The following is a 56,097-nucleotide window of genomic DNA, read 5'->3' as shown; positions in this document are numbered from 1 at the left end:
GCCGGAAACCGGAAGGCCGCCCCTCGCGGGGCGGCCTTCTTGGTATTCGCCAGGGTTGCCGGGCCGGCCCGCTCGGGGCGCCGCCGACGTTCAGGTCGACGTCAGTCGTCCCGGTGGGTCCGCTCCATGCGCTCGTGCCGTTCCTGGGCTTCCAGGCTCAGCGTGGCGATCGGCCTGGCCTCGAGCCGTTTCAGACCGATCGGTTCGTCGGTCTCCTCGCAGTAGCCGTAGGTGCCGTCCTCGATACGCTTCAGGGCGGAGTTGATCTTGCTGATGAGCTTGCGCTCGCGATCCCGGGTCCGCAGTTCGATCGAGTGCTCGGTCTCGAGCGACGCGCGGTCGGCCATGTCGGGCTGCTGCAGGTTCTGTTCGGTCAGGTTACTCAGGGTTTCGTTGGCTTCCCGCACCAGCTCGGCCTTCCAGCGGAGCAGCTTCTGCCGGAAATACTCCAGCTGCTGCGGGTTCATGAACTCTTCATCGTCCGACGGCTTGTAGTCCGGCGGCAGGGTCACGCTCATCCCCTTCCTCCACGCGGGCTCGACGGCATTCGGCACTCGAGGGCAGGGCACCGAACGGGCGCGGAGTATAGGGAGCGGCCTGAACCGCCACAACGGGATGAAACTCCAGGAGTTCCGCGCCGCGCGACGGGTTACACGCTTCGCTCAAGTTTCGCAAGCTCGACCCGTGCCCTGAGCTCGATCTCGTCGAGAATCTCGACCAGTCGCGGATCGTCGATCGCCTCGCGTTGGCGGCGGACCGCGGCCGCAAGCTCCTGCAGACGGTCGCGCGGGATCGCTCCCATCAGCAGGCCGTGGCGGATGTCCTCGAGACGGTCGAGCATCAGCTCGGCACGCTCGCGGGCCTGCCGCCGGCCGCCCTCGCGGCCACCGACCTCCTGCACCGAAAGCACCGAATCGACCGCCTGCACGCCGCTCGGGCCGGCGGCCTGCCCGGTCTCGGCGGTCTCGTCGAGCAGCCTGGAGAACTCCGACGAGCCGGCCTTGCCGGCCTTGCCGCCGCGGCGGACCCCGCTGATCCCCGTTCCTTTGGTAGACTCGACCTTCATGGCGACAAGCGACCTTGGCCGGATGACTGTGGAGAACGATCGGTTCGGACTCGCATGCATCCCTTATAGCACGCGATGCTCCGGGTTTCGACGCCACCCTGTTCGACCGCCGGCCCGGCGACTGGCACGCTTCTGGCATGTCCATTCGCGAGACCGGGGCCACCCGGCAACTTCGACCGCGGGGACCATGACCATGACGACGGGACGCTGGATGCGACGACTGGCAACGGCAACGGCCTTTCTGATCGCGCTGGCCGTGAACCTCGGCACCGCCGAGGCCCAGACCCGAATCAAGGACATCGTCGATTTCGAGGGTGTGCGCGAGAACCTGCTCATCGGCTACGGCCTGGTGGTCGGCCTGAAGGGCACCGGCGACGACATCGGCAGCGCGATCTTCACGCGGGAGAGCCTGGTCGGCATGCTGGAGCGGCTCGGCGTCAATGCCCGCGACGACGACCTGGATACCGACAACGTGGCCGCCGTGATGGTCACCGCGATCCTGCCGCCGTTCGCCACCCAGGGCACCCGGATCGACGTGACGATCTCCTCGATCGGCGACGCCGACAGCCTGCTTGGCGGCCAGCTGCTGGTCACCCCGCTGGTCGGCGCCGACGGCGAGGTCTACGCCGTAGCCCAGGGCCCGGTGGCGGTCAGCGGCTTCTCGGCCCAGGGCCAGGCGGCAAGCGTCACCCGCGGCGTCCCGACCGGCGGCCGGATCGCCAACGGCGCGCTGGTCGAACGCGAGCTCGGCTTCGCGCTCAACCAGATGGAGACGGTGCGGATCGCGCTGCGCAACCCGGACTTCACCACCTCGCGACGGATCGCCCAGGCGATCAACGCCTTCGTCGGCGGTCCGATCGCCCAGCCGACCGACCCGGGCACCGTGCGCATGATCGTGCCGGACGCCTACCGCAACAACGCGGTCGCCCTGATCACCGACATCGAGCAGCTGCGGGTGACCCCCGACAACATCGCCAAGGTCGTGATCGACGAGCAGACCGGCGTGATCGTGATGGGCGAGAACGTCCGCATCAACACCGTGGCGATCGCCCAGGGCAACCTGACCATCCGGATCACCGAGACCCCGCAGGTCAGCCAGCCGCAGCCTTTCGCCCAGACCGGCGAGACGGTCACGGTCCCGCGCACGCAGATCGAGATCGACGAGCAGAAGGACAACAAGCTGACCGTGCTGCCGCAGCAGGTGACCCTGCAGGAGCTGGTCAACGGCCTGAACGCCCTCGGCGTCGGCCCGCGCGACATGATCTCGATCCTGCAGGCGATCAAGGCCGCCGGCGCCCTGCAGGCCGAGCTCGAAGTGCTCTGACCGGGAGAACGGACATGTACGACTCCCTCGCCACCTCGCTCCCCGCCGTCGGCGACGTCGGCCTGGCCCGCACCCAGGGTGCCGCCGAGTTCCAGCGGGACACCCTGAAGGCCGCAGCCGCCGCCGGTGACAAGACCGCGGTCCGGAAGTCGGCCGAGAAGTTCGAGAGCCAGTTCGTCTCCCAGATGCTCACCCACATGTTCAAGGGCGTGAAGACCGACGGCATGTTCGGCGGCGGCCACGCCGAGGGCATGTGGCGCGACTTCTACATCGAGGAGGTCGGCGACGTGATCGCCAAGCGCGGCGGCATCGGCATCGCCGACACCATCGAACGTCAACTGCTCCAGCTCCAGGAGGTCTCCCGATGAATCCGCGTGACGTGGTCAAGCTGTTCGTGGAGTCGATGACCCAGCTCATGGCGGTCATGCGGCACGAGGTCGACCTGGTGAAAGCCCGCGACTTCGCCAAGCTCGAGGACGTCCAGCGGCGCAAGGTCCAGCTCGCCAAGACCTATGACGAGCACCAGACCAGGCTCCGCAAGAACCTGACGGTGCTCGACTCGCTGTCCGCCGAGGAGCGGGGCGACCTGCGCAAGCTCTACGCGGCCTTCCGGGAGACCCTGTCGGAGAACATGCTGGCCCTCAAGTCGGCGCACGACGCCGCCGACCGGGTGGTCAAGATGGTGATCGCCGGCGTCAAGAAGGCGCGCGGCGTGACCGGTCCGGCGGTCAACACCAGCAAGCCGGTCCGCGGCTACGCCGCCTACGGTTCCGCCGGCGTCGGCGCCGCCGGGATCAACCGGACGCTCTGACCTGCCGCCGGTCCCGGCTACGGGCCCGCTTCATGCGCGCTACGGCCGATCGGATCGGGCTTCAGATGAACAGGCCCTCGAGGTAACGGGCATTGTCCGGGGCCAGTTCCCGGACCCTGGCGGCCTCGGCCCGGGCCCGCTCGACATCGCCCAGCGCTCGATGGACCCGGGCCAGGGCATAGTGGCCGTCCACGCTCTGCTCGTCGATTCCGACGGCCCGCTCGGCGGTCGCCCTGCCCTGCTCGAGGTCGCCCTCTTCGAGCTGGACGAGCGCCAGCCCGCCGAGCAGCGCCGGGTCATCCGGGTTCAGGTCGAGCGCGGTCTCGAAGGATGCCCGCGCCTCCTCCAGCCGTCCCATCTGGGTCAGCACCGAGCCGAGCTTGCCGTGGATGCCGGCGATGCTCGGGGCGACGCCGATCGCCGTGCGATAGCAGCCTTCCGCTTCGGCGAGTTCGCCGAGCGAGGCGAACACGTCGCCGAGCTGATGGATGGCCTCGGTGTTCGTCGGGTTGCGCTCGACCGCCCGCATCAGCAGCTCCGCCGCTTCCTGCGGAGCGCCCCGCTCGTTCGCGAGAACCCCCGCCCACACCATGATCCGGTCGTTGTCCGGGTCGTGGCGGCGAGCCTCGTCGAAAGCCGCGGCGGCGCCGTCGAGATCGTCCATGCCGCGCAGCGCGATCCCGAGGTTGAAGTGCGCCTCGGCGTAGCCCTGATCCATCGAGATCGCCCGGCGGAACAGCTCGGCCGCCCCCGCCAGGTCCTGCCGCCGCAGCGCCACCACGCCCAGGTGGTTGGGATAGGACGCGTTCGCCGGGTTGACGTCGATCGCCGCCTCGAGGAGCGTCTGCGCGCCGTCGAGCTCACCGTTCTGCAGGCACAGCAACCCGGCCAGGTGCAGGGCCTGCTCGTGACGCGGGTCCTGCTCCAGGATCTTGAGGTACAGGTCGCGAGCCTCCTCGACCTCGTTCGCCTCCTGATGCTGGATCGCCGAAACCAGCAGCCGATGGAGCGGATCGCCGGGATTCATCGAGAGGGCCTCCGCCACTTCTTGATACACGAGTGGGTGACCCTACCACATATGGACAGCCATAGGGAAACCGGTTGCTGTCGGCCCCGGCGACCCAATCCCCGTCGAAGCGACGTCAAGCGACCAGGTCGACCGGATCCGGACCGGCCCCTTCGCCCGACTGGCGGGGCGCCGGCTGGGCCGGGGTCTCGGTTGTCGAGGACCGGTCGCCCGGGTCCGGGAACGGAGCCAGCAACTCAGATGCAGCCCCGGAGTCGTCCTCCCCGGACGCCGAGCGTGGCGAGAGCACGAACGGCTTGGCCGTCGGGTCCTGACGGTAGCGTTCCACCACCGCCTCCGGCGGGAACTGCCGGACCACATCGCCGGACCGGCTGTCGCGAACCTGGAAGATCACGGTCAGGGACCGCGAGTCGAAGGTCAGGACGGGACTGATGAAGAACTCCGACTCCGCCCCGCTTCCAACCGGCGCCACCTGCGGCGGGGTCGAGTTCTTTCCGTCGCGGGCTTCGAGAGCCTGGTTGGCCTGGACCGTCGGAAATCGTGCGTCAATTTCCATGACGACCTCCGTTCTGGAGACACAGGCCTACTTCGTAGACTACCAGATCCTAAAATAGGCGGATCACCCGGGCGCGTCCAGCAGAAACGATTCCGCAGCCGCCGCGGAGGGCGAGCGCGGTGCCTACGGCGGCGCCCGGCCGGGGGCCGGCCTACAGGTAGCGGGTCAGGGACAGGCCACGCAGCACCGAGGTGGTCTGGAACGACGCCTCGAGCTGCGCCTGCAGCGTCTGGAACGTGCTGACCGCCTCGTAGGGGTCGATGTCCTCGATGTCGAGGATCTGGGTCTCCAGCAACGTCAGGCTGTCGGAGTGCGCCTCTTCGCGCGTCTTCATCTGGGCGCCGATCACGCCGTTCTGGCCGACCATGTCGTTGATCAGCTCGAACGCCGCCTCGACCTTGCCGATGCCCCAGTTCACCAGCTGCTCGTAGTTGGCGTCGTCGCCCGGCTGGAAATTCACGTTGGCGAAGGCGTACATGACCTCGAAGACTTCCTCGAACGCGTCGTCGTTCGCCAGTTCGCCGAACGTGACGTCCACGCCCTCGTCGATCCGCGCCCGCAGCGACCCCGGAGCCGGCGTCGTCACGTTGTTCCAGTTCGTGTCGGTGCCGAAGAAGGTCGTCACCGCCGCGGTGACGCCGGCGAAGCCACCGGACAAGGCCGGCTGCACATACGCCCCCTTGGTCGTCGCGGCATCGATCATCGGCTGGGCGTCGGTGTCGGTGCCGTTGAACAGGTACTTGCCGTCGGCCGTCTGGTTCAGGAGGTTGGTCAGCTGGTCGATCGCCGCGTTGGCGAAGGTCTGCAGCGCCAGGGCGGAGTTGTCGTACAGGCCCTCGACCTGCTCGTACAGCTTCTTGCGCAGATCCTGAGTGATGTCGGTGAAGGTGACCAGCGCGGCATCGATGGTCTTGGTCTTCACCTGGGTGTTCTTGATCGTGGTGACGTACGACTCGACGCTGGTCCGCTGCTCCTTGAGATTGATCAGCAGACGCACATCCTGCCCGTCGAACCCGCTGTAGACCTGGGAGCGCTTGCCGGTCGAGATCTGCAGCTGCGCGTCGGCGATCTGACGCTGGATCGACGTGATCGAGTTGTCGATCCGCAGGTTCTGAGTGACGGTCGCAATACGCATGTCGCTTCGTCCCGTTAAGCCTTACCGCACCGAGTTCAGGAGCTCGTCGAGTGCCTGCTGGACCGAGCTCAGGACCCGGGCCGAGGCCGCGAACGCGCTCTCGAGCTGGATGAGGCTGGCCAGCTCCTCGTCCAGGTTGACGCCGCTCTCGTCCTTCAGCCGCTCATCCAGCAGGCTGCGGATCTGTTCCTGGAAGTTGAGCTGGCTCTCGTAGTCGGCCGCCTGGTTGGCCTGGTAGCTGACGAACTCGGCGGCGAACTCCTCGATCGTCGAGGAAGTGCTGTTCAGGCCGGTCACCGCCACGAACGCCTGCTTGGTGTCGAACATGTCGATGATCGCCAGCGGCAGCGATGAATCGCTGGCGCCGGACGCGGTGAAGGTGCCGCCGATGCCGTCGCGCAGATCGGCGCCGGCGAGCGTCGTGCGGACCTGGATCTGCGCCGAGAAGCCGGCCGAGGCGCCGGGCACCGTGTTGGTGCTGTCGGTGAACAGGTCCAGGTCGGCGGTGGTCGCGCCGACCGTGACGGAGTCGAACTGCTGCGCCAGCTCGAAGGCCAGCGAGTCCAGCTGGTCCTGGGCCAGCGGCATCAGGGTGTCGCGGAGCTGCACCAACCCGGCCACCGTCCCGTCGGAGAACGAGCTGGTGATCGCGAACGGCGCCAGGTAGCCGTTGTCCAGCATGATGTCGTTGACCGCCGACCCCGGGGTCACGCTGGCGGACGGCGAGAAGGTGAGCGTCACCGCCGCCTGGTCGATCAGGAACTGGCTGTCCCCGGTCAGCACCGCGAGCCGCCCGTCCGACCGCTCGAAGGTCCGGATGTCCATCTGCTCGGACAGCTTCTGGACCCATACGTCGCGCTTGTCCTCGAGGTCCGCGGTCGACTGGCCCAGCGTCTTGCGGGCGCCGATCTCGGCGTTCAGGGAGTCGATGTTCTGCAGCGCCTCGTTGATGGAGTCGACGGAATCGCCGATCCGCTGGTCGGCCTCGGCCCGCAGCGCCTGGATCGAATCGGAGAGGGTGGTGAGCGCCAGCGCCAGCTCCTCCGCGGCGCTGATCACGTCGTTCTGCGCGGTCGACTGGTCCGGGTTGGTGGCCAGCGACTGGAACGCCTTCTTCAGTTCCGTGACCTTGGAGGCGACCGAGCTGCTGTCCTCGGGCCGGCCGAACTCCAGCTCCAGCCGCGACAGGAAGTCCTCGATGATGGTCAGTTCCTCGACCACCGAGCTCTGCTCGCGGACGTCGCGCTGCAGCTGCGCGTTGACGTTGCGCGTGACCTCCTCGACCTTCACCGCCCCGGCGCGGCCGTCGACCACCCGGGTCGACTGCTCCTGGATCTTGCGGGTGTAGCCCTCGACGCTGGCGTTCGCGATGTTGCGCGACGCGACGTCGATGGCGGACTGTGTCGCGATCAGACCGCTGCGGGCGGTGGAGATTGCATCGAACAGTGACATCGACGGTCCTCAGTTCCTGCGACCCGGCATGCCGGGGCGGGTGACGGACACCCGCTCATCAGAGATGCAAGAAGCCGGCCAACCGGGTCGCCGGGTTGGCGGCGCCCGCCTCATCCGGCCATCGCCTGGGGTTCCGGCTTCAGGCCCGCCATGATCTGGCGGTTGATGAGGATCAGGTCGTCGAGCGGCGCGTCGGTATCCATCACCAGGCGCGTCTCGCGCATGACCCAGAGCGCCAGGCTGGCGATCGCGCCCTTGAGGGTCTGCGGCAGGCGATTGTCCGGATGATGCAGGTCGGCGAGGAACACTCCCCAGACCTTCTCGTTGTGCAGGATCGCGTTCAGCTTCTCCTGCAGCGTCATCTTGCCCTCCTGCGCCTTGATCAGCGCCCCGGTGACCTGGGCAAGCAGCCGGTACTCGAGGTCACGGCCGTTCTGGGTTGCCGTGGCCCCCTGTACCTTGCGATAGGCGTTGTACCCTTGCATTCAGCGACCCTCCGCTTCAGCCACCCGCGACGACCGGTTCGGCCGGCGTCACGTCCCCTTCGCCGACGACTACTGGAACAGGCCGAGCAGGATCTGCGGGGCCTGGTTGGCGATGCCGAGCACCTGCACGCCGAGCTGCTGGCGGACCTGCAGGGCGGTCAGACGGGCCGACTCGCGCGCCATGTCGGCGTCCACGATGTTGCCGAGACCTTCTTCGGTGGCGTCGGTGATTTCCTCGAGGAATGTGGTCTGCAGCTCGAGCGCCCGCGCTTCGGCGCCGAGCGAGCCGAGGGCGGTATTGACCACCGACTGCAGGTTCGAGAACTCGTTGGCCAGCACGTTCTGCGCCGCCGAAGCGTCCGCCAGGGCGGCACCGGCCAGGGTGATGACGGTGGTGCGCAGATCCTGCGCGGTGAGGGTCAGCGTGCCGCCGTTGATGTTCGACAGCGTGTTCACGCTCGGGCTGGCGCCCGTGGTGTCGAGCAGGTTCACGCCGTTGAACACGGCGTTGTCGATGAAATTCGCCGCCTGCGACAGCAGCTGCTGGAAGTCGTCCTGCAGGATCGCGCGCTGGGTGGAGGTGATGCCTTCGTTCGACAGCTCGGTCAGCTTCTGCCGCACGGTCTGCAGCAGGTCGGAGATGCTGGTGGCACCGGCGATCGCCACCTTGGCGATGCCCTTGGCGTTGTTCAGCCCCTGCACGACCGCGCCGAGCGCCTTGACGTCGCCGCGGATGCCCTGGGCGATCGCGAAGTTCGAGGCGTCGTCGATCGCGCCCGTCACCTTCAAGCCGGTCGACACCCGGTTCTGGGTGACGGCCAGGGTCTTGTTGGTCCGCTCCAGGTTCCGAAGCGCAATCAGGGCTTCGGGGTTGGTCAGGATGGAGTTGTTCGCCATTGTGCCGGTCCTTCGTCAACGTTCTATCGACCCGCCCGCCGGCTCTTTCTTGCCTGCCTGCTTTTTCCGGGCAGACGTCGACGGGGGTCCTCGGCAAACGAAGCGCAAGCCGCGGGCCAAACCGGCACGACGACCAACTCCTTGATTTAACGATATTTTCCTGGAGACCGGCGATCCCGGGCAGGGCCGACCCGGGTCCTCGCGGCAGGAATTGCCGGTCAGATCTGGCAATTTCCGCCGATCTGGACCGGCCGGGCGATCACCCCAGGACGGCGGAGGGCAGCACCTCGGCGGCCCGCGCGATGGCGGCCTTCAGGTCGAGCGGGCGGCCCGCCGGCGCCAGCGGGTGCATGTTCGGGAAGAAGTGGTCCCGGTCGGCGGCGATCGAGAACTTGCCCTGGGCTATGCGGAACGTCTCCGCGCCGACCGCGGCGGCCAGCCAGCACACGGTGGTCGGCGCCGACACAACGGCGTCCAGGGCCGACATCAGCGCCGCGGTCCCGTCGAGGTCGTCCATCTGGTCGAGCCCCTCGGGAATCCAGAGGTCGAGCCCGGTCCGCTCCCGGAACGCCTCGACCTCGGCCCGGCACTCGTCGTACTGCAGGCAGACGAAGCGAATGCCCGGCAGGCGCAGGATCGGCGCCCAGTCGTCGAGCGGGGCGTAGGCGCTGAAGCGGGTCGCCGAGGCCACCGCGATGCTGCGCCAGGACACCCCCACCTTCGGTTCCGGGCCGAGCCCCGCCAGCCGTTCGCGCCAGGCCGCAACCGCCTCGGGATCGGCCTCCAGATAGCCCCGACGGGTCGCCGGCCGGGCCCGCTCGGCCCGGTACAGCCCGAGCAGGCTGCCGGCATGGATGTAGTGGGTGATCGAATGCTCGCGGGCCACCCGGGTGTAGTCGAACACCGCACGGCCGGCCTCCAGGCGGGTCGCCTGGCGCGGGACCAGCGTGATCCCGGGGAAGCTGCGCCGGAACAGCGGATGCAGCCGGGCGTCGAGTTCGACCACCGGGTCGGGTACGTCCGCGAGCAGGTCGGGCAGGCACGACAGGAACAGCAGCTCGTCCCCGACGCCCTGCTCGGTCGCGACCAGCAGCCGGCCGACCGGCGTGCCCGGCCCGCCCCAGCGCGCCGGCAGCGCCAGCGTCAGGTGGAACCGCGGGCTTCGCACCCGGTGCTCGTCGAGCGCCCAGCCCAGCGCCAGGTCGCCGATCGCCTTCTCGACCTGCGAGTGCTGGAACAGCAGCTCGGGATCGCCGGGCGCCAGCCGCAGCCCCCAGCGCGTCGCCTGCCCGGCCAGATCGTAGCTCGGCAGGATGTTCGCCGCCCTCGCCCGGGTCGCGTAGCCGAGCGCGGTCTCGGGATTCGCCAGGATCGCCCGCCGCGTCTCCTCGAGGGCCCCGGCATAGTCCTTGGCCTCGTAGCGGTAGCCGGCACACACCGCGCGCAGGAAACCGGCCCCCGGAGCGGCGGTCACGGCCCGCCGCATCCAGCGTCCCTTGGCGTCCTGGCCGATCTCCGGAAGGACGACCGCCTCGATCGCCACGAACCCGTCGGCCGCCTCCGGTTGCAGGACCATGCAACGCTGCGCCGCCCGCCATGCGGTCGCCATGTCGCCGGCGGCAGCGGCGTTGGCGACCACCCGGCGGTGCATGTCCCGCATGTTCGGGGCAAGCCGAACAACCGCCCGGAACTGGGCCAGGGCATCGGCCGACCGGCCCTGACCCTCCAGCGTGAGCGCGAACCGGTACCTCGCAGGCAGCGAGTTCGGCAGCAGCTCGGCGGCCCGACGGGCGAACGGCTCGGCGTCTCGCCAGCGGCCGGCCTGGGCGAGATGGCCGGCGAGGTTGAAGCTCGCCTCGGCGTCCCGCGGCGCCAGCTTCAGCGCCTTGCGCCAGGCCGCCTCGGCCTCGCGCCCGCGTCCGACGGCCGCCAGCGCGTCGGCGAAGTGGCTGAGGCACGGGGCCGATTTCGGCATCCGCTTGACCGCGCGCTCCAGCAGCGGGACGGCCTCGGCGGGGTGGCCGAGCTGGGTCATCAGCGTGCCGAGGAGATGCAGCGCGTCGACATTGCCGGGCGCCTGGGCCAGCACACCTTCATACGCCGCCCTGGCTTCCTGCAGGCGCCCGGCGCGATGCAGGGCGAGGGCGTTCTGGATACGCAGGTTAAGGCCGGTCGGGGCGGTCATGGCTGGCTGGTCCGTTCACTCAGGAGCCGTGCCGCGGCCTCGGCCGCGACCCTGGCATCGAACGCCGCGAGCCGGTCGAGAACCGGCGTCACGTTGGCGAAGAAGAGGTCGCGATCGTCGGTGATGCGATAATAGCTCGGGGCGACCCGGATCGTCGGCACGCCGATCGCTCCGGCGAACGCGCAGGTCGCGGTGCGCGCCGCCACCACCACGTCGAGCGACGCCATCAGCGCCATCAGCGAATCGATGTCGTTCCACGGGTCCAGGCCGGCGGGCCTCTCTATGGTGACGCCCAGACGCTCGCGGACCCGGGCGATCTCGGCGTCGACCTCGCCCGGCATGAGGCTGACGAACGAACAGCCCGGCACGGCGAGAATCGGGGCCCAGTCGAGGATCCCGGCATGGAACTGCGCGCGGAAACGGGTCATCCGCGCGCTCTTCCAGACCAGGCCGACGGTCGTCGCCGGGCGCCCGCCGGCGAGCCGGGTCCGCCAAGCCGCGACCAGCTCGGCATCGGGAACCAGGTAACCCCCGCGGTCGCTCGGTCGCGAGCGGTCGCGCCGGAAGTAGCGCGGCAGCGACCCGGCGAACACCACCCGGCGCAGGCCCTCTCGCGCGACCAGGTCCCGATAGTCCAGGAGCCGGCGGCCCGGCGCGTCGGCCGGGTATTGGCGGGCGACCACCCGCACCCCGGGAAAGCTGCGGGCCATGACCGGCACCAGCCGCCGGTCGACCTCGACCACGACCGGAACCGACACCGCATCCAGCAGGTCGGGCAGGCAGCTCAGGAAGACGACCTCGTCGCCGATTCCCTGCTCGGCGGCGACCAGCAGCGGGCCGTCCTCGGTGCCGGGCCCATCCCAGCGCGGCGGCAGCCCGAGCCTCGGCATGGCGTCGGCCCGGACGATCCGGGCCTCGTAGAGCGTCCAGGCGCGGCCCAGGTCGCCGATCACCAGTTCGATCTCGGCCAGGGCGAACCGCACGTCGGCGGCCCCGGGATGCGCGGCCAGGCACCACTGCGCCACCCGGCGGCCGTGCTCGAACCGCCGCAGGCTGTAGGCGCTCGACACCATGTTCTGCAGGGCCGCGCGGTCGGCCGGCTCGAGGACCCCGGCCCGCATGGCCTGGCGACCGGCCGCGTCGAACCTGGCCGCCCGGTACAGCTCGGCCGCCCGGTTCGCCCACAGCCTGGCTTCGCCGGGTCGCAGGCAGGTGGCGAAGCCTGCCCACCGGACGAAGGCATCGGTATCCGACTCCGGATCGCGGACCCCGAGCAGCCGGGGATAGAGCTCGTGCACGATCGGGTTCGCGACGATGCCGCGCCGCGCCGTGTCCAGCGCGGCGGCATGGTCCCCTACCGCCGCCTGCACGGCCGACAGGTGCAGGGCGAGATCGGCCCGAAGCGGGGCGACCCGCCGCACCGGCAGCAAGGCGTCGAGCGATTCGACGATCCGGCCGAGCGCGGACAGCGCCGCCCCGACCTGGACTCGGACCTCGGTCAGGGACGGCTGCACCGACAGGGCCCGACGCCCCGCCCGCACCGCGCGCTCCGGGTCGCCGCGGTCGTTGGCGACGATGCCGATGTTGATCCAGGGTTCCGCCGCCGCCGGCATGATCATCGCCGAGCGGCGAAACGCACTGTCCGCCTGGTCCGCCTGGCCAAGCGCCCGCCGTATCGAGCCGAGATGGTTCCAGGCGGCGGGCGCCGCCGGCCGCCGGGCGACCGATCTCCCGACGAACGCGGCGGCTGCCGCATGGTCGCCGAGCTGGTGGCGCAGCGTTCCGTACAGATCCAGGAGGTCGGGGTGGTCCGGCAGCCGCTTCAGCAGCCGCTCATAGAGGTCGCGGGCTTCGCCCAGGCGGCCCGCCGAGTGATGCGCCACCGCCGCGTTGAACGACCGTACGAGTTCGGCAGACGCCGCGCCGGACTTGGCGGCAGCCATGCCCAGCCTTTCTCAGCGGGGCGGCTGCGGCGTGGCGGCGGCCTCGGCCGCGGCGGCCTCGTCCTCGCGGGCCGCCATCCCCGGGTTGAGGCCGCGCATGATGGCCTTGTTCACCGCGATCAGCGCTTCGATGTCGCCCTCGCCGGCAGCCACCATCCCGGTCTCGCGGGTGACCCAGATGCCGAGGCTCACGATCGCCGCCCGCAGTTCCCGCGGCAGCATGTTGCCCTCGGTCCCGACGTCCTCGACGAAGGCGTCCCAGACTTGGTTGTTCCAGTTCAGCGCGTCCATGATCTGCGCCATGCGGCGCGGATCTCGGCCGCTTCCGTCGGTCATGTCCTTCGCCTTGATCAGCGCGGCCGTCACCTGCGCCAGGAGCCGGTACTCGACGTCCCGCGGCGTGGCGGTCTGCTTGATCGTGCGCTTGTAGGCATCGTACTGGGACATTCGGACACTCAGCGATCGTCGTGCGCGGCTGCCAACGCATTCAAGTCCGGGCTACTGCCTTGGTTCTGGCCGAACGCCAGCACCTCGCTCTCATAGGTCATCAATGCTTTACAAGTCTTTAACGCCCGGTAGTACTTGCCCCCGTTGACGTCCTGCACGATGTGCAGCAGCGTCTTGCGAACCTCGTTGAAGGTCGTGGCCTCCATGAAATCCTCAATCAACTTCATGAACGTGGGATAGTATTTCTTGCGATCGGTATCGTCGAGATACATTAAAAGGATTGTGAAATATATGCGACGGGCCGGCGTGTTGGCCTCGTCCTCTTGCATGATGTCTTTACCGAGAAGTATCGTTGCTTCGTTCTGCAGGATCAGCGAAGCACCCTTGTTGCCGGCGACCATGACGGCCCCGTTAACGACGAACTTCTCACCCGGCTTGATGTTGACCTTCAGCGGCATAAGCTAAGTGTCGCATGGACCCCTGCCCTGTCAAGCCGAGCCAGAGCGACCGCCGCGCGGCCAGCGTGCCGTCGTGACGGTCATCGCCACATTGCTGGGGCGTGCCGTGGCCGCGCATCGGTCCGGCCGGATCGCCGACGCGGTCGCGATCTACCGCGACGTCCTGGCGATCGAGCCGGAGCACGCCCGGGCCAGCCACCTCCTCGGATTCGCGCTGCTGCAGCTGGGGTCGCCGGCCGCCGCGCTGCCGCTGCTGGCGACGGCGCTTCGACGCGCGCCCCGGACCCCCGACGCCTGGGCCCATTTCGGCCTCGCCCTGAGCGCGCTCGGCCAGGAAGCCAGCGCCACCGCGGCATTGCGCCGCGCCCTGCTGCTGTCGCCGGCGCTTCTCGAAGCGGCAACCGGGATGATCCGGGTCGCGCGCGACGCCGGCCGGGCGGTGCCGGAGCGGGCCGCCGCCCGGGTCGTCGTGCTGGCGCCGCTGCGCGCGGTCGGCTGGCACGGGCTCGGGCTGGCGCGGGCCGGCCGTGCCTTCGGAACGGCGGCGGCGCACGACGACGGATCGGTCAGCCTGCGGCGGGCCGCCCTGATCGATCCGACCGACCGGCCGGCGGTGACCGACCTGGCCGACACCCTGCGCTCCCGGCGCCACCCCGAATCGGCACGGACGATCGGCCGCTGGGCGGTCTGCCTCGGCCCGGCGTCCTCTGCCGTACGTTCGACGCTCGCCGCCTCCCTGTTCGATCTGGACAGGATCGACGAGGCCGACACCGCGGCGCGCACCGCCGCCGTGCTGGCACCGGGCAATGCCCGGGCCTACGGAAACCGCGCCCAGTGCCTGTACCGGGCCGACCGATTCGCGGAGGCCGCCGGCGAGGGCCGGCGGGCGGCCATGATCGATCCGCGGGATCCGCAGATCCGGGCGAACCTGTCGAGCTATCATCTTGCGATGGGCCGGCTCGAAACCGGCTGGCGGTTGTTCCGGGACCGCCCGTCGCGCCGGGTCCTGTCGCAGCGGCCGGGCCTGCCGGCGGCGGTCTGGTCCGGCGAGACCGGCGCCCGGCTGATGGTGCTCGCCGAACAGGGCCTGGGTGACGAGCTGCTGTTCGCCACCTGCTGGCCGGACCTCGCCGCCCGGGTGCGCGACGGCCGGCTGGCGGCGGTCGCCGTCGAGCTCGACGCCCGCCTGCGTCCGCTGGCCGAGCGGACCTACCCCGTGCTGCGCTGGTTCGACCGCGATCGCAGCGAGCGGTCCGCGGGAACACCGCCGTACTGCCCCGGCTTCGAGCCGACGCACTGGGTCGCGGCCGGGGATCTTCCGTCGCTGTTCCGTCCCGAGGTCGACGCCTTTCCGGACGGGCCCCTCCACCTGGTCCCGGACCGCGGGCGGATTGCGGCGTTCCGGCGATGGCTGGACGCCGAGGCTCCGGGCATCCCGCGGATCGGGCTGTGCTGGCGGTCCGGGCTGCGCACCGGGGACCGGCTCAAGTATTATCCCGCGCTGCCGGACTGTCGCATCCTGCTGGCGAGGCCGGAGTGGCGCGTCGTGGTCCTGCAATACGACGACTGCACGGACGAACTGGCCGCGGCGGCCGCCGCCGGCCTGCCGCCGCCGCTGCTGCCCCCCGGCCTGGATCGCCGCGACGACCTCGACGGGGTCGCGGCACTGATCGCGGCGCTCGACATTGTGGTGTCGGCGGAGACCGCGGTACTCGCCCTGGCGGGCGCGGTCGGCGCCCCGACCGTCGGCTTCGGCCTCGGCCGCGGCTGGGTCGCCCTCGGGCAATCCCGCTCGCCCTGGTACCCGACGGTGACCGGCCTGCACCGCCGGCCCGGCGAGGACTGGGAGCCGCTGATGAAGCGCGTGGCGGACCGGACGGCCGAGACGATCGCCCAAACAAAAGAGCCGGGCGGCAAGGCCGCCCGGCTCGATTGAGCGTTGGTCGGTTCCGAGATTAACGGAACAGGCCGAGCAGGCTCTGCGGACGCTGGTTGGCGATACCCAACGTCTGGATCGAGAGCTGCTGCTGCACCTGCAGCGCCGTCAGGCGGGCCGACTCGCGGGCCAGGTCGGCGTCCACGATGTTGCCCAGACCTTCCTCGGTCGCGTCCGAGATCTGCTCCAGGAACGAGGTCTGCAGATCAAGGGCACGGACTTCCGCACCGAGCGAGCCCAGCGCCGTGTTCACCACCGACTCGAGGTTCGCGTACTCGTTGGACAGAACGTTCTGGGCCGCCGAGGCGTCCGCCACACTCGCGCCCGCGAGGGTGACGACCGTCGTACGCAGATCCTGGGCGGTCAGCGTCAGAGTGCCGCCGGACAGGTTCGAGAGGGTGTTGATGTCGGTGCTGGCGCCGGCCGTATCGAGCAGGTTCACGCCGTTGAAGGTGGCGTTGTCGATGAAGTTCGCGGCCTGCGACAGCAGCTGGTTGAAGTCGTCCGTCAGAATCGCGCGCTGCGCCGTGGTGATGCCCTCGTTCGAGAGCTCGGTCAGCTTCGTGCGGACGTTCGACAGCAGGTCGGAAACCGCGGTGGCGCCCGCGATGGCGACCTTGCCGATACCCTTGGCGTTGTTCAGGCCCTGCGTGACGGCGCCGATCGCCTTCAGCTCGCCCCGGATACCCTGGGCGATCGAGAAGTTCGAGGCATCGTCGAGTGCGCCCGAAACCTTCAGACCGGTCGAAACGCGGTTCTGCGAAACGTCCAGGTCACGGTTGACGCTGTTGAGGGTCCGGAGAGCGACGAACACGCCCGGGTTGGTATTGATTGAGTTCTGAACAGCCATTTTGGCCTCCTCTTTCTAAGGTTGGGCATTTTGCCCAGGTAGGGGCGAACCCCAGAGCACCATAGAAAATGCACCGCGAGCGCGGGCGAGTCAATCGAATAACGGTCGATCGACGGCAAGCGCTACGGCACGGCCGGGAGGCGTGGTCCGACAGATGTTTATCTAGTTAACCAAAGATTTAGCTGCTCGAATTTCCGCGGTTTCGCACCTCCTTTCGAATTTTTTCTCGTGGGATGGCGGGGTGAGGCGTCGCCCCACCCCGCGTCCCATTACGCGTCGCCGATTACCGGAAGAGCCCCTGGAGGATCTGCGGCCGCTGGTTGGCGATGCCCAGCGTCTGCACGGACAGCTGCTGCTGCACCTGGAGAGAGGTCAGGCGGGCCGACTCACGGGCCAGGTCGGCGTCCACGATGTTGCCGAGGCCTTCGTCGGTCGCATCCGAGATCTGCTCCAGGAACGAGGTCTGCAGCTCGAGGGCACGGACTTCCGCACCGAGCGAGCCCAGCGCCGTGTTCACCACCGACTCGAGGTTCGCGTACTCGTTGGCCAGGACGTTCTGGGCCGCCGAGGCATCCGCCACGGTCGCACCCGCCAGGGTGACGACCGTCGTACGCAGATCCTGGGCGGTCAGCGTCAGGGTGCCGCCGGCCAGGTTCGAGAGGGTGTTGACGTCGGTGCTGACCGCAGCGGTATCGAGCAGGTTCACGCCGTTGAAGGTGGCGTTGTCGATGAAGTTCGCCGCCTGCGACAGCAGCTGGTTGAAGTCGTCCGTCAGGATCGAGCGCTGCGCCGTGGTGATGCCCTCGTTCGAGAGCTCGGTCAGCTTCTGGCGGACGGTCTGCAGCAGGTCGGAGATCGCGGTGGTGCCCGCGATGGCGACCTTGCCGATACCCTTGGCATTGTTCAGGCCCTGCGTGACGGCGCCGATCGCCTTCAGCTCGCCCCGGATACCCTGGGCGATCGAGAAGTTCGAGGCATCGTCGAGCGCGCCCGAAACCTTCAGACCGGTCGACACGCGGTTCTGGACGACGTCCAGATTGCGGTTCACGGAGTTGAGGTTACGGAGAGCCACGAAGGAACCCACGTTCGTGTTGATGGAGTTCTGCACAGCCATTGTCGTCTTCCTCTTTCTAAGGGTGACGTCGGCGTTTTGCCGACCCGGTCGGATCTAGTCCGTCCTAACAGCCATGAAACAGGAAGCCCGGAGAGATGTCAAGCATTTTAATTATTTTTGTTTTAAATGCGTTATTAAATAGATCCCACCGACCGGCAGCGCTTGCAGGACCCGTACCGGCCGAGGCTTTCCGCGGCACGGCCGGCGTGGGCGAGGGTCGCCGAGCGCTTCGCCCACCCACCCGCGGCACGCCGCCCGGCAAGCCCGACACGCTGCCCGGGCAGGAATTGCCCGCCCCCGGCAGATCTTGCCGGGTCGCCCTTCCGGCGGGCGCCTGCAACTCCTTCAAAACCCCCGGATTCGACCGAACCCGCCGACTGGCCCGCGGGTTGCAACAGGTCGATCGGACACGACCGACCAGGTGACGTCATGGACATCAACTCGCTCGACCCGAAGATCGCCAACGCCCCGACCACCGGCGGCCGTCGTCGCGACGGTGCGGAGGACGGCTTTCGCGGGGTCATGGAGCTGATGGCGCACCTGTCGCCGCAGGATCCCGCCAAGGCCGACGAGGTCTCGCGCCAGCGCGCGTCGGACAGGTCACCGGTCGAGCGCGCCCCCGAGCCGGAGAGAGGCGAGCCGCGAGAGCCGGACGAGGCGACGGACAAGACGACCGACGAAACGCGGCAGGGCCACCGTGGCGACCGGCACGACGCCCGGACCGCCGCGCCGGAGACGTCCGCCAATCCGACCGCTTCCGCGCCGGCCGCCGATCGAACCGGCAGCGGCCGGGCTGCGGGTCGCACGGCCGACGCTCCCTCGGTTCCGCAGTCGACCCAGGCCCCCACCCCGCTCGGGACACCGGCCGGCGAGAATCCGGCCAGCGCCGCGCCCCAGGGTACCGTCGGCACCCCGGTGAACGGCCCGGCAAATCCTGCCCCGGCACCGACGGGCGCGGCTGCGCAGGCGGCTGCGGCTCCGAGCGCGGCCCCGCAGGCCGAGGCCGCCGGCACCGCCCAGGCCACGGTCGTACAGGCTGCGGCAGCCAAGCCCCCGGCCGATCAACGGCCCACCGCCCGGACCGGGCCGGCGCAGCCGGTTCCGGACCAGCCCGGCCGGCCGCCGGCAACGGCCTCCCAGACGGCTCAGGCTCCCCAGAACCAGCCCGCCCAGGACCCGACTGCCCGGCCGGGCGCGCAGCCCGCCGCCGGGTCCGAGCCTGCGGCTGCGTCCGGCCAGGCCCTGGCCGAGGCGCGGAACGCCGGCGGCCGCGGCAAGTCCCTGCCGCGTGACGTCAAGGTGACGATCGAGCAGGCACCGGTGATCGCCCGCACCCAGGGCGTGTCGTCGGCGGTCCTGGTGCAGGCCCACATGGCTGCGGCCGACGGGGCCGGGAGACACGGTGCCGCGGTGGCGCAGGCGGCGGCCGCCCAGGCGACGGCCCTGCAGCCCGGAACCACGCTGCACGTCGGTGGCGGCCAGGCGCTGTTCGTCGGCGCCGACGGCGGCAACGCCAATGCGGGCGGAGCCCAGACCGCGGACGCCGGCCAGTCCGGCAGCCAGAACCCCGGTGGCCAGAACGCCGGTGGCGGCGGTCAGACGGGCGGCGGCCAGACGGCGGGCGGTCAGGCACAGGCCGGCGGCGCGTTCCCGTTCGGGGCCGCGACGATCGGCCAGCGCGGCTTCGGCGGCGACGCCGCGCGCGCCCAGTTCCAGGAGATCCTTTCGACGCGAACGGCGCGCGCGCCGTTGCAGGGCGGCGGCACGACATCGTCGGCCAGCCCCTCCTCGCTTCCCTTCACGGCCGGGCCAGGCGGACCCCAGAGCACGCTTACCACCGCCATGGCCTCCCGGGCGGAGGCGACCGCCCAGGGTCGACCCGGTGCTCTGCCGAGCACTGTGGTCGGCCAGGTCGCCGTGAAACTCGCGAACTCCGCCGCCGACGGTGGCGGCAAGCTGACCATCCGCCTGAACCCCGAGGAGCTCGGCAAAGTCGACGTCAAGCTCGAGTTGGGCAAGGACGGCACCGTCCACGCCCGGATCAGCGCCGAGCGACCGGAAACCCTGGACATGCTCCAGCGCGACGCCCGGATGCTCGACAAGGCACTGCAGGACGCCGGGCTGAAGACCGACCAGAACTCGCTCGAATTCGACCTGCGCGGGGGCAGCGGCCAGCCGACCGACCGGGGCGACCGGCAGACTGCATCCGCCGGCGGACCAGCCGGCCCTGACGCGCCCGGACCGACCGACGACGCAGTCGCGGATCCGACATCCCCGGCTGATCCCGGCGGACAGCGCGCCGACGGCAGCTACGACCTCGTGGCCTGAGGAGACCGACGATGACCGATGTCAGCGGGATCAACACGAGCGGAAGCTCGTCGGCCGCGTCCTACACCAAGCTGGCCGAGAACATGGACATGTTCCTGACGCTGCTGACCACGCAGCTCAAGAACCAGGATCCGCTCGACCCGATGGACAACGCCGAGATGACCAACCAGCTCGTGCAGTTCGCCAACGTCGAGCAGCAGATCAGCCAGAACCATAACCTCGAGCAGATGATCACCCTGCTGAACGCCCAGTCTGCGGCGAGCTCGGTGAACTATATCGGCAAGAACATCCAGTACACCGACAGCACGACGACCTATCAGGGCGACCCGGTGACGTTCGGCTACACGCCGGACAAGGGCGCCGACACGGTCACGCTCAAAGTGGTCGACGCCGCCGGCAAGACGGTCAGGACGTTCGACAAGCCGGAGACCTCGGCCCAGCGCCACACGGTCACGTGGGACGGCCTGGACGACGACGGCAACGCGGTCGCCGAAGGCCAGTACACCTTCGTGGTCTCGGCCAAGGGCGCCGACGACAAGGCGATCAAGGTCGCCACCGACATCACCGGCCGGGCGACCGGCTCGGCCATCGACTCAAGCGGCAGCTACATCCTGGTCGGCGACCTGGCGGTCGACGTCACCAAGATCGTGGCCGTGAAGGAACCACCCGCGTCGTCATAAGGCGGCCGTCAGCAACTCGGCAGAACGCCACGGAGCAACCCTCTCAGACACCCGTCGGATCGGGTGCGTGAACGGAGGCAACAACAATGAGCATCTACGGCGGTATGTTCTCGGGTGTGTCGGCGCTGGCCGCGCAGTCCCAGGCGTTCGGAATCATCTCCGACAACATCGCGAACGTGAACACGGTCGGCTACAAGGACACCAAGGCGCGCTTCCAGACGCTGGTGACCGAGTCCATCACCAACTCCCGCTACTCGCCGGGCGGCGTGCTGGCGCGGCCGTTCGTGAACCCGGAGAAGCAGGGCCTGCTCCAGGGCACCACCTCGCAGACCGACCTGGCGATCGTCGGCGACGGCTTCTTCGTGGTGAACGAGAACTCCGACCCGAACAACAACGGCGGCGACTACCTGCTGACCCGCGCCGGCTCGTTCGTCCAGGACGAGGACGGCAACCTGGTGAACAATGCCGGCTTCTTCCTGCAGGGCTGGCGCACCGACTCCAGCGGCAACATCGTCAACGCCACCACCCAGGACCAGCTGTCCAGCCTGGAGACGATCAACCTGGCCGGCTTCACCTCGGTGTCGAACCCGACGACCGAGGCCCAGCTGGCGGTCAACCTGCCGGCCAACGCCACCACCTCGTCGACCCAGACCACCAACCTGACGGTCTACGACTCGCTCGGCGTCGATCACCTGCTGACGATCAACTGGACCAAGAGCGCGGCCGCCAACATCTGGGACTACTCGATCGACGTGACCAACAAGGCCGGCACCACCTCGGCCGGCATTGTCACCGGCACGGTCGAGTTCGACGCCGCCGACGGCACGATCGAGGACGTCGACGGCGGCGGCCTGGCCAACGGCGCCCTGGCGCAGACCACGGTGCCGATCACCGCGGTCCAGCTCGGGAGCGGCGCCGCCGCCTCCAGTATCACCATCAACTGGGGGACGGTCGGGCAGTCCAACGGCATGAGCCAGCTGAGCCGCGGCTACGAGGCCACCCTGCTCAACCAGAACGGCTCCTCGCCCTCGACCCTGATCGCGGTCGAGGTCGACGCGGACGGCGTGGTGACCGCGCGGTTCGAGAACGGCGACACCCGGCCGATCTACCAGCTCGCGATCGGCACCGTGCCGGCCTCGACCGAGCTGAAGTCGGAGAACGGCAACGCCTACACCCTGTCCAGCGGCTCGGGCGACCTGCTGCTGACCGAAGCCGGGCTGCAGGGTGCCGGCACCATCGAGGCGTCGGCCCTGGAATCCTCGACCGTCGACCTCTCGGACGAGTTCGCCGACCTGATCATCACCCAGCGCGCCTACTCGGCGGCGACCCGGCTGATCACCACCGGCGACGAGCTGCTCGACGAAATCATCCGTGTGAAGCGGTAACAGCTAACCCCGCACCCGTTACCGCTCGACCTGACCCCGGCCTCGGCCGGGGTCATTTTTCTTCTGTTTTTCCGCCTCCGGAACGAAATCGCGCTTTCACGGCCGTGCATTAGTCGTTTGTTAAGAGCCGGCCCGCACACTGGCGCCAGGCTCCAATCAGCATTCGACGGCCATGAGCGGACAAGCGGCGACCAAGACCCCGGCCATCAGGCCCCAGCAAGTTACCGGCCCCAACGGCACACCGATCGGCCTCCAGGACCTGCCGCCGCCGGACACCACCCGCTGGGTGATGCGGCGCAAGGCGGAGGTCGTTTCGGCCGTGCGCGGCGGCCTGCTGAGCATCGAGGAGGCCTGCGAGCGCTGGAACCTGTCGCTCGAGGAACTGGAGTCGTGGCAGCGGCTGATCGACCGGTACGGCGTTCGCGGCCTGCGCGCGACCAGGCTCCAGCAATACCGCGGCAACGAGCGCCGCAGCCCGCCCGCCGATCGCCGCTAGCCGTCGGCCGACACCCGATCCGTCACCAGCTTCGCGATCGAACGCAGGGTCCGTCCCCAAGGGTCCGCCATCCGCTTGCCGATCGGCGTGACCGACGGAAACCACGGGTCGTGGCCCTTGACCAGGTAGCCGGAGGGAACCGGCCGGCCGTGGAACTCGATGGTCGGGATGCCGACCCCGCCGGCGATGGTGGCGACCGAGGTGTTGGCGCTGACCACCAGATCCAGCGCCGCCGTCAGCGCCGCCGACCCGTCCAGGTCGTCGAACAGGTCGAGCCCCTCGATCACGTGCACGGCAACGCCGAACCGCTCGCGGATCTCCGCGAGCTCCACGGCACACTCATCGTACTGCAGGTTGACGAACGTCGCCCCGGGGACCGCCAGGATCGGCCCCAGCTCGGCGACCTCCGGATAGTACTCGGCGCGCGTCCGCCCGCGGGCGCGGCTGCGCCAGCACAGGCCGATCTTCGGGCCCGGCCCGAGCTCGGCGATCCGCCGTTTCAGGCAATCCACCCGCGCCGGATCCGGTCGCAGCACCCCGCCGTGCTCCGGGAACCGGTCGGGCCCCATCCGCAGCAGCCGGCCCAGGCTGCCGGTCGGCAGGACGATGTCGAACCCGTCGAGGCCGGCCTCGGACGCCTGCCCCGGAACCGGGAACGCCCGCACCGTCGCCGTCGGAAACGAGCGCTGGAACAACGGCTGCAGCTTGGCCGTGCACTCCAGGGTCACGGCGGCGCCGCGGTCGATCAGGTCCGGCACCATGGTGGCGAACCTGATCTCGTCGCCGATGCCCTGCTCGCCGAACACCAGGACGTCGCGGTCGTGCAGGTCGCCGGGCAACGGATCCGGCGCCCTGAACCGCGTCGGCGGGCGGTGAAAGCCCAGGGTCGCATAGCGCCATTCATAGCCCGGCCAGCCCTCCGACCAGCGGCCCATCCAGTTGAGGTTGACCGCGTTGTTGAAGTGGGCGACCGGGTGCCGCGGGTTTCCGGCCAGGGCCTGCCGGAAGAACCGCGCGGCGGCCCCGTACTCGCCGACGCGGTAGAGGGTGGTGGCGTAGCTCGCCGCGGTGTCCGGCGAATCCGGATTGAGCCGCAGCGCTTCCCGGAAGTGCGGCAGCGCCTCGAACGGGCGGTCGACCATGTTCAGCGCGCTGCCCAGGTTCTGGCGGATCGCGAAATGGTTCGGGCTGAGCCGGACGGCGGTCCGGTGCGCCTCGATCGCCTCGTCCCAGCGATCCATCTTCTGCAGCACATTGCCGAGGTTGGACCAGTAGCCGCCGTTGCTCGGATCGACCTCGATCGCCTGGCGGATCAGCGAGGCGGCGGTGTCGTACAGCTCGACCCGACGGGCGAACAGCCCCATGCCGTGCAGCGCGTCCGGATGCCGGATGTTCTCGTCGAGCACCGTCCGGAAGCCCCGTCGCGCATTCTCCAGGTCGCCGCGTTCGAGCGCCTGCATGGCGGCCGCGACGAGCTGCGCATGGCGGACCGCGGCCGGATCCGACGCGTCGGCCCAGGCGCCGGGCTTGCGGGGGGCCGGCGGCGGGACCGCGACGCGCGGGCCGGCGGCACGCGGACCACCGGGTCGTCCCCCCGGCGGGCTCCTCTTCCTGTTCCGGGCCATCCTCGCCTCCCGGCTTCGCCAACGTCGTGCGCCAGTTCACGCACGGTAGGAATTCAACGTTCTAATTCCTTGTTCTTTTTTACAGATAACCGTGATAGCGTGACTAGGAAATTTTTGCCCAGTTAAGCCTTTCCAAGGCTCTCACAATTTTGTATAAAATTTTATGCGAATTGGCGAAACGGCCGCATCGACGGATGGCAGGCCCCGCGGGGAGTGACCGGTATGAATCCCTTCGCCGACCTGATCCGGAACCTCGGCCCGGTGCGGCTCGCGGCGCTCGCCGGAACCGGCATTGCCGTGATCGGCTTCTTCATTTTCCTGGTGTCGCGTCTGTCCACCGGCAGCATGTCGCTGCTCTATGCCGACCTCGACCCGGCGGATGCCGGCTCGATCGTGCGCGAGCTCGAATCCCGCGAGATCCCCTATCAGCTCAAGGCCAGCGGCACCCAGGTGTTCGTGCCGTCCGACGACGTCCTGCGCCTGCGCGTCTCGCTCGCCGAGCAGGGCCTGCCCGGCGGCGGCTCGGTCGGCTATGAGCTGTTCGACAAGAGCCAGGGCCTCGGCACCACCAGCTTCGTCCAGAACGTCAACCTGGTGCGGGCCCTGGAGGGCGAGCTCAGCCGCACCATCGCCTCGATGCGCAACGTCCGCGGCTCGCGCGTGCACCTCGTGCTGCCGCGCCGCGAGCTGTTCTCGCGCGAGCGCCAGAAGCCGAGCGCGTCGGTGGTCCTGCAGCTGCAGGGCGGTCAGCGCCCCGGCAAGGAGCAGGTCCTGGCGATCCAGCATCTGGTCGCAGCCGCGGTCCCGGAGCTGAGCCCGGAGGGCGTGTCGATCCTGGACGACCGCGGCGAGCTGCTGGCCCGCGGGTTCGGCGAGGACGCGCAGAGCTCGCTCGCCATGATGAACGCCGAGGAGATGAAGTCGGCCTACGAGAACCGGATGCGCCGTTCGATCGAGGAGATGGTCGAGCGCACGGTCGGCCTGGGGCGGGTGCGGGCCGAGGTGACGGCCGAGATCGACTACGGCCGGGTGGTCGAGAACACCGAGCAGTACGATCCCGACACCCAGGTCGCGCGCTCGACCCAGACCATCGAGGACCGGTCCCAGGCGAGCGACACCGCCTCCGACGGCACGGTCACCGTCCAGAACAACCTGCCGGAAGCCCAGGTCAACGGTGCCGGCGGCAACGGCACGTCGTCCACGTCGTCGAACAACCGGACCGAGGAGACCGTCAACTACGAGATCTCCAAGACCGTCCGGCAGCGCACCCGCGAGTCGGGCGAGGTCCAGCGGCTCTCGGTCGCCGTGCTGGTCGACGGCACCTACAACCGGAACGACGCCGGCGACCGGGTGTACGTCCCCCGGACCCCGGAGCAGCTCTCCCAGATCGAGACCCTGGTCAAGTCGGCGGTCGGGTTCCGCGCCGAGCGCGGCGACACCGTCGAAGTCGTCAACATGGAATTCGTGAAGCTCGAGCCCACCGATCTCGGCGACGGCTCGTTCCTGTTCGGCATCTCGAAGGAAGAGTTCCTGCAGCTCGCCGAGGTCATGGTGCTCGCGGTCGTCGGCCTGCTGGTCATCCTGCTGGTGGTGCGTCCGGTGCTGACCCGCCTGTTCGAGAGCATGCCGACTACGCTCGCCTCGCGCGGCGGCGGCATGATCGGCCAGGACGGCCAGCTCGCCCAGCTCGCCGGCCCGGGCGCCACCGCCGACATGGCCGAGCTCCTGGAAGGCGAGGACGAGGCCGAGGAGAGCCTGCTCGACCAGATGATCGACATCAACCAGGTCGAGGGCCGGGTCCGGGCGTCGTCGCTCCGCAAGATCGGCGAGATCGTCGACAAGCACCCCGAGGAGGCGGTCGCGATCATCCGCAACTGGATGTATCAGGAAGCCCAGTGATGGCATTCCGACCGATCCCGTCGGCGGCGTCGCCTGACGCCCGGTGGAGGAGTTGACGATGGCGCGACCCAGGCCGTTCACCTTCGACTACAGCTTCGACGACGGGGCCGACGATCGCCGCAAGGCCGAGGAGCGTGCCCGCCAGCAGGCCGCGGCGGACGCCGAGGCCAACCGGCCGCCGACCTTCTCGGTCGAGGAACTGGAACAGGCCCGGGCCGAGGCGCACGCGCTCGGACGCCAGGAAGGCATGGCCGACGCCATGGCCGGCATCGAGCAGCAGGTCGCGCGCACGCTGGACGCCCTGTTCTCGCGCCTGCCGAAGGTGTTCGAGCAGCACGCCGCCTGGACCCGGACAATAGAGACCGACGCGTCGCGCCTCGCCATCGCCGTGATGCGCAAGCTCGCCCCGCAGCTCACCCGCGAGCGCGAGCTGCCGGAGGTCGAGCGCGTCGTCCGCGAGGCCTTCGGGTTCCTGACCGAGCAGCCGAAGGTGATGATCCGCGTCGCCCCGGCCGTCGAGGAAGGGCTGCGCGGGCGGGTCGAGCTGATGGCATCCCGGGTCGGCTACGAGGGCCAGGTCGTCCTGGTCGGCGACCCCGAGCTGCCGGTCGACGACTGCCGGGTCTCGTGGCAGGCCGGCGCCGTCGAACGGTCGCTCGACGAAACCTGGGAGCAGATCGACCACATCGTCGACCGCGCGCTCGCCGGCCAGCCGGAACGCGAGCGCCGTGCCCCCGCCGTCTCCGCCGACGCCGACGCCGCCGCGGCCGAACCAGCAGACACCGCAATTGACGGGCCCGACACGGGCGACCGGCCCGACTGAACGAGGAGGACTCCATGTCCGACGACGATCTCAACCTGACGGACCTCGACGACGACGACATGGCCGCCGCCATGGCGGCCCAGGACGAGCCGGAGGAGGTGTACGCCGACGACGGCAAGGGCCAGATAACCGCCCGCGAACTGGAGGCGGTGTACGACATCCCGGTCCAGGTCTCGGCCGTCCTCGGCAAAACCAGCATGCAGGTCAGCCAGCTGCTCAAGCTCGGCCGCGGCGCCGTGGTGGAGCTCGACCGCAAGGTCGGCGAGGCCATCGACATCTACGTCAACAACCGGCTGGTGGCGCGCGGCGAAGTGGTGATCGTCGACGAGCGGCTCGGCGTCACCATGACCGAGATCATCAAGGCCGACAGGCCGGCCTGAGCGCAGGGCGGAGACGATGGCGGACGGAGCCGAGTACGCCGCGCCCCGGTCGGGCGCCCCGGTCAGCTACGACATCCCGTCGAGCGGCACCACGGTCGACGGCGCGTTGCTGATCGGCCTGATCGGCGCGTTCGTGCTGATCGGCGGCGCCATCATGCTCGGCGACTCGATCCGGTCGTTCCTGGACTTCCCGTCGGTTCTGATCGTGCTGCTCGGAACCTTCGCGGTGACCATGGTGTCGTTCTCGGTCGGCGAGGTGCTCGGGGTGGTGCCGCTGCTGCTGCGGACCGTGTTTCCGCCGTCCCGAAACGTCCAGCGGGCCTGCGAGCGGGCCTTGAACCTGGCCGAGATCGCGCGGCGCAACGGCATCCTAGCCCTCGACCACGTGCTGCCGCAGCTGGCCGGCGAGCCATTCCTGCAGCGCGCCATCGCGATGGCGGTCGACGGCGGTGCGCCGGAGCGGGTCGAGACCGTCCTCACCACCGAGATCGAAGCGACCTCCGAGCGCTTGACCCGCGCCGCCAACGTGCTGCGGCGGGCGGCCGAGGTGGCGCCGGCGATGGGGCTGATCGGCACGTTGATCGGCTTGGTGCAGATGCTGGCGAACCTGAAGGACCCGAACGCCATCGGGCCGGCGATGGCGGTGGCGCTGCTGACCACCTTCTACGGCGCGGTGATGGCCTACATGGTGTTCGCGCCGGTCGCCGCGAAGGTCGACCGCAACGCCGCCGACGAGCGCCAGATCCAGCAGATCTACATGGTCGCGGCGAGCTCGATCGCCCGCCAGGAGAATCCCCGGCAGCTCGAGGTGCTGCTGAACACCGTCCTGCCGCCCTCGCAGCGGCTGGACTACTACTCGTGACACCGGGAGCGATGCGATGCGTCTGTTGATCGTCGGCACACTCGAGGGCCACATCACCACGGCCGGGCAGATCGCCATGCAGCGTGGCGCCAAGGTCAGCCATGTGCCCGACATCGAGGGCGGCCTGAAGATCCTGCGCGACGGCCCGGGCGCCGACCTGGTGATGATCGACGTGCGGCAGCCGGTCGCCCGGTTCCTCAAGCAGATGAAGCAGGAGCGGATGAACACCCCGGTGGTGGCCTGCGGCATCCAGAGCGACCCGGACACCGCGGTCGCGGCGATCCGGGCCGGCGCCAAGGAGTACATCCCCCTGCCCCCGAACCCGGAGCTGATCGCCGCGGTCCTGGCGGCGGTCGCCGAGGAGCAGACGGCGGTGGTGTTCCGCGACCCGGTGATGGCGGGGGTGCTGAAGCTCGCCGACCAGATCGCGCCGTCCGACGCCAGCGTGCTGATCACCGGCGAGTCCGGCACCGGCAAGGAGGTGCTGGCCCGCTACCTGCACACCAAGTCGCGCCGCGCCAACGAGAAGTTCGTGTCGGTGAACTGCGCCGCGATCCCCGACAACCTGCTGGAATCCGAGCTGTTCGGCCACGAGAAGGGTGCGTTCACCGGCGCCGTCGCGCGCCGGATCGGCAAGTTCGAGGAAGCCGACAAGGGCACCCTGCTGCTCGACGAGATCAGCGAGATGGACGTACGCCTGCAGGCCAAGCTGCTGCGGGCGATCCAGGAGCGCGAGATCGACCGGGTCGGCGGCAGCAGCCCGGTGAAGATCGACATCCGGCTGATCGCCACCTCCAACCGCGACCTCGAGCAGCACGTGCGCGACGGCAAGTTCCGCGAGGACCTGTACTTCCGGCTCAACGTGTTCAACCTGCAGCTTCCGGCCCTGCGCGAGCGGCCGGGCGACATCCGGGCGCTGGCCGATCACTTCGCCAAGAAGTACGCCGAGGCCAACGGGCTGCCGCCGCGGCCACTGACCGAAGAGGCGATGCGCCGGCTCGAGGGCCATCACTGGCGCGGCAACGTGCGCGAGCTCGAGAACACCATGCACCGGGCGGTGCTGCTGGCCAGCGGTGCCGAGGTCGGGCCGGAGGCGATCATCCTGACCGGCGAGAGCATGGCCCCGGGCGGCCGGACCGCCCCTGCCCCGACGGCCCCTGCCCCGACGGCCCCTGCCCCGGTCGCAGCAGCCCCGGCCGCAGCAGCCCCGCCCGCAGCGGCGACACCGGCGCCTGCCGCCCCGGCCGGCGGTTCCTCGACCTCCTCGCTGGTCGGCCGGACGGTCGCCGACGTCGAGCGCGACCTGATCATCGACACCCTTTCGCACTGCCTGGGCAACCGGACCCATGCCGCGAACATCCTGGGCATCTCGATCCGGACCCTGCGCAACAAGGTCAAGCAGTTCATGGACGAGGGCTACGACGTGCCGGCGCCGGGCGACGCCGACCGGGCGTCGGTCTGATGCATTGACGGCACCTCGGGGAGCGGCCTGAGAGATGGCGGACACCTCAGGACAGGGCAACGACGGCCGCCGGCCGATGGGCGGGCTCACCATGCCGACCCTCGGCAGCGTGACCGACGCCCTGCGGCGCGGCGACATCATGCTGGCGGCTGGCGTCATCGCCATCCTGTCGGTCCTGATCCTGCCGATGCCGACCTGGCTGCTGGACTTCTGTCTGGCGATCTCGCTGGTGTTCTCGGTGCTGATCCTGATGACCGTGATGTTCATCCGGAAGCCGCTGGACTTCAGCGCCTTCCCGATGGTCCTGCTGATCGCCACCATGCTGCGGCTGGCGCTGAACCTGGCCTCGACCCGGCTGATCCTGGGCGAGGGTCACACCGGCACCGACGCCGCCGGCCAGGTGATCCAGGCGTTCGGCAACTTCATGATGTCCGGCAACCCGGTGATCGGCGTGATCGTGTTCGCGATCCTGGTGATCGTGAACTTCATCGTCATCACCAAGGGTTCCGGACGCATCGCCGAGGTGTCGGCCCGGTTCAGCCTGGACGCGATGCCCGGCAAGCAGATGGCGATCGACGCCGACCTGTCGTCGGGCCTGATCAACGAGGACGAGGCCCGGACCCGGCGCGAGGAACTGAGCCAGGAGAGCAGCTTCTTCGGGTCGATGGACGGCGCCTCGAAGTTCGTGCGCGGCGACGCGGTCGCCGGCCTGCTGATCACCCTGATCAACGTGGTCGGCGGCATGATCATCGGCATGGCCCAGCAGGGCATGTCGTTCTCCGACGCGTCGATGACCTACACGATCCTGACGGTCGGCGACGGCCTGGTCAGCCAGATCCCGGCCCTTATCGTGTCGACCGCCGCCGGCATGCTGGTCACCAAGGGCGGCGCCGAGGGATCGGCCGACGAGTCGGTGTTCGGGCAGCTCGGCGGCTACCCGAAGGCGCTCATGATGAGCTCCGGCCTGATGATCATCATGGCGATGCTGCCCGGCATCCCGATGATCCCGTTCCTGCTGATCGCCGGCGTGACCGGCAGCGGCGCCTACTTCCTGTGGCGCGGCCAGGAGGAAGCGAAGGCCGCCGCGGTCGAGGCCGAGGAGACCGCCGCCGCGGCGCCGCCGCCGGAGGAGCCGATCTCGTCGGCGCTGCAGATCGACCTGATCCGCCTGGAGCTCGGCTACGGCCTGCTGCCGCTGATCAACGAGGCGGTCGAGGGCCAGCGCCTGACCGACCAGATCAAGGCGCTGCGCCGGCAGCTGGCCGCCGAGAGCGGCTTCATCATGCCGCAGGTCCGGATCCAGGATAACCTCCAGCTCGGCGCCAACACCTACGTGATCCGGGTCAAGGAGATCGAGGTCGGACGCGGCGAGCTGCGGCCGAACCGGCTGCTGGTGATGGACCCGACCGGCGGCAAGATCGACCTGCCCGGCACCGATACAAGGGAGCCGACCTTCGGCCTGCCGGCCATGTGGATCTCGCCCGACCTGCGCGAGGAGGCGCTGTTCAAGGGCTATACCGTGGTCGACCCGTCGACCGTGATCACCACGCACCTGACCGAACTGGTGCGCGACAACATGTCGGAGCTGCTGTCCTACGGCGAGACCCAGAAGCTGCTGGACGAGCTCGGCGACCGCAACCAGAAGCTGGTCGCCGACGTGGTGCCGGCGCAGATCTCGGTCGGCGGCCTGCAGCGCGTCCTGCAGAACCTGCTGGCCGAGCGGATCTCGATCCGCGACCTGCCGACCATCCTCGAAGGCGTGGCCGAGGCCGCCGGCTACAGCCGCAACGTGGCGACCATCACCGAGCACGTGCGGGCCCGCCTCGCCCGGCAGATCAGCGAGGCCTACGCCGACGAGGAGGGGGTGATCCCGCTGGTCTCGCTGTCGCCGGAATGGGAGCAGGCGTTCGCGGAGTCGCTGGTCGGCCAGGGCGACGACCGCCAGCTGTCGATGGCGCCGAGCCGGCTGCAGCAGTTCATCACCACGGTCCGCCACCAGTTCGACAAGTACACCGCGATGGGCGAGCAGCCCTGCCTGCTGACGTCGCCGATGATTCGCCCCTACGTGCGGTCGATCATCGAGCGTTTCCGCCCGCAGACCGTGGTAATGTCGCAGAACGAGATCCACCCGAAGGCCAAGATTCGAACACTCGGGCAGATATGAGGGGCGACCACAACAAGCATCCGCGAGCCGGCGGACAGCGCGCCGTGCGGGGCGCCGGAAAGCCGTCTGAGGCTCGCCGATGCGGCTGAAGACCTTCAACGCGCCGTCGATGGCCGAGGCCATGAACCTCGTGAAGACCCATCTCGGGCCCGACGCGATCATCGTCTCGACGCAGAAGGGTGACGGCGGCCTCGGCGTGCGGATCACCGCCGCCATCGAGGCGGTCGAGGACGAGGATCACTACGACCAGTACGTCGAGGACGCCGATCCGCTCGACGAGATCGCCGACGCGCTGGCGCATCACAACGTGCCGGGCGAACTCGCCGACAAGCTGACCCGGGCGGCCGGCTCGCTGGACGCCGATGATCCGCTGCTGGCCCTGGCCGGCGCCCTCGACCAGCACTTCAAGTTCCAGCCGGTGCCGATGTCGGGCCGGCGGCCGGTCCTGCTGATGGGCATGCCGGGCGCCGGCAAGACCGTCACCACGGCGAAGCTGGCGACCCGGGCGGTGATGAACCGCCGGCCGGTCAGCGTGATCACCACCGACACCCAGCGGGCCGGCGGCTACGAGCAGCTGCACGCCTTCACCCGCCTGCTCGAGGTCGACCTGCAGCAGGCCGACACCCCGGCGGCGCTGCAGGACGCGGTCTCGGCCGCCCGCCCGGACTCGCTGATCCTGGTCGACTGCGCCGGCGGCAACCCGTTCGAGGCCGAGGACGCGGAGCGCCAGCGCCGGCTGATCGAGGCGATCGAGGCCGAGGCGGTGCTGGTCATGGCCGCCGGCGGCGACCCGCTGGAAGCCGCCGACCAGGCCCACGCCTATGCCGCGATAGGCGCGCGAAGGTTGTTGGCGACCCGCCTCGACATCGCCCGCCGGCTCGGCGGCCTGCTGAGCGCGGCGAGCGCCGGGCGGCTGGCGTTCACCGAGGTCGGGATCGGCGCCAGCGTCGCCGACGGGCTGGCGCCGCTGAACCCGGTGTCGTTGGCACGCCTGTTGCTTCCGAAGTATGCTGCAACCCGCGATCAGGCCGCGGAATGATGCGCGCGAAAGGATCCACAATGGTTCCGTCCGGTGCTCCGACCCCTGCCGGTCCTCCGACCAAGCTGGCGAAGGGCCGGAACCTCATCGCGGTGGCGTCCGGCAAGGGCGGCGTCGGCAAGACCTGGTTCGCGGTTACGTTGTGCCACGCCCTGTCGCGGGCCGGCCGGAAGGTCCTGCTGTTCGACGCCGACCTCGGCCTCGCCAACGTCGACATCCAGCTCGGCCTGATGCCGCAGCGCGACCTCGGCGGCGTGCTGGCCGGCCGGCTGTCGCTCGCCCAGGCGCGGGTACGCTACGACGAGGGTCAGTTCGACATCATCGCCGGACGCTCCGGCTCCGGGAACCTCGCGCAGCTGCCGTCGAACCGCCTGGGCGCGCTCGGCACCGAGCTCATCGAACTCGGCCGGTCCTATGACAGCGTGGTCATGGACATGGGCGCCGGGCTCGACCGCACCGTCCGGCTGCTTTCGGGCCGGGCCGGAACCATCCTGGTGGTCGCGACCGCCGAGCCGACCTCGCTGACCGACGCCTACGCCTTCATCAAGGTGACGCTGACCAACGACCCGACCGCCGACGTGCGGGTGGTGATCAATGCGGCCGACAGCAAGGCCGAGGGCCAGCGCACCTACGAGACCCTGCGCAAGGCCTGCGCCAACTTCCTGAAGGCCGAGCCTCCGCTGGCCGGGATCATCCGGCGCGACCGCAAGGTGATCGAGGCGATCCGGACCCAGACCCCGATCATGATCCGCTACCCCGGTGCCGACGCCGCGCTCGACGTCGAGGCGATCGCCGAGCACCTGCAGGAGACCCGGTGAGCGACATCCCCTCGGCGTCGCCGCCGTCGGGCAGCCCCCCGGCTCCCTCGTCCTCGCCCCAAACCTCCGGCCAGCAGGCCGGCAGCAGCCAGGCCGCACCCGCCGGCGGTCAGGGCGGATCCGCCCAGGCGGCGCCGCAGGCGAGCCAACCGCAACCCGTCGCCGCGCAAGCCCCCGGCAGCCCGGCCCGGGCCCCGGAACTGCCGCCCGATCTCGCGCGCGCCGCCGCCGGCACGACCGTCGAGGGCCTGGTGCGCCAGGCCGCGGCCGACGGCCGCGTCACCGTGCGCACCGCCCAGGGCGACGTCCGGCTCGAGCTCAGCCGTGCTCAGGTCGCGCAACTGCTCAAGCCGGGGACGCCGGTCACCGTCGAGATCCGCAATCCGGGCACCCAGCCGCCGATCGTCCAGCTCACCGTCCGCGGAGCCCCGACCGCCGGAACCGGCGGCGTGCCGACCCAGGCCGCCACCCAGCCGGCGGTGACGACCGGCACTACCGCGCCGGCGCCGACCGTGCCGCTCGCGGTCGGCCGGATCGTGCAGGCCACCGTGGTGCCGGGCCCGGCCGCCCAGTCGGCCGCGTCGGCAGTAGCCGCCCAATCGTCCCGGGCATCGGTGCCCCCTGCTCCGCCCCCGGGAACGCCAACGCCGGGAACGCCAACGCCGACGACACCGGGCGGCGCCCCGGCCCCCACTCCGGCGCCGAGCGCGGCGGTTCCGGCCGCGCCCCCGCCCCCTGGCGCTCCGGTGGTCGCCAACCCGGGCTCCGCCTCGACAGGAACGACGCCGACAGGAGCCCCACCGACCGGAACCGCACCGTCGGGCACCCCGCCCGCGGCCACCGGATCGCCGGCGGCACCGACGGTCCAGTCCGGGCCACCGACCGCCGGTTCGTCGCCCGCCCCGCCAGCGGTGCCGACCGCGACCACGCCCGCGGGCAGCGCGCCGGCGTCGGGCTCGTCGCCACGGGCCGCCCTCGCCCAACCGGCAACCGGCCCCGCGGCTGCCGCCTCGGCCGCCGCCACGAACGCCGTCACGAACGCCCCCCAGGCAACCCCGGCGACCGCTGCCGCCACGGCCCAGGCCGCCGGCGGCACCGCTCTCCCGAACGGCGCCGTGCTGACCGTTCGCGTGGCCGCGATCGGCCAGGCCGAGGCTCGCCCCGAGGGCGCCGCCCGGGCGGTCACCGGCCTGGTCCAGACCGCCGCCGGCACGCCCGGCCGGATCGCCGGCCAGATCGCGGGGCTGACAGCCGCCGGCCGCCCGGTGGTGGAGTCGCCGGTCGGCAACCTCGCGCTCGATGCCCGCGCCGACCTGCGGCTCGGCACGCGGATCGCGCTGGACGTGCTGGCGTCGCGGACCGCCGGAACCCCCGAGCGCGCCGCCCCGCTGAGCGTGCTGGCCCGGGAATGGCCGGCGCTGGAGGCGACGCTGCGGGTGCTCGAGGAGCAGCTCGGCCCGGCCGGCGCCCGGCAGGCGATCGAGGCGATGCCGCGCCCGGGCCCGCAGATGACCGCCACCCTGCTGTTCTTCATGACGGCACTGCGGGTCGGCGACGTCCGCGCCTGGCTCGGGCGGACCGCCGCCCAGGCCCTGGAGCGCGCCGGGCAAGGCCGGCTCCTGGATTCGCTGTCCGACGACTTCAGGACACTGCAGCGCGCCGCCGACCCGTCCGAGGCCGGCTGGCGCAGCTACCTGATTCCGGTCGCCTGGGACGAGCGCCGGCCGATCCGCCTGCTCACCCGCCGCGAGCGCCGAGACGGCCGCGACGGCCGCAGCGGCAAGCCCGGTACGGCGTTCCTGGTGGACCTCGACCTCACCAACCTCGGCCCGTTCCGGCTGGACGGCCTGATCCGCAACGAGCTGCTCGACCTGCTGATCCGCACCACCAGGCCGCTGCCGACGGTCATGCGCCGCGACATCAAGGCGCTGTTCGACGGCACGCTGGAGCGCACCGGCATCGTCGGCCGGCTGAGCTTCAAGGCCTCGCCAGTCATGCCGCCGCTGCCGGTCGACTTGGACGCCCCGGCCGCCGGCGGTACAACCGAGCTGACCGTCTGATCCTCCCCTCTGCGCCGCTTCCGGAAGCCCGATGCGACCCTCTCCCAGCCTGCCGCCCGCCATCCTGTTCGACCTGGACGACACCCTGATCACCGCACACCCGGACCCGCGGGCCGCATGGCGACGCGCCATCGACACCCTGCCGGAGCGGCCGGAGGGTCTCGACCTGCACGGTGCGGCCGAGGCGATCCACCGGGCCGCCCGCTGGTTCTGGTCGGATCCCGCCCGGCATCGCGAGGGACGCCTGAACATCGCCGTCGCGCGCCGGAACATCGTGACGCGAGGGCTGGAGAGCGCCGGTGTCGCGGACGCCGGCTACGTCGAGCGGCTGTCCGACCACTACGAGGCCATGCGCACCGCCGAGACCGCGCTGTTCCCCGACGCGGTCGACACCCTGGTGGCCCTGGCCGAGCGTGGCGTACGCCTCGGCCTGATCACCAACGGCGCCGCCGAGCCGCAGCGCGCCAAGATCGAGCGCTTCGACCTGGAGCGGCATTTCGTGCACGTCCAGATCGAGGGCGAGATGGGGTTCGGGAAGCCCGAGGAGCAGGCCTATGCCCATGCCCTCGCCGCACTCGGGACGACCGTCGAGCACACCTGGATCGTCGGCGACAACCTCGACTGGGAGGTGATGGTGCCGCAGCGGCTCGGCTTCCACGCGATCTGGCGCGACCCGACCGGCAGGGGCCTGCCCGCCGGGCACCCCGCCCGGCCCGACCGCGTCATCACCCGCCTCGCCGAGCTGCTGGAGGAGTAGCCCGGCGATCAGGCCGCCGCGGAGTCCCCCTCGCGCCGGTCGAACTCGGCCCGGGCCCGGCGGATCTCGCCGTGGTGCGAGTCGGCCCAGCGCACTAGGTTGCCCAACGTGTCGAACAGCGACCCGCCGAGCGGCGTCAACGCATACTCGACGCTGGGCGGCTTGGTCGGATAGACGGTGCGCGACACCAGCCCGTCCCGCTCGAGCTGCCGCAGCGACTTGGTCAGCATGCGCTGCGAGATGTCCGGCAGGGCACGGCGCAGCACCATGAAGCGGCGCGAGCCCGCGCTCAATTCGAGCAGCAGAAGCACGCTCCACTTGTCGCCGACCCGGTCGATAACGTCGCGCACCGGGCACTCCGCCAGATCGCCGTCCCACTCCATCGTCGCCTCCAGATGGTTACCGCCCGGTGCCTATGGGCCGCAAAACTGCCGTCTTGCGACCCGCCGGCAGGTCTTTATCTACCGCGGTTACGAAAAGAGACCAACTCTCGAATCGGAACCCAGGAGTAGAGTCATGACCATCCTCGTCACCGGCGCCAACGGCCAGCTCGGCCGCCTCGTCGTCGATTCCCTCCGTCGCCGGGCACCGGCCGCACCGCTGGCGGTCAGCGTCCGCGATCCGGGCAGGGCCGGCGACCTAGCGGATGCCGGCATCGATGTCCGGCACGGCGATTTCGACACTGCGGACACCCTCGCGCGGGCATTCGCCGATATCGACACCCTGCTGATCGTCTCGGGAGACGCCCCGGTCGAGGCCCGGATCCGGCAGCACCGCACCGCCGTGGACGCCGCCCGGGCCGCCGGGGTTGGCCGTGTCGTCTACACCAGCTTCGTCGACCCGCGACCCGACAGTCCGTTCCCGTTCGCCGCCATCCACGCCGACACCGAGGTCTATCTGAAGGCGAGCGGGCTGGCTTACACGCTGCTGCGCAACGGGGTGTATGCCGACAACCTCCTGGGTTTCGTCGGCCGCGCCCTGGAATCCGGCACTCTCGCCGCACCGGCCGGCGACGGCAAGGTGGCATTCATCAGCCGTGCCGACCTGGCGGAGGCGACCGCCAACGTCCTGCTGGGTGACGGTCATGTCGGCCGCACCTATGAACTGACCGGTCCTGCGGCCATCGGCTTCCAGGACGTCGCCGACGCGGTATCGCGCCACACCGGTCGGGAGATCGCCTACCGGTCGATCCCGACGGCGGCCTTCGAGGATGGCCTGACCCAGGCCGGGCTGCCGCCGTTCATGGTGACAGCGCTCGGCGGGATGTTCCGCTCGGTGGCGACCGGCGACTACCGGACCGTCACCACCGACGCGGCCGGCCTGCTCGGCCGCGAGCCGGAGAGCCTCGACGCCGTTCTGGCCCGCGCGCTCGATTGACCCGGCGGCACGGCGGCCGGCTACAGCCGGTCGCCCTCGCGCCGCTTCAGGTTCTGGGCGGTCTCGTCCGCCACCGCCTGGTCCTTGCGGGCCTGCTCTTCGGCGATCCTGGCGAGCCGGGCGTCGTGGGTGATCTGGTAGCGCTTGAGCTCGGCGAAGGCGGTCCGGACCTCCTCGCGGGCGGCTTCCACCGCGGCCTCGGCGTCAGCGACCAGCTGATCGGCGGCCTGGCGGCGCGCGATCATCTGCCGAGCGTAGGCACCGTAGGTACGCGCGCCCTCGACCGACTGCGCGGCGGCGGCCTGCTCGGCCGCGAGCTCGGCATCCAGGGCCGCCCGGCCGGCGCGCGCCACCTCCAGGCCCGACTCGAGCCGCGACAGCGCCTTGCGCTTTTCGTCGAGCTGCTGCTCGGACAGCCGGATCAGGGTGTCGAACGGCCGCATCGGCTAGTGCTCAGCCGTCCGCGCCGTTGCCGACGCTTCCATCGCCTTCCAGGATCTCCGCCAGCCGGGCATAGCCGTCGTCCAGCTCGGCCTGCTCGTCCTTGTCCTGCGACAGGAACGCCTCCAGCGCGTCGTGATACTTGATCGACTCGTCGACCTGCGGGTCGCTGCCGCGGCGGTAGGCCCCGAGGCGGATCATGTCGGCCATGTCCTCGTAGGTGGCCATCAAGGCCCGGGCCCGGCGGACCAGGGCGTTCTCCTCCGGCGTGTTGCAGCCCGGCATCATGCGCGACACCGAGCGCAGGATGTTGATCGAGGGATAGCGGCCGCGGTCGGCGATCGCGCGCTCCAGCACGATGTGGCCGTCCAGGATGCCGCGCACCGCGTCGGAGATCGGCTCGTTGTGGTCGTCGCCCTCGACCAAGACGCTGAACAGGCCGGTGATCGAGCCCTCGCCGACCCCGGGACCGGCCCGCTCCAGCAGCCGCGGCAGTTCCGCGAACACGGTCGGGGTGTAGCCCTTGGAGGCCGGCGGCTCGCCCGTGGCCAGCCCGATCTCGCGCTGCGCCATGGCGAACCGGGTGACCGAGTCCATCATGCACAGCACCTGCTTGCCCTGGTCCCGGAACCGCTCGGCGACCGCCAGGGTCAGGTAGGCCGCCTGCCGGCGCATCAGCGGGCTCTCGTCGGAAGTCGCGACCACCACCACGCTGCGCCGCATGCCCTCCTCGCCGAGATAGTCCTGGATGAACTCCTGGACCTCGCGGCCGCGCTCGCCGATCAGCCCGATGACGAAGACGTCGGCGCTGGCGAACCGCGCCAGCATCGCCATCAGCACCGACTTGCCGACCCCGGAGCCGGCGAAAATGCCCATGCGCTGGCCGCGGCAGATCGACAGGAACTGATTGATCGCGCGGACTCCGACGTCGAGCTTCTCGCCGACCCGGTTGCGCTTGTGCGCCGGCGGCGGCGAGCCGCGCAGCGCATAGGGCTCGTTGCCCTCGGGCAGCGGTCCCTTGCCGTCGACCGCCTCGCCCATGGCGTCGATCACCCGCCCGAGCCAGCCGTCGTCCGGATACACCACCGGCTCGGCGTCGGAGATCTGCGCCCGCGAGCCGATACCGACTCCTTCCAGCGCGGCGAACGGCATCGCCAGCGCCCGGCCGTCGCGAAACCCGACGACCTCGCAGGTGACCATGCGGTTACCGCGCGCCTGCACGTAGCAGCGGTCGCCGATCGACAGCGCACGCTCGACACCGCCGATCTCGACCATCATGCCGAGCACCGCCGTGACCCGGCCGTAGAGGCGGAACTCCGGCACTTTCTCGATGTCGCTGGCGAGATGGCGCAGCAGGGTCGCCACGGTGTCCTCCATCGGTCCGACGCAACCGTGAGATTACCACGCCCGATCGCGCTTAACGAATTCCTCCCGCCGCGTTAACCTTTCTTTTAAAGGAGCGGACGTAAGGTGGGGTCCAACGCACTCCTCAGGGAGATTCGGCCATGCGCATCCTACTCGTCGAGGACGACGCTTCCACCGCCCGCTCGATCGAGCTGATGCTGAAGGCGGAGAACTGGATCGTCGACGTCACCGACCAGGGCGAAGACGGTCTCGAGATCGGCCAGCTCTACGACTACGATCTCATCCTGCTGGACCTCATGCTGCCCGACATGGACGGCTACGAGGTGCTCCGCCGGCTCCGCCAGGCCCGGGTGCGCACCCCGATCCTCATCCTGTCCGGCCTCGCCGAGCTCGACGCCAAGATCAAGGGCCTCGGCTTCGGGGCCGACGACTACGTCACCAAGCCGTTCGACCGTCGCGAGCTGGTCGCCCGCATCCAGGCGATCGTGCGCCGCTCCAAGGGCCATTCCGACTCGGTGATCCGGACCGGCAAGCTGACGGTCAACCTGGACACCCGTTCGGTCGAGGTCGACGGCCAGCCGATCCACCTGACCGGCAAGGAGTACGGGATCCTCGAACTGCTGTCGCTCCGCAAGGGCACCACGCTGACCAAGGAGATGTTCCTGAATCATCTCTACAACGGCATGGACGAGCCCGAGCTGAAGATCATCGACGTGTTCATCTGCAAGCTGCGCAAGAAGCTGTCGTCGGCGACCCACGGCGACAACTACATCGAGACCGTGTGGGGGCGCGGCTACGTCCTGCGCGACCCGTCCGAGGCCGAAAGCACGGCCGCCTGAGCGCCGGCCGCGCATCGGGACTTCCTTCCGCGCGGCCAATCGCCTACCTGATTGCCGGGCCGGCGCCGACGGCGCCCGCCGGATCAACGGTGATCGGGTTGCCGGAATGAAAACGGACATCGTCGTCGTCGGCAACGGGCCGACGGCCCGCCTGGCGTTCCTGGCTCTGAACGGCCTCGGCCTCGAGGTCGTGGCGGTGGCTCCGGCGGACGATCGACGGAGCGACCCGCGGACCACCGCGCTGATGCCGTCCAGCGTCCATGCGCTCGACCGGCTGGGCATCGACGTCCGTCCCCGGTCGACCGCGCTGACCGAGCTGGTCGTCGAGACCACCGGGCCGCTCGGCCTGGTCTCCGAGCGCTTCACCGCCGACGACGCCGGCGAGCCGTTCCTGGCCCAGAACCTGTTCGTCGCCGACCTGATGGCGCTGATGCCGATCGCCGACCCGGTCGATTCTGACGCCGCCGCGCTGGCGTTCGAGGCCACCCGCACCACCGTCCTGACCGCCGATGGCGACCGCATCGAGGCGCGCCTGGTCGTGGCGGCGGACGGGGTCGGCTCGACCATTCGCGAGCAGGCCGGAATCACGCTGCGCCGCCGCACCCTCGACCGCCACGCCTACTGCGCGCCGGCCGAGCTGGAGCGTCCGCACGCCGGGCTGTGCATCGAGCGCTACGACGACATCGGCACCGTGACCGTGATTCCCGTGGGCGAACGCGACGCCTCGCTGATCACCATCGTCGAGCCCGGACAGGCGAACGCCCTGGCCGCCCTCGACGGCGCCGCCGCGGGCGCCTGGCTGAGCCGGCGGCAACCGGCTTACGGCGCCATCCGGATCACCGGCCGGCCGGCGCTGTTCCCGCTGTCCATCGGCTGGGCCCCCGAGCCCGCGCGCAACCGGGTGGTCGCGGTCGGCGAAGCCGCCCATGTAGCGCCGCCGATCGGCGCCCAGGGCTGGAACATGGCGGTCGCCGACATCATGGCCCTGCGGGCGGTGCTGCAGTCCGCGCAGGCTGCCGGGATCGACATCGGCTCGCCTCGCAGCCTCGACGCCTACGCCCGGCGGCGGCGGCCCGACCTGGCCGGACGCATGTCGGCCATCGGAATGCTCGCCGGGATCGCGACACGAAGCGACGGGCCGGTCGGCCTGATGCGCCAAGCGGGGCTGCTGGCGCTGTCCGGCTTCGGGGGAGCGAAACGCAAGCTTATGCGGACCGGCCTGCGCTGAAGCGACCGCCGCCGGCCAGGAGGCGCGGTCAGCCCGCCGCCCGCATGTTTCCGGACTTCTGGGTCACCCGATAGATGCCGCGCTGCGACGGCACCGGCTCGAACCGGTCGGTAATCCCGAGCACGGTCTCGGCGCCGCCCAGGAACAGGGTGCCGTCCGGGGCCAGCTGGTCGGCGATGCCGGCCAGCACCTTGGTCTTGGTCGGCTGGTCGAAATAGATCAGGACGTTACGGCAGAACACCACGTCGAACTGGCCGAGCGACCGCGGGTGCTCCAGCAGGTTGAACTCGCGGTACTGCACCTGACCGCGGATCGCGTCGTTGAGCTGCCAGCGGTCGCCCTCCTGCTTGAAGTACTTGACCAGGAGGGTGATCGGCAGGCCTCGCTGCACCTCGAACTGCGAATAGGTGCCGGCCTTGGCCTTGGCGATCATCTCGGAGCAGAGATCGGTCGCCAGGATCTCGATGCGCCAGCCGGCCAGCTTCGCCTGCATCTCCGAGAACATCATGGCCAGCGAATACGGCTCCTGGCCGCTCGAGCAGGCGGCGCACCAGATCCGGATCCGCTTGGCCGAGGCACGCGCCGTCATCAGCTGCGGCAGCACCACGTCGCGCATCAGATCGAACGGCTTGAGATCACGGAAGAACAGCGACTCGTTGGTGGTCATGGCGTCGACCACGTCCTTGCGGAGCTTGCCGTCCGGCCTGGTCCGCAGCGCCCCGACGAGCTGGTCGAGATTGCCGAAGCCCCACTTGCGGGCGACCGGCTGAAGGCGGTTCTCCACCAGATACGCCTTCTCCGGCGTGATCACGAGGCCCGACTGCTCCTTGAGCATCGTCGCCATCATCTGAAAATCCGCCGTGTTCATGCCGCCCGCCTCATGGTTTGCTTCTGCACCCAGGCCGCGATGTCACCGAGCGGTAGAACCGCGGTGCACAACCCGGCCCGGGCGACCGCCCCCGGCATTCCCCACACCACACTGGTCGCCTCGTCCTGGGCCACCACCGTGCCACCGGCCTCCACGAGGCCGCTGCACCCCTTCTGACCGTCATGGCCCATACCGGTCAGGATAACCGCCAGCGCCCGCCCGCCCCAGACCTCGACGATGCTTCGCAGCATCGGATCGACGGCCGGACGGCAGAAATTCTCCGGCGGTCCCTGGTCCAGCTTGATCACCGCGCTGGCCGGCGTTCCCGTCACCCGCATGTGGTGGTCACCGCGCGCCAGGTGGACCCGTCCCGGCACCACTGGCATGCCGTCGGTCGCCTCGACGCATTCCCAACCGGTCGAGCGCTTGATGTGCTCGGCAAGGATGGTGGTGAAGGTCGGCGGCATGTGCTGGGTCAGCAGGATCGGCAGGCGCAGGGTCTTCGGCAGGTCGCCGAGGAACTTGAACAGCGCCTGCGGCCCGCCCGTGGAGCTGCCGACGGCGATCACCTGCGGCAGTTCGCGGCCGGCCGGGCGCAGCGCGATCGCGCCGCCGGCGGCAGCCGGCGCGGCCGTCCGGGCCGCGATCGGGGCCGCGGACGCCGCCGGAGCGGCTCGGCGCTCGGCCGAGAACAGGCGCTTGCCCGGCAGCCTTTCGCCACGCCTGGTTCGCCGGTTGTTGCCGAACGCCTTGACCTTCGCGGTCAGTTCCCGCTTGAAGGCGTCGGCACCGCTCAACTCGCGGGTGCTGGACGGCTTCGGGATGTAGTCCTTCGCACCGAGCGCCAGGGCCCGCAGCGAGATGTCGGCGTTACGTTCGGTCAAGGTCGACGCCATCACCACGGCGATGTCGCGGTCGGCCTCGATCAGCTTCGGCAGCGCGGTCAGCCCGTCCATGCGCGGCATCTCGATGTCGAGAACGATCACCTCGATCTTGCCGAGGTTCTTCTCGAGCGTGCTCACCGCCATCTGCCCGTCGCTCACGGACGCCACGATCTCGATTTCCGGGTCGGACTCGAGCGTGCGCGCGAACAGGCCGCGGATGACGGCCGAATCGTCCACCAGCATGACCCTGTAGGGGTCGGCGGCGCGTTCCGGCTTGGACGGGCCCATGGCCATCAGAGCAGACCAACCTGCTGAAACTTCGTCTCGATGATATCGCTGTCGAACGGCTTCATGATGTACTCGTTCGCCCCCTCAGAGAGCGCGACCTGGATGTGGGCGAGGTCGTTCTCCGTGGTGCAGAACACCACGACCGGCTCGCCGCCCCCCGGCATCCGGCGCAGCTCGCGCAGGAACTCAATACCGTTCATGACCGGCATGTTCCAGTCCAGCAGGATGGCGTCCGGGAGCTTCTGGGTGCAGGCCTCGAGCGCCATCGCCCCGTCTGCCGCCTCGGAAATCTCGAAGTCGAGCTTCTCGAGGATTCGCCGGGCAACCATCCGGACGACCTTGGAGTCGTCGACGACAAGACAGGACTTCATCGGGGATCTCCCATCGGAGGCCTTGGTGTCACGCTCCTGGCCCAAGCCGGCATCACGCCGCCTCGACCCGCACGAAATCGAGCAGGCTCGGGACATCCAGGACGACCAGCAGGGTGTCCTTGAGGCGGTAGATGCCGGTCGACACCTCCCGCACCCGCGAGCTCATGGTGGGAGGATGACTCTCGAAATCGTAGTCGTACAGGGTCAGCACCTCGCCGACGCCGTCGACGATCAGGCTGTACAGCTCGCCCTGGTGCTCGACCACGACGCTCATGGTCTCGGCGTCGGCCGGCAGCGGGTCAAGCCCGAGCCGGCGACGGACCTGGATCGCCGTCACGATCCGGCCGCGAAGGTTGAGCGAGCCGGCCACTTCCTTCGGCGCCAGCGGGATCCGGGTGATGCGCTGCGGGCCCAGCACGTCGTGGACCAGCAGCACCGGGATGCCGAAGGACTGCTTGCCGATGGTGATCGAGACGAACTGACGGGCCTCGGTCGTGGCAGGGAGCCGGGTCCTGGTCGTCGCCGGCAGCGTGTTGTTGCTCATGCGCAGTCTCCTCGATCAGGCGCCGACGGTCTGGGCCAGGGTTTCCAGCAGGGCCTCGCGGTCCAGCTTGGCGACGTAGTCCGTGAAGCCGACCTGTCGGCCGCGCTCCAGATCCTCGCTGGTCGTGTGCGACGACAGGGCCACGATCGGAACCTCCGCCCACCGGCTGTCGGCGCGCACCGCCTCGGCCAGCTGGAAGCCGTTCATCCCGGGCATCTCGATGTCGCTGATGATGGCGTCGAAGCTGTCGCCGCGCTCGCACAGGGCCAGCGCCTGCTCGCCGCCCTCGACCGCGGTCACCTCGTAGCCGGCGACCGACAGCAGCGGGGTCAGCAGGTTGCGGAAGAACGCGCTGTCGTCGACCACCAGCAGCCGGCGGCCGCGGGTCACCGCGAGCGTCTCCTCGCTGCTGTGATCGAACCAGTCGCCGAACGCCTTGGTGAGATAGTAGCCGGCGTCGATCACCTCGGTGGCCTTGCCGGCGATCACCGCGCTGCCCATCAGCGACGGCGAGTCCGGCCGGACCTCGACGTTGATCCGGTCCTCGACGATGTCGACGATCTCGTCGACCACCAGCCCCATCGACCGGTTGTTGTCGGTGAACACCAGGACCGGCTGCCGGCCTTCGCGCTCCAGCTTGGTCCGCTCGTCCATCGGGATCAGCGGCATCAGCTGACCGCGGTACTGCACCAGCGGATGGCCTTCGGAATACTCGACCGTGGCCAGGTCGATCTCCTCGAGACGTGCGACCAGCGACAGCGGCACCGCCTTCGGAGTCGGATCCCCGCCGCCGCGGAACAGCAGCAGCGAGACCGTCGCAACGCCGATGCCGCGATGATCGGCCCCCTCCTCGACGGCGGTCGCGTCGGTGACCGTGATCTCGCCGGTCGCCTGGGCGATGCCATTCGGGTCCAGGATCATGATCACGCTGCCGTCGCCGAGGATGGTGTTGCCGGAGAACATGGCGATGTGGCGCAGGATCGGTGCCACCGGCTTCACCACGATTTCCTCGGTGTCGAACACCCGGTCGACCAGGATGCCGAAGGTGTAGGTGCCGACCTGGGCGACGACGATAAACGTCTCCTTGCCGCTGCGCTCGTCACCGTCCGGCCGGTCGAGGTTGAGCAGGCGCTCGAGCGAGACCAGCGGCAGCAGGCGGTTGCGCAGCCGCAGCACCGGCGTGCCCTGCACCTCCTCGATCCGGTGCTCGCTGTCGGCCGACGCCCGCACCAGCTCGATGACACTGAGCTGCGGGATCGCGAACCGCTCGCCGCAGGCCTCGACGATCAGCGCCGAGACGATCGCCAGGGTGAGCGGGATCTTGATGATGAACTTCGAGCCGCGGCCGAGCTTCGACTGCAGCTCGATGGTGCCGCCGATCTTCTCGATGTTGGTCCGCACCACGTCCATGCCGACGCCGCGCCCGGAGACGCTGGTGACGACCGCCGCGGTCGAGAAACCGGCCCGGAAGATGAACTGCTGGATCTGCTGCTCGGTCATCGCCTCGGCCTCGAGTTCCGAGACCAGGCCGTTGGCGATCGCCTTCGCCTTCAGCTTCGCCGGATCGAGCCCGCGACCGTCGTCGGAGATCTCGATCAGGATGTGACCGCCCTCGTGATAGGCGTTCAGCGTGATCCGGCCGTTCTCGGGCTTGCCGATCGCGGTCCGGGCGTCCGGCGTCTCGATGCCGTGGTCGGCCGAGTTCCGGACCATGTGCGTGAGCGGATCCTTGATCAGTTCCAGCACCTGCCGGTCGAGCTCGGTGTCGGCCCCCAGCATGACCAGGTCGATCTTCTTGCCGAGCTCGTGCGCCAGGTCGCGGACGATGCGCGGCAGCTTCGACCAGGCGTTGCCGATCGGCTGCATGCGGGTCTTCATGACCCCTTCCTGCAGCTCGGAGGTCACCTGGCTGAGACGCTGCAGCGGCACGGTGAACTCGCTGTCCTTCTCGCGTCGCGCGATCTGCAGCAGCTGGTTGCGGGTCAGCACCAGCTCGCTGACCATGGTCATCAGGTTCTCGAGCAGGTCGACGTTCACCCGGATGGTCTGGGCGGCGACGGCGCTCTCGCGCGGTCCCTCCTCGGTCGGCGGACTGCCCTCGGACGACACGGCGACCGCCTTGGACTGGGCCGGAACCGGGGGCTGCGCCTTGGCCGGTGCCTGCGCCGCCGGGGCGGGTTCCGGTTCGGGCTCCGGCGACGACGTCTCGAAGCTGTCGACCTCGGTCTCCCGGAACACCCGCTCCAGCTCGTCCAGCGGGACCTCGCCCGGACGGGTACCGATCACTTCGGCGCCCGGCGGCAGGGTGTCGTCGAGCTCCGGCTCGGCTTCCGGCTCCGGTTCGGCAGCCGCCGGGGCCGGCACCTCGGCGCCCTCGGCCAGGGCGTTCAGGCGGGCGATCAGGTCGCCGTCGTCGCCCTCGGGCTCGGCCTCGGTCGCCTCGAGCGCAGCCAGAAGGCCCTTGATGCAGTCCAGCGACTCGAGCACCAGGCTGATCGCCGTCGGCGTGACCACGAGTTCGCCGTCGCGGATCTTGCCCAGCACGTTCTCGCTGGCGTGGGCGACGGATTCCAGTCGCGGCAGGCCCAGGAACCCGCAGGTCCCCTTGATCGTGTGGACCAGCCGGAAGATGTTCGACAGCAGCGCCTGATCGTTCGGGTTCTGCTCCAACCGCACCAGCTCGACGTCGAGTTCCGACAGGCTCTCGGCGGTCTCGGTCAGAAATTCGCTCAGAAGCTCGTCCATTATCCATCCCCACCTACTACCGCCTGCGAACGAGGCAGGCATTCTCGGTCCGACGGTAGCGACGCGGCTCCTAAAGAACGGTTAATAAGGTTAAAGCCGCACGCCCGCCAGAGGGTCCTTTGGAATCCTCAGGACGACTCGCCGAATCCGATCGACACGGTCGGCGGCGAGACGGCGTCGACCGCGAGCTTTACGCCGAAGCGCCGGGCGTTCGCACACACCGTGGCGGCCAGCACGGTCCGCTCGTCCCGCGCCTCGGCGCTGCCGTCCAGCATCCTCACGATCTCGCCTTCCAGCGAAGCCCCCTCGCCGTGGCCCGAGACCGTGACCGAGCCGTCGCCGACCGATGCCGATACCCTGCCCAGGCGCGGCAGGCAGTCCGCGATCACCGCCACGGTTCCCAGCAGGACCTTGACCGTGCCGGTCTGGGGCGTCGGCGCGCCGCTCGCCCCCGAGATCGCCCATTCGATCCGCCGGCTCGCCAGGTAGCCCCGGGCGATCCGGTCGGCCTCGGCGAAGCCGTGCCCGGCCGAGCTGCCGGCGCCGCCGAACGCCATCCGGAAGAACGTCAGCCGGTCGGTCGCCTGCTCGGTGCTGTGGGCAGCCAGATCCATGGCGTCGGCGCCGACGTCGTCGGCGCCGAACTCCTTCAGGAGTTCGAGACCGTTGCGCGCCGCCCCGATCGGACTGATCAGGTCGTGGAACAGGCGCGAGAGCAGCAAGTCCAGGTGACCGGGAGAGAAATCCAAGCCTGCCACTCCTCCATGTCCGACCCGGGCGGACCGGGCGCCGGCCCGAGTCGCACCGACCCGAGTCGCACCGGCCCGAGGCGCACGGACTCGGCGCCCGACGAACTATTAGCACGACCGGTTGCACGGTCGAAACCGGCTCCCGCCATGGGCTGCCGCCGGCGGACCGTCCGGGGTTCGAACCGGCGACGGCGGGGGATCGCCGCAACGGCGAACCACTGGTACGGTGCATACTAGATTTGCGGGGTGGATGTGCATTGCGGAAAACGCGGAGAGCACATGACCGACTATCTCAGTCCAGGTTCCTTCGTCCGGCTCGACGGTCGTCCCGACTGGGGGGTCGGCCAGGTCCAGACGGTCGTCGGGCCTCGCGTCACCGTGAACTTCGAGCACGGCGGGAAACAGTTGATCAACACCGACCGGGCGAGTCTGATCACCGTCGATAATGAGACATTCGGCCGATAGAAATTCGGTCTAATGGGCGGCACCAAGAAACGGCCGCACGACGGAGGAAACCATGACGGGTACCGGAACCGCCGACGCGGTTCACCGGACCGACCCGGCTGAGACCCGCGACCGCAGCTTCGGCGGTGGCGGCGGGCGTCGCAAGGGCCGACCGTTCAACAAGGGGCGGCAGGTCGACCCCGCTGCGCTCTCGGAAGTCCGGGACGTCCTGGCCGACCGGCCGCGCCGGCGCGATCTGCTGATCGAGCACCTGCACGCCCTGCAGGACCGCTTCGGACATCTGTCGGCCCGCCACCTCGCCGCCCTCGCCCACGAGATGCGGCTCGCCATGGCCGAGGTCTGGGAGGTCGCGACCTTCTATGCCCATTTCGACGTGGTGAAGGAGGACGCGGCCCCGCCTCCGGCCACGACCATCCGGGTCTGCGACAGCCTCAGCTGCGCGCTCGCCGGCGCCGAGGATCTGATCGCCGCCCTGCGGGAGCGGCCCGACGCCGACGTCCGCGTGGTCCGGGCGCCGTGCATGGGAGCCTGCGACAAGGCCCCGGTCGCGGCAGTCGGGCATCGGCTGGTCGAGCATGCGGCGGCGGCCTCGGTCCGTGACGCCTCGGCGCGCCCCGATCCCGCACCGACCATCGAGCCGGTCCGTCACGCCGACTACCGCGCCGGGGGTGGGTACGCGCTGCTCCGGCGCTGTCTCGACGGCCGGCTGACCCCGGACGCGGTGATCGCGGAGATCGAGAAGGCCGGCCTGCGCGGGCTCGGCGGCGCCGGGTTCCCGACGGCGCGCAAGTGGTCGCTGGTCCGTGCGGCCGAGGGCCCGAAGCTGATGGCGGTGAACGCCGACGAGGGCGAGCCCGGGACCTTCAAGGACCGCTGGTTCCTGGAACGCGACCCGCACCGCATGCTGGAGGGCGCGCTGGTCGCCGCCTGGGTGGTCGGTGCCGAGGCCGTCTATATCTATCTCCGCGACGAATACCCGGAGATCCACGCCGTCCTGCACGACGAGATCGCCGCCCTGGCGGCGGCCGGCCTGACCCCGCATACCGAGGTGCATCTGCGGCGCGGCGCCGGCGCCTACATCTGCGGCGAAGAGTCGGCGATGATCGAGAGCATCGAGGGCAAGCGCGGCCTGCCCAGGCATCGCCCGCCCTACGTCGCCCAGCGCGGCCTGTTCGACCGGCCGACCCTGGTCAACAACGTCGAGACCCTGTGGTGGATCCGCGACATCGTCGAGAACGGCGGCGACTGGTTCGCGGCCCTGGGGAAGCCAGGGCACCCCGGGCTGCGCAGCTACTCGGTGTCCGGCCGGGTGAAGAACCCGGGCGTGAAGATGGTCGCGGCCGGCACCACGGCCCGCGAACTGATCGAGCAGCACTGCGGCGGGATGCTCGAAGGCCATGCCTTCAAGGGCTACCTGCCGGGCGGCGCCTCGGGCGGCATCCTGCCGGCCTCGATGGCCGACCTCCCGCTCGACTTCGGCCAGCTGGAGAAGCACGGCTGCTTCGTCGGCAGCCATGCCGTTGTCATCCTGTCCGACCGCGACGACATGAAGGACGTGGCGCTCAACCTGCTGCGGTTCTTCGAGGACGAGAGCTGCGGCCAGTGCACGCCGTGCCGCACCGGCACCGAGAAGGCGGTGGCGCTGATGGCCGGCGGAAGCTGGGACCGGCCGCTGCTCGAGGAACTGACGGCGGTGATGCGCGACGCCTCGATCTGCGGCCTCGGCCAGGCGGCCGGCAACCCGATCCTGAGCGTCATGAAGTTCTTCCCGGAGGACCTGCGATGACCGAGGAGACCACGCCGGAGACCATCCGCTTCGAGCTCGACGGCCGAACGGTCGAGGCCCGGCCCGGCGAGACCATCTGGCAGGTCGCCGACCGGCTCGGCACCGAGATCCCGCATTTGTGCTGGAAGCCGGCGCCCGGCTACCGGGCCGACGGCAACTGCCGGGCCTGCATGGTGGAGATCGAGGGCGAGCGCACGCTCGCCGCCTCCTGCGTCCGCACCCCGGCCGCAGGCATGAAGGTCCGCACCGCCTCGGACCGGGCGAAGACCGCCCGCAGCCTGGTCATGGAGCTGCTGGTCGCCGACCAGCCGGCGCGCGCCGAGGCCCACCAGCCCGACTCCACCCTCTGGCGCTTCGCCGAAGGCCAGGGCGTCGAGTCGAGCCGGTTCCCGGCCCGCGACGCCGCCGATGCCGGCATCCAGGGCGACGGCTCGCACCCCGGCATCGCGGTCAACCTGGACGCCTGCATCCAGTGCAACCTCTGCGTCCGCGCCTGCCGCGAGGTCCAGGTCAACGACGTCATCGGCCTGGCCTGGCGCGGGCACCGGGCGAAGATCGTGTTCGACTTCGACGACGCCATGGGCGCCAGCACCTGCGTCGGCTGCGGCGAGTGCGTGCAGGCCTGCCCGACCGGCGCCCTGATGCCGAAGACCGCGCTCGACGAGTTCGGGCTGTTCAAGGGCAAGGCCGACCGCCAGGTCGAGAGCGTGTGCCCGTATTGCGGCGTCGGCTGCCAGCTCACCTTCAACGTCAAGGACGACGCCATCGCCTGGGTCGACGGGCGCGAGGGGCCGGCCAACGCCAGCCGGCTGTGCGTCAAGGGCCGCTACGGCTTCGACTACGTCGCCAACCCGCAGCGCCTGACCAAGCCGTTGATCCGGCGCGACGACGTGCCGAAGTCGGCCTCGCTGCCGATCGACCCGGCCAATCCCTACACCCACTTCCGCGAGGCGAGCTGGGACGAGGCGCTGGACCGCGCCGCCGGCGGGCTGAAGGCGATCCGGGAGAAGCACGGCGGGGCGGGGCTGGCCGGCTTCGGCTCGGCCAAGGGCTCGAACGAGGAGGCCTACCTGGTGCAGAAGCTGGTGCGCGCCGGCTTCGGAACCAACAACGTCGACCACTGCACCCGGCTGTGCCACGCCAGCTCGGTGGCGGCGCTGATGGAGACCATCGGCTCGGGCGCCGTCACCGCCGGGTTCCGCGAGGCCGAGAACGCCGACGTCATCGTGGTGATCGGCGCCAACCCGACGGTCAACCACCCGGTCGCCGCCACCTTCATCAAGAACGCGGCGAAGCGCGGCGCCAGGCTGGTAGTCCTGGACCCGCGCGGCCAGGCCCTGACCCGCCACGCCACCCACATGCTGCAGTTCAAGCCGGGCAGCGACGTCGCCCTGCTGAACGCCATGATGAACGTGATCGTGACCGAGGAACGGTTCGACCGGCAGTACATCGACGGCTTCACCGAGGGCTTCGAGGCACTGAAAGCCAGCGTCGCACCGTTCACGCCGGAGGCCATGAGCCCGATCTGCGGCATCGCGCCGGAGCGGATCCGCGAGGTCGCCCGGCTGTACGCCGGGGCCGAGCGGGCGATCATCTTCTGGGGCATGGGGGTGTCGCAGCACACCCACGGCACCGACAACGCCCGCTGCCTGATCTCGCTGGCGATGATGTGCGGCCAGATCGGCCGGCCGGGGACCGGCCTGCACCCGCTGCGCGGCCAGAACAACGTCCAGGGCGCCTCCGACGCCGGCCTGATCCCGATGTTCTTCCCCGACTACAAGTCGGTCGAGGACACCGCCGTGCACGCCCGCTACCGGGAGTTCTGGGGGGACGGGCTGGACCCGAAGAAGGGGCTGACGGTGGTCGAGATCACCGACGCCATCCACGCCGGCACCATCCGCGGCGTCTACATCATGGGCGAGAACCCGGCGATGTCCGACCCGGACCAGCACCACACGCGCAGCGCGTTGGAGAAGCTCGAGCACCTGGTGGTGCAGGACATCTTCCTGACCGAGACCGCGGCGTTCGCCGACGTGGTGCTGCCGGCCTCGGCATTCCCCGAGAAGTCCGGCACCTTCACCAACACCAACCGGCAGGTGCAGATGGGCCGGCAGGCCATCGATCCGCCCGGCGACGCGCGACAGGACTGGTGGATCGTCCAGGAACTGGCCCGGCGCCTCGACCTGGGCTGGGACTATGCCGGTCCCGCCGACGTGTTCGCCGAGATGGCACAGGTCATGCCGTCGCTCGCCAACATCTCCTGGGAGCGGCTGCAGCGCGAGGACTCGGTCACCTATCCCTGCCCCGGCCCGGACCAGCCCGGCAAGGGCGTGATCTTCGGCGACGGCTTCCCGACCGCCAGCGGCCGCGGCAGGTTCGTGCCGACCGACATCCTGCCGCCGGACGAGGTCCCGGACGCGGCGTTCCCGCTGGTGCTCACCACCGGCCGCCTGCTGGAGCACTGGCACACCGGATCGATGACCCGGCGCGCCAGCGTGCTCGACGCCATCGAGCCCGACCCGCACGTGCATGTGAACCCGGACGACCTCGGCCGCTGGGGCATCGCACCCGGCGAGCAGGTCCGCGTGGCGACCCGACGCGGCGCCATCGAGTTGGCCGCCCGCAGCGACCCGAACCTGCCCGAGGGGGTGGTGTTCATCCCGTTCTGCTTCACCGAGGCGGCGGCGAATTTTTTGACCAACCCGGCGCTCGATCCGTTCGGTAAGATCCCCGAGCTGAAGTTCTCGGCCGCCCGGCTGGAGCGCGCCGACGAGGCGGCGCTGGCCGACGCGGCACAATAGGGAGAGTGGCGTGACGGTGACCTCGGGGGCGACGGCCTCGGGCAAGGTTCTCGAGACCATCAGTGCCGGGGTCGCCGACGTCGCCTCGGGGCGGGTCGTGGTCGGCTTCAACTGGACGGCGGTCGAGGGACCGGCGGCGATCGGGTTCGCCGCCACGCCGGGCCGGGCCGACGGCGCCACGACGACGCCCGACACCGGAAGCTACGGCGGCCGGTCGCTGGCCGAACTGGCCCGCCTGACCGGCTCCGACAACCCCTACGAACGGGCGATCGGCATCGCCGCCTGCAACGCGCACTGGAACGTCGACGCGGCCGATCTCGATACCGGCGACGGCCTGACCGGTATCCCGAGCGAGGGGCGCACGGTGGTGATCGGCCGGTTCCCGGGCCTGGCGGACAAGCTGCCGGGCGCGGTCGTGCTGGAGCGCAACCCCGGGCCCGACGACCTGCCGGCCGACAAGGCGCCCGAGGTGATCCCCGGCAGCACCCGGCTGATCGTCACCGCCTCGACCCTGGTGAACGGCACCGTCGACGGGCTGCTGGCGCTGGCCGGTCCAGCCACGGAGGTCACCCTGGTGGGACCCGGCACGCCGCTCTGCCCGGCGCTGTTCCGGCTCGGCTTCCGCCGGCTGGCGGGCTTCGTCGCGACCGACCGCGAGGGCTGCCTGAAGGCGATCATGGAGGGCGCCGGCGCCCGCGCGTTTCGCCGCTTCGGCCGGGCCGTGGTCCGTCAGCAGGGCGGCTGAGCCGTCACTCGGCCCGGCAGCCGATCCGCTCGGTCGCGTTGAACACCACCAGGGTCTGGCCGACGTTCATCGTCACCCAGCAGTCGTCCCACTGCTTGCGCGACTTGGCCTCGACCTGCACGGCGTTGGCGCCTTCGGCGTTCACGAAGCGCACGGTACCCTTCTCGCCGGCCGAGACCTTGACGTAGTCCTTGGTCCAGAACTTCACCCGCACGTTGGCCTCGGTCGAGCTCTCGTTGCGGACGTAGATCTCCGACATCGGCGGGCCCTGGGGCTCCTCCTCCCCGCAGGCGGCGAGAACGGCGGCGAGGGCGATGACGGGAAAAACTGCAGCGCGATTCATGTGATGAATCGTGCGCGAACTCCGGCAATCGCGCAAGAGTCATCCTTGATTTGTCTTTACATCGCGGCATTTTCACTGCGCCGCCGGACGTTGAGCCTACCCAGGTATGCGCAGGCATTGGACATAATCGCGCAGCTGTCGTCTTTCCTGAGGACCGTCAGGACGTTGCCGCCAGAACTGGCGTCGGAGAAGCCCCTACCCGGCCAGCAACCGTTCCGCCGCCTCCAGCTCGTCCGGTCGGTTGACGTTGAGGAACGGGTCGAGCGGCTCGACCGGCCAGTCGGCGACCGCGAGACGGTAGTCCGCGGTGAACACGTCGACCTTGCGGACGTCGCGGCCGATCAGCGCCTCGCGCAGCGCGCCCCGCAGCGACACCGGCCACAGCCCGAACACCGGGTGGTGCCGACCGCCGGACGACGCGCAGGCGATCTCCGCCCCCGCGTCGTCGAGTGCGGCCGTCAGGCGCGCCACCAGATCCTCGGGAAACGCCGGCGCGTCGGTCGGCACCGTGACGATCCAGTCGACACCGGCCTGTTCAATACCCGCCTGCCCGGCCGCCCAGTCCAGCCCGGCCAGCACGCCGGCCAGTGGCCCGGCGAAGCCCTCCACCGGGTCGGCCACCACCGGCAGGCCGCAGCCGGCGAACCGCGCCGGGTCGCCGTTGGCGTTCAGCACCATGCGGCCGACCTGCCCGGTCAGGCGCCGGATCGCCCGTACCAGCAGGGTCTCGCCGCCGAGGGTGCGCAGGCACTTGTCGCCGCCGCCCATGCGCCGGGCCTGGCCGCCGGCCAGCAGCACGCCGGCGATCCGTTCGACCGGGACCGGCATGTCAGGCGTCTTCCGTGACGCTCGCCTTGCGGCGGCTGCGGCTGTCCTCGTCCTCGACCCGCGCCGGGTCGGCGTCCCACACCAGCCGCTGCTCGCCGGCCAGCACCACGAAGCGCTTGCCCTTCATCCGGCCGATCAGGGTCAGCCCGGCCTGGCGCGCCAGGTCGACTCCCCAGGCGGTGAAGCCGGAGCGCGAGACCAGCGCCGGAATCCCCATCTGCACCGTCTTGATGACCATCTCCGAGGTCAGCCGGCCGGTGGTGTAGAACAGCTTGTCGTCGGCCGACACCCGGTTCAGGAACATCCAGCCGGCGATCTTGTCGACGGCGTTGTGGCGGCCGACGTCCTCCATGTAGACCAGCGGCCGGTCGCCCTGGCACAGCACGCAGCCGTGGATGGCGCCGGCCTCCAGGTACAGGCTGGGGGTGGTGTTGATGCGCTTCGACAGCGCGTACAGCCACGCGGTGTGGACCTCGGTCCCGGGCAGGACGACGCCCTCGATCTTCTCCATCAGGTCGCCGAACACCGTGCCGACGGCGCAGCCCGAGGTGCGGATCTTCTTCTTCAGCTTCTCCTCGTAGTTGGTGGCCCGCTCGGTACGGACCACCACGACCTCCAGGTCGTCGTCGTAGTCGATGCCGGTCAGCCGGTCGTCCGGCCGCAGCATGTTCTGGTTCAGCAGGTAGCCGACCGCCAGCTCGTCCGGGCGGTCGCCGATGGTCATGACGGTCACGATCTCCTGGCTGTTCAGGTAGATCGTCAGCGGCCGCTCGTTGACCACGGCGATCTCGACCGGCCGACCCTCATGGTCGAGCCCGGAGACCCGGGTGGTCAGGCGCGCATCGCCCGGCTCGGGCGCGACCAGATAGGGGGCGGTGCCTGGGTTCGCGGTGCCTGGGTTCGCGGTGCCTGGGTTCGCGGTGCCTGGGTTCGCGGTGCCTGGGTTCGCGGTGCCTGGGTTCGCGG

Annotated in this window: 53 protein-coding genes; 25 read left to right on the top strand and 28 right to left on the bottom strand. The window is 70.0% G+C overall.

What is annotated here, in order from left to right; translation table 11 throughout:
• Positions 1–101: 101 nt before the first annotated feature.
• On the bottom strand, positions 102–518 hold the full coding sequence (gene dksA / locus IE246_RS23770) for an RNA polymerase-binding protein DksA (RefSeq protein WP_189994394.1): 417 nt from the start codon (positions 516–518) through the stop codon (positions 102–104).
• Between the two features lie 131 nt (positions 519–649).
• Positions 650–1,066 (bottom strand): flagellar assembly protein FliX, encoded by a 417-nt coding sequence (locus tag IE246_RS23765; protein WP_189994392.1) that lies wholly within the window; start codon positions 1,064–1,066, stop codon positions 650–652.
• Between the two features lie 211 nt (positions 1,067–1,277).
• Between IE246_RS23765 and IE246_RS23760 the strand changes: the two genes are divergently transcribed.
• Genes IE246_RS23760 through IE246_RS23750 form a run of 3 tightly spaced genes read left to right on the top strand, consistent with a single transcriptional unit; the run spans position 1,278 to position 3,201 of the window.
• Positions 1,278–2,390, top strand: a complete 1,113-nt coding sequence (locus IE246_RS23760; RefSeq protein ID WP_189994388.1) for a flagellar basal body P-ring protein FlgI — start codon at positions 1,278–1,280, stop codon at positions 2,388–2,390.
• Between the two features lie 14 nt (positions 2,391–2,404).
• Complete coding sequence (locus IE246_RS23755; protein ID WP_189994385.1) at positions 2,405–2,758, top strand: rod-binding protein; 354 nt, start codon at positions 2,405–2,407, stop codon at positions 2,756–2,758.
• Complete coding sequence (locus tag IE246_RS23750) at positions 2,755–3,201, top strand: hypothetical protein (protein WP_189994383.1); 447 nt, start codon at positions 2,755–2,757, stop codon at positions 3,199–3,201. The genes IE246_RS23755 and IE246_RS23750 overlap by 4 nt, the downstream gene beginning before the upstream one ends.
• 61 nt (positions 3,202–3,262) lie before the next feature.
• Here IE246_RS23750 and IE246_RS23745 read toward each other — a convergent pair whose 3' ends face one another.
• From IE246_RS23745 to flbT, 10 genes are all read right to left on the bottom strand, one after another.
• Complete coding sequence (locus IE246_RS23745; protein WP_189994381.1) at positions 3,263–4,228, bottom strand: tetratricopeptide repeat protein; 966 nt, start codon at positions 4,226–4,228, stop codon at positions 3,263–3,265.
• Positions 4,229–4,343: 115 nt separating this feature from the next.
• A complete protein-coding gene (locus IE246_RS23740) occupies positions 4,344–4,784 on the bottom strand; it encodes a hypothetical protein (RefSeq protein WP_189994379.1) in 441 nt (146 codons plus the stop codon).
• Between the two features lie 151 nt (positions 4,785–4,935).
• Positions 4,936–5,919 (bottom strand): flagellin, encoded by a 984-nt coding sequence (locus IE246_RS23735; protein ID WP_189994377.1) that lies wholly within the window; start codon positions 5,917–5,919, stop codon positions 4,936–4,938.
• Positions 5,920–5,940: 21 nt separating this feature from the next.
• Positions 5,941–7,371, bottom strand: a complete 1,431-nt coding sequence (gene flgK / locus IE246_RS23730; protein WP_189994375.1) for a flagellar hook-associated protein FlgK — start codon at positions 7,369–7,371, stop codon at positions 5,941–5,943.
• 110 nt (positions 7,372–7,481) lie between these two features.
• Positions 7,482–7,856, bottom strand: coding sequence for a flagellar biosynthesis regulator FlaF (gene flaF / locus IE246_RS23725; protein ID WP_189994373.1), 375 nt, complete (start codon positions 7,854–7,856; stop codon positions 7,482–7,484).
• Positions 7,857–7,925: 69 nt separating this feature from the next.
• Positions 7,926–8,753, bottom strand: coding sequence for a flagellin (locus IE246_RS23720; protein ID WP_189994371.1), 828 nt, complete (start codon positions 8,751–8,753; stop codon positions 7,926–7,928).
• Between the two features lie 259 nt (positions 8,754–9,012).
• Positions 9,013–10,938 (bottom strand): tetratricopeptide repeat protein, encoded by a 1,926-nt coding sequence (locus IE246_RS23715; RefSeq protein WP_189994369.1) that lies wholly within the window; start codon positions 10,936–10,938, stop codon positions 9,013–9,015.
• Positions 10,935–12,881, bottom strand: coding sequence for a tetratricopeptide repeat protein (locus IE246_RS23710; protein WP_189994367.1), 1,947 nt, complete (start codon positions 12,879–12,881; stop codon positions 10,935–10,937). Before IE246_RS23710 ends, IE246_RS23715 begins: the two co-directional genes overlap by 4 nt.
• 12 nt (positions 12,882–12,893) lie before the next feature.
• Entirely contained in the window at positions 12,894–13,328 is a 435-nt protein-coding gene (gene flaF / locus IE246_RS23705) for a flagellar biosynthesis regulator FlaF (protein WP_189994365.1), read from the bottom strand.
• Positions 13,329–13,336: 8 nt separating this feature from the next.
• Positions 13,337–13,786 (bottom strand): flagellar biosynthesis repressor FlbT, encoded by a 450-nt coding sequence (gene flbT, locus IE246_RS23700; RefSeq protein ID WP_189994363.1) that lies wholly within the window; start codon positions 13,784–13,786, stop codon positions 13,337–13,339.
• A 106-nt stretch (positions 13,787–13,892) separates the two neighbouring features.
• Here flbT and IE246_RS23695 point away from each other — a divergent pair, with 106 nt between their 5' ends.
• Positions 13,893–15,722 (top strand): tetratricopeptide repeat protein, encoded by a 1,830-nt coding sequence (locus IE246_RS23695; RefSeq protein WP_189994360.1) that lies wholly within the window; start codon positions 13,893–13,895, stop codon positions 15,720–15,722.
• A gap of 19 nt (positions 15,723–15,741) precedes the next feature.
• On the opposite strand, the gene IE246_RS23690 is transcribed toward IE246_RS23695, so the two are convergent.
• Positions 15,742–16,572: a flagellin gene (locus IE246_RS23690; protein ID WP_189994358.1), complete on the bottom strand. Its 831-nt coding sequence runs from the start codon at positions 16,570–16,572 to the stop codon at positions 15,742–15,744.
• A 283-nt stretch (positions 16,573–16,855) separates the two neighbouring features.
• The gene (locus IE246_RS23685) at positions 16,856–17,686 is read right to left on the bottom strand and encodes a flagellin (protein WP_189994356.1); all 831 of its coding nucleotides are present in this window, start codon (positions 17,684–17,686) and stop codon (positions 16,856–16,858) included.
• 429 nt (positions 17,687–18,115) lie between these two features.
• On the opposite strand from IE246_RS23685, the gene IE246_RS23680 reads away from it, so the two are divergent.
• The 4 genes from IE246_RS23680 to sciP all read left to right on the top strand — a co-directional run bounded on the left by IE246_RS23680 (position 18,116) and on the right by sciP (position 22,575).
• Positions 18,116–20,014, top strand: a complete 1,899-nt coding sequence (locus IE246_RS23680; RefSeq protein WP_189994354.1) for a flagellar hook-length control protein FliK — start codon at positions 18,116–18,118, stop codon at positions 20,012–20,014.
• Positions 20,015–20,025: 11 nt separating this feature from the next.
• Positions 20,026–20,694 (top strand): flagellar hook assembly protein FlgD, encoded by a 669-nt coding sequence (locus IE246_RS23675; protein WP_189994352.1) that lies wholly within the window; start codon positions 20,026–20,028, stop codon positions 20,692–20,694.
• Positions 20,695–20,780: 86 nt separating this feature from the next.
• Complete coding sequence (gene flgE, locus IE246_RS23670) at positions 20,781–22,079, top strand: flagellar hook protein FlgE (protein ID WP_189994350.1); 1,299 nt, start codon at positions 20,781–20,783, stop codon at positions 22,077–22,079.
• A gap of 172 nt (positions 22,080–22,251) precedes the next feature.
• On the top strand, positions 22,252–22,575 hold the full coding sequence (gene sciP / locus IE246_RS23665; protein WP_189994348.1) for a CtrA inhibitor SciP: 324 nt from the start codon (positions 22,252–22,254) through the stop codon (positions 22,573–22,575).
• On the opposite strand, the gene IE246_RS23660 is transcribed toward sciP, so the two are convergent.
• A complete protein-coding gene (locus IE246_RS23660) occupies positions 22,572–24,035 on the bottom strand; it encodes a tetratricopeptide repeat protein (protein ID WP_189994346.1) in 1,464 nt (487 codons plus the stop codon). The two genes, sciP and IE246_RS23660, sit on opposite strands and share 4 nt — an antisense overlap.
• 387 nt (positions 24,036–24,422) lie before the next feature.
• Here IE246_RS23660 and fliF point away from each other — a divergent pair, with 387 nt between their 5' ends.
• The 8 genes from fliF (at position 24,423) to IE246_RS23620 (ending at position 33,647) form a co-directional block, all read left to right on the top strand.
• Positions 24,423–26,099, top strand: a complete 1,677-nt coding sequence (gene fliF, locus IE246_RS23655) for a flagellar basal-body MS-ring/collar protein FliF (protein ID WP_189994345.1) — start codon at positions 24,423–24,425, stop codon at positions 26,097–26,099.
• Between the two features lie 58 nt (positions 26,100–26,157).
• The gene (locus IE246_RS23650) at positions 26,158–26,922 is read left to right on the top strand and encodes a FliH/SctL family protein (RefSeq protein ID WP_189994343.1); all 765 of its coding nucleotides are present in this window, start codon (positions 26,158–26,160) and stop codon (positions 26,920–26,922) included.
• 71 nt (positions 26,923–26,993) lie between these two features.
• On the top strand, positions 26,994–27,302 hold the full coding sequence (gene fliN, locus IE246_RS23645; protein WP_229837472.1) for a flagellar motor switch protein FliN: 309 nt from the start codon (positions 26,994–26,996) through the stop codon (positions 27,300–27,302).
• A 16-nt stretch (positions 27,303–27,318) separates the two neighbouring features.
• The gene (locus IE246_RS23640) at positions 27,319–28,164 is read left to right on the top strand and encodes a motility protein A (RefSeq protein WP_189994339.1); all 846 of its coding nucleotides are present in this window, start codon (positions 27,319–27,321) and stop codon (positions 28,162–28,164) included.
• A 16-nt stretch (positions 28,165–28,180) separates the two neighbouring features.
• Positions 28,181–29,626 carry a sigma-54-dependent transcriptional regulator FlbD gene (gene flbD, locus IE246_RS23635; protein ID WP_189994337.1) on the top strand — a complete coding sequence of 482 codons (1,446 nt, stop codon included), beginning with the start codon at positions 28,181–28,183 and terminating at the stop codon, positions 29,624–29,626.
• A gap of 34 nt (positions 29,627–29,660) precedes the next feature.
• Entirely contained in the window at positions 29,661–31,790 is a 2,130-nt protein-coding gene (gene flhA, locus IE246_RS23630; protein WP_189994335.1) for a flagellar biosynthesis protein FlhA, read from the top strand.
• A 79-nt stretch (positions 31,791–31,869) separates the two neighbouring features.
• Positions 31,870–32,829, top strand: a complete 960-nt coding sequence (locus IE246_RS23625) for a flagellar biosynthesis protein FlhF (protein ID WP_189994333.1) — start codon at positions 31,870–31,872, stop codon at positions 32,827–32,829.
• A 20-nt stretch (positions 32,830–32,849) separates the two neighbouring features.
• Positions 32,850–33,647, top strand: coding sequence for a MinD/ParA family protein (locus IE246_RS23620; protein WP_189994331.1), 798 nt, complete (start codon positions 32,850–32,852; stop codon positions 33,645–33,647).
• Positions 33,648–33,975: 328 nt separating this feature from the next.
• On the opposite strand, the gene IE246_RS23615 is transcribed toward IE246_RS23620, so the two are convergent.
• On the bottom strand, positions 33,976–34,683 hold the full coding sequence (locus IE246_RS23615) for a hypothetical protein (RefSeq protein ID WP_189994329.1): 708 nt from the start codon (positions 34,681–34,683) through the stop codon (positions 33,976–33,978).
• A 79-nt stretch (positions 34,684–34,762) separates the two neighbouring features.
• On the opposite strand from IE246_RS23615, the gene IE246_RS23610 reads away from it, so the two are divergent.
• Positions 34,763–35,707 (top strand): hypothetical protein, encoded by a 945-nt coding sequence (locus IE246_RS23610; RefSeq protein ID WP_189994327.1) that lies wholly within the window; start codon positions 34,763–34,765, stop codon positions 35,705–35,707.
• Between the two features lie 31 nt (positions 35,708–35,738).
• Positions 35,739–36,464, top strand: coding sequence for an HAD family hydrolase (locus tag IE246_RS23605; RefSeq protein WP_189994325.1), 726 nt, complete (start codon positions 35,739–35,741; stop codon positions 36,462–36,464).
• 8 nt (positions 36,465–36,472) lie between these two features.
• On the opposite strand, the gene IE246_RS23600 is transcribed toward IE246_RS23605, so the two are convergent.
• Positions 36,473–36,847 carry a winged helix-turn-helix transcriptional regulator gene (locus tag IE246_RS23600; protein ID WP_189994323.1) on the bottom strand — a complete coding sequence of 125 codons (375 nt, stop codon included), beginning with the start codon at positions 36,845–36,847 and terminating at the stop codon, positions 36,473–36,475.
• Positions 36,848–36,980: 133 nt separating this feature from the next.
• Here IE246_RS23600 and IE246_RS23595 point away from each other — a divergent pair, with 133 nt between their 5' ends.
• Positions 36,981–37,841 (top strand): SDR family oxidoreductase, encoded by an 861-nt coding sequence (locus IE246_RS23595; RefSeq protein ID WP_189994321.1) that lies wholly within the window; start codon positions 36,981–36,983, stop codon positions 37,839–37,841.
• Between the two features lie 20 nt (positions 37,842–37,861).
• Here the strand turns inward: IE246_RS23595 and IE246_RS23590 are convergent, their stop codons facing one another.
• Positions 37,862–38,284 (bottom strand): flagellar FliJ family protein, encoded by a 423-nt coding sequence (locus IE246_RS23590; protein ID WP_189994319.1) that lies wholly within the window; start codon positions 38,282–38,284, stop codon positions 37,862–37,864.
• Positions 38,285–38,294: 10 nt separating this feature from the next.
• Positions 38,295–39,647 (bottom strand): flagellar protein export ATPase FliI, encoded by a 1,353-nt coding sequence (fliI, locus tag IE246_RS23585; protein ID WP_189994317.1) that lies wholly within the window; start codon positions 39,645–39,647, stop codon positions 38,295–38,297.
• Between the two features lie 140 nt (positions 39,648–39,787).
• On the opposite strand from fliI, the gene ctrA reads away from it, so the two are divergent.
• Together ctrA and IE246_RS23575 are read left to right on the top strand one after the other, a co-directional pair.
• Complete coding sequence (gene ctrA / locus IE246_RS23580) at positions 39,788–40,486, top strand: response regulator transcription factor CtrA (protein ID WP_189994314.1); 699 nt, start codon at positions 39,788–39,790, stop codon at positions 40,484–40,486.
• A gap of 106 nt (positions 40,487–40,592) precedes the next feature.
• On the top strand, positions 40,593–41,714 hold the full coding sequence (locus IE246_RS23575) for an FAD-dependent monooxygenase (protein WP_189994312.1): 1,122 nt from the start codon (positions 40,593–40,595) through the stop codon (positions 41,712–41,714).
• A gap of 28 nt (positions 41,715–41,742) precedes the next feature.
• On the opposite strand, the gene IE246_RS23570 is transcribed toward IE246_RS23575, so the two are convergent.
• The 6 genes from IE246_RS23570 to IE246_RS23545 all read right to left on the bottom strand — a co-directional run bounded on the left by IE246_RS23570 (position 41,743) and on the right by IE246_RS23545 (position 48,163).
• Complete coding sequence (locus IE246_RS23570) at positions 41,743–42,582, bottom strand: CheR family methyltransferase (protein WP_189994310.1); 840 nt, start codon at positions 42,580–42,582, stop codon at positions 41,743–41,745.
• Complete coding sequence (locus tag IE246_RS23565) at positions 42,579–43,754, bottom strand: protein-glutamate methylesterase/protein-glutamine glutaminase (protein WP_373297904.1); 1,176 nt, start codon at positions 43,752–43,754, stop codon at positions 42,579–42,581. The genes IE246_RS23570 and IE246_RS23565 overlap by 4 nt, the downstream gene beginning before the upstream one ends.
• Before the next feature lie 5 nt (positions 43,755–43,759).
• Entirely contained in the window at positions 43,760–44,125 is a 366-nt protein-coding gene (locus tag IE246_RS23560) for a response regulator (RefSeq protein ID WP_189994308.1), read from the bottom strand.
• A 52-nt stretch (positions 44,126–44,177) separates the two neighbouring features.
• Positions 44,178–44,669: a chemotaxis protein CheW gene (locus IE246_RS23555; protein ID WP_189994306.1), complete on the bottom strand. Its 492-nt coding sequence runs from the start codon at positions 44,667–44,669 to the stop codon at positions 44,178–44,180.
• A 15-nt stretch (positions 44,670–44,684) separates the two neighbouring features.
• Positions 44,685–47,414 carry a hybrid sensor histidine kinase/response regulator gene (locus tag IE246_RS23550; protein ID WP_189994303.1) on the bottom strand — a complete coding sequence of 910 codons (2,730 nt, stop codon included), beginning with the start codon at positions 47,412–47,414 and terminating at the stop codon, positions 44,685–44,687.
• 128 nt (positions 47,415–47,542) lie between these two features.
• Positions 47,543–48,163 (bottom strand): histidine phosphotransferase family protein, encoded by a 621-nt coding sequence (locus tag IE246_RS23545; protein ID WP_189994301.1) that lies wholly within the window; start codon positions 48,161–48,163, stop codon positions 47,543–47,545.
• 279 nt (positions 48,164–48,442) lie between these two features.
• On the opposite strand from IE246_RS23545, the gene IE246_RS23540 reads away from it, so the two are divergent.
• The 4 genes from IE246_RS23540 to IE246_RS23525 are packed head-to-tail and all read left to right on the top strand — an operon-like array spanning position 48,443 to position 53,960.
• Positions 48,443–48,628: a DUF3553 domain-containing protein gene (locus IE246_RS23540; protein WP_189994298.1), complete on the top strand. Its 186-nt coding sequence runs from the start codon at positions 48,443–48,445 to the stop codon at positions 48,626–48,628.
• Between the two features lie 52 nt (positions 48,629–48,680).
• A complete protein-coding gene (locus IE246_RS23535; protein ID WP_189994296.1) occupies positions 48,681–50,414 on the top strand; it encodes an NAD(P)H-dependent oxidoreductase subunit E in 1,734 nt (577 codons plus the stop codon).
• Positions 50,411–53,215 (top strand): formate dehydrogenase subunit alpha, encoded by a 2,805-nt coding sequence (fdhF, locus tag IE246_RS23530; RefSeq protein WP_189994294.1) that lies wholly within the window; start codon positions 50,411–50,413, stop codon positions 53,213–53,215. Before IE246_RS23535 ends, fdhF begins: the two co-directional genes overlap by 4 nt.
• 10 nt (positions 53,216–53,225) lie before the next feature.
• On the top strand, positions 53,226–53,960 hold the full coding sequence (locus IE246_RS23525; RefSeq protein WP_189994292.1) for a DUF364 domain-containing protein: 735 nt from the start codon (positions 53,226–53,228) through the stop codon (positions 53,958–53,960).
• Positions 53,961–53,964: 4 nt separating this feature from the next.
• Here IE246_RS23525 and IE246_RS23520 read toward each other — a convergent pair whose 3' ends face one another.
• From IE246_RS23520 to IE246_RS23510, 3 genes are all read right to left on the bottom strand, one after another.
• Positions 53,965–54,303, bottom strand: a complete 339-nt coding sequence (locus tag IE246_RS23520; protein WP_189994290.1) for a hypothetical protein — start codon at positions 54,301–54,303, stop codon at positions 53,965–53,967.
• Positions 54,304–54,498: 195 nt separating this feature from the next.
• Positions 54,499–55,131 (bottom strand): molybdenum cofactor guanylyltransferase MobA, encoded by a 633-nt coding sequence (gene mobA, locus IE246_RS23515; protein ID WP_189994288.1) that lies wholly within the window; start codon positions 55,129–55,131, stop codon positions 54,499–54,501.
• A 1-nt stretch (position 55,132) separates the two neighbouring features.
• Complete coding sequence (locus tag IE246_RS23510) at positions 55,133–55,996, bottom strand: formate dehydrogenase accessory sulfurtransferase FdhD (protein WP_189994565.1); 864 nt, start codon at positions 55,994–55,996, stop codon at positions 55,133–55,135.
• Positions 55,997–56,097: the final 101 nt, after the last annotated feature.

Source organism: Thalassobaculum fulvum (genome assembly GCF_014652915.1).
Taxonomy (GTDB): Bacteria; Pseudomonadota; Alphaproteobacteria; order Thalassobaculales; family Thalassobaculaceae; genus Thalassobaculum_A; species Thalassobaculum_A fulvum.
The sequence above is the reverse complement of the archived record's forward strand: the minus strand, read 5'-3'. Positions and strand labels throughout refer to the sequence as shown.

Coding starts and splice junctions, on each gene's coding strand:
- IE246_RS23575 (WP_189994312.1), top strand. CDS start 40,593: ATGAAAACGGACATCGTCGTCGTCGGCAACGGGCCGACGGCCCGCCTG.
- IE246_RS23640 (WP_189994339.1), top strand. CDS start 27,319: ATGGCGGACGGAGCCGAGTACGCCGCGCCCCGGTCGGGCGCCCCGGTC.
- IE246_RS23570 (WP_189994310.1), bottom strand. CDS start 42,582: ATGAACACGGCGGATTTTCAGATGATGGCGACGATGCTCAAGGAGCAG.
- IE246_RS23535 (WP_189994296.1), top strand. CDS start 48,681: ATGACGGGTACCGGAACCGCCGACGCGGTTCACCGGACCGACCCGGCT.
- flaF (WP_189994373.1), bottom strand. CDS start 7,856: ATGCAAGGGTACAACGCCTATCGCAAGGTACAGGGGGCCACGGCAACC.
- flgE (WP_189994350.1), top strand. CDS start 20,781: ATGAGCATCTACGGCGGTATGTTCTCGGGTGTGTCGGCGCTGGCCGCG.
- IE246_RS23595 (WP_189994321.1), top strand. CDS start 36,981: ATGACCATCCTCGTCACCGGCGCCAACGGCCAGCTCGGCCGCCTCGTC.
- IE246_RS23590 (WP_189994319.1), bottom strand. CDS start 38,284: ATGCGGCCGTTCGACACCCTGATCCGGCTGTCCGAGCAGCAGCTCGAC.
- IE246_RS23660 (WP_189994346.1), bottom strand. CDS start 24,035: ATGCAGGCGCTCGAACGCGGCGACCTGGAGAATGCGCGACGGGGCTTC.
- IE246_RS23710 (WP_189994367.1), bottom strand. CDS start 12,881: ATGGCTGCCGCCAAGTCCGGCGCGGCGTCTGCCGAACTCGTACGGTCG.
- dksA (WP_189994394.1), bottom strand. CDS start 518: ATGAGCGTGACCCTGCCGCCGGACTACAAGCCGTCGGACGATGAAGAG.
- IE246_RS23735 (WP_189994377.1), bottom strand. CDS start 5,919: ATGCGTATTGCGACCGTCACTCAGAACCTGCGGATCGACAACTCGATC.
- IE246_RS23520 (WP_189994290.1), bottom strand. CDS start 54,303: ATGAATCGCGCTGCAGTTTTTCCCGTCATCGCCCTCGCCGCCGTTCTC.
- fliF (WP_189994345.1), top strand. CDS start 24,423: ATGAATCCCTTCGCCGACCTGATCCGGAACCTCGGCCCGGTGCGGCTC.
- flbD (WP_189994337.1), top strand. CDS start 28,181: ATGCGTCTGTTGATCGTCGGCACACTCGAGGGCCACATCACCACGGCC.
- IE246_RS23555 (WP_189994306.1), bottom strand. CDS start 44,669: ATGAGCAACAACACGCTGCCGGCGACGACCAGGACCCGGCTCCCTGCC.
- IE246_RS23765 (WP_189994392.1), bottom strand. CDS start 1,066: ATGAAGGTCGAGTCTACCAAAGGAACGGGGATCAGCGGGGTCCGCCGC.
- mobA (WP_189994288.1), bottom strand. CDS start 55,131: ATGCCGGTCCCGGTCGAACGGATCGCCGGCGTGCTGCTGGCCGGCGGC.
- IE246_RS23625 (WP_189994333.1), top strand. CDS start 31,870: ATGCGGCTGAAGACCTTCAACGCGCCGTCGATGGCCGAGGCCATGAAC.
- flbT (WP_189994363.1), bottom strand. CDS start 13,786: ATGCCGCTGAAGGTCAACATCAAGCCGGGTGAGAAGTTCGTCGTTAAC.
- IE246_RS23540 (WP_189994298.1), top strand. CDS start 48,443: ATGACCGACTATCTCAGTCCAGGTTCCTTCGTCCGGCTCGACGGTCGT.
- ctrA (WP_189994314.1), top strand. CDS start 39,788: ATGCGCATCCTACTCGTCGAGGACGACGCTTCCACCGCCCGCTCGATC.
- IE246_RS23600 (WP_189994323.1), bottom strand. CDS start 36,847: ATGGAGTGGGACGGCGATCTGGCGGAGTGCCCGGTGCGCGACGTTATC.
- flgK (WP_189994375.1), bottom strand. CDS start 7,371: ATGTCACTGTTCGATGCAATCTCCACCGCCCGCAGCGGTCTGATCGCG.
- sciP (WP_189994348.1), top strand. CDS start 22,252: ATGAGCGGACAAGCGGCGACCAAGACCCCGGCCATCAGGCCCCAGCAA.
- IE246_RS23680 (WP_189994354.1), top strand. CDS start 18,116: ATGGACATCAACTCGCTCGACCCGAAGATCGCCAACGCCCCGACCACC.
- IE246_RS23565 (WP_373297904.1), bottom strand. CDS start 43,754: ATGGGCCCGTCCAAGCCGGAACGCGCCGCCGACCCCTACAGGGTCATG.
- IE246_RS23605 (WP_189994325.1), top strand. CDS start 35,739: ATGCGACCCTCTCCCAGCCTGCCGCCCGCCATCCTGTTCGACCTGGAC.
- flaF (WP_189994365.1), bottom strand. CDS start 13,328: ATGTCCCAGTACGATGCCTACAAGCGCACGATCAAGCAGACCGCCACG.
- IE246_RS23650 (WP_189994343.1), top strand. CDS start 26,158: ATGGCGCGACCCAGGCCGTTCACCTTCGACTACAGCTTCGACGACGGG.
- IE246_RS23550 (WP_189994303.1), bottom strand. CDS start 47,414: ATGGACGAGCTTCTGAGCGAATTTCTGACCGAGACCGCCGAGAGCCTG.
- IE246_RS23715 (WP_189994369.1), bottom strand. CDS start 10,938: ATGACCGCCCCGACCGGCCTTAACCTGCGTATCCAGAACGCCCTCGCC.
- IE246_RS23675 (WP_189994352.1), top strand. CDS start 20,026: ATGACCGATGTCAGCGGGATCAACACGAGCGGAAGCTCGTCGGCCGCG.
- IE246_RS23755 (WP_189994385.1), top strand. CDS start 2,405: ATGTACGACTCCCTCGCCACCTCGCTCCCCGCCGTCGGCGACGTCGGC.
- IE246_RS23560 (WP_189994308.1), bottom strand. CDS start 44,125: ATGAAGTCCTGTCTTGTCGTCGACGACTCCAAGGTCGTCCGGATGGTT.
- IE246_RS23745 (WP_189994381.1), bottom strand. CDS start 4,228: ATGAATCCCGGCGATCCGCTCCATCGGCTGCTGGTTTCGGCGATCCAG.
- IE246_RS23750 (WP_189994383.1), top strand. CDS start 2,755: ATGAATCCGCGTGACGTGGTCAAGCTGTTCGTGGAGTCGATGACCCAG.
- IE246_RS23685 (WP_189994356.1), bottom strand. CDS start 17,686: ATGGCTGTGCAGAACTCCATCAACACGAACGTGGGTTCCTTCGTGGCT.
- IE246_RS23740 (WP_189994379.1), bottom strand. CDS start 4,784: ATGGAAATTGACGCACGATTTCCGACGGTCCAGGCCAACCAGGCTCTC.
- fdhF (WP_189994294.1), top strand. CDS start 50,411: ATGACCGAGGAGACCACGCCGGAGACCATCCGCTTCGAGCTCGACGGC.
- IE246_RS23620 (WP_189994331.1), top strand. CDS start 32,850: ATGGTTCCGTCCGGTGCTCCGACCCCTGCCGGTCCTCCGACCAAGCTG.
- flhA (WP_189994335.1), top strand. CDS start 29,661: ATGGCGGACACCTCAGGACAGGGCAACGACGGCCGCCGGCCGATGGGC.
- IE246_RS23720 (WP_189994371.1), bottom strand. CDS start 8,753: ATGGCGAACAACTCCATCCTGACCAACCCCGAAGCCCTGATTGCGCTT.
- fliN (WP_229837472.1), top strand. CDS start 26,994: ATGGCGGCCCAGGACGAGCCGGAGGAGGTGTACGCCGACGACGGCAAG.
- IE246_RS23690 (WP_189994358.1), bottom strand. CDS start 16,572: ATGGCTGTTCAGAACTCAATCAATACCAACCCGGGCGTGTTCGTCGCT.
- IE246_RS23760 (WP_189994388.1), top strand. CDS start 1,278: ATGCGACGACTGGCAACGGCAACGGCCTTTCTGATCGCGCTGGCCGTG.